This is a genomic window from Collinsella sp. SGI.033, from assembly GCF_050315135.1.
In the GTDB taxonomy this organism is placed as follows: domain Bacteria; phylum Actinomycetota; class Coriobacteriia; order Coriobacteriales; family Coriobacteriaceae; genus Collinsella.
This window is the reverse complement of record NZ_JBNPOK010000007.1, coordinates 1-57102: the sequence shown is the minus strand read 5'-3', so window position 1 is coordinate 57102 and position 57102 is coordinate 1. Positions and strand designations below refer to the sequence as shown.

Sequence of the window (57102 nt, the reverse complement as noted above, 5' to 3'; positions counted from 1 at the left end):
CCGACAAGAGCGCCGCGCGATACGGGCCATCAGATTGCAAAAGTGTAACGCTTGCAACCCCCGCATTGGTTCAATTTAGCCAACCTTAGTCAATTGGATTGAGCGCGTCGATCCGCGCAAGCCACAGACGCGAGCTGGCGTCACTCGGCATACGCCAATCGCCGCGCGGGCTGAGCGTCACCGAGCCCACCTTGGGACCATCGGGCAGACAGCTGCGCTTAAACTGCTGGGCAAAGAAGCGACGATAGAACGTACGCAACCACGTGTGGACGGTCTTGGCGTCATAGACACCCTCAAAGCTCTTGAGCGCCATACGGTAGATCTTGCCCGGCTCAAAGCCAAAACGCAGCAGGTAATAGAGGAAGTAATCGTGCAGCTCGTACGGGCCCACCAAATCCTCGGTCTTCTGAGCAATCTCACCGTCGCCCGTGGGCGGCAAAAGCTCGGGGGACACCGGCGTATCGAGGATATCGAGCAAGACCTCGGCAATACGCCCGCCAAAGACATCGGCGGCATAACGTACCAGATGGCGCACAAGCGTCTTGGGCACGCTCGCGTTGACGGCGTACATGCTCATGTGGTCGCCGTTATAGGTAGCCCAGCCAAGCGCCAGCTCCGACAGGTCGCCCGTGCCGATGACAAAACCGCCAGCCTGGTTGGCCAGATCCATCAGAATCTGCGTACGCTCGCGGGCCTGGCTGTTCTCGTAGGTCACGTCTTGGACGGCCGGGTCGTGCTCAATGTCCTTGAAGTGCTGCTCCACGGCCGTGTGGATCGAAACCTCGCGGAAGCTCACGCCCAGGTCGCGAGCGAGCGACTCGGCATTCGACTTGGTGCGATGCGTCGTGCCAAAGCCGGGCATGGAAACCGCCGTGATACCCGTGCGCGGCAGCCCCAGTGCATCGAAGGCTCGCACGGTCACAAGCAGTGCCAGCGTGGAATCCAGGCCGCCCGAAAGACCGATGACTGCAGCCTTGGTACCCGTATGGGCAAGGCGAGTCTTGAGGCCGGCAGTCTGCAGATTGAGGATCGTCTCGCAGCGCCCGGCCAGGTCACCATGGTCGGCCGGCACAAAGGGCGCGCGGGGGAAAACACGGTCGATGTCGAGCGCATCACGCAGGACAGGTTCTTCGGCCAGCACGCCCTCAAACGAAAACTCAACAATCGTGGCCTCTGGCGCATCGTCCGCGCGCGTCCACGTGGTCGAACGACGACGCTCGGCAACCAGACGGTCGAGGTCAACGTCGGCCACCGCCATATCGCAGGTGAGGAGCTTCGTGGCGGCGAGCTTCGAACCGTTTTCGTAGACGAGGTTCTCCCCTGCAAAGACCATATCGGTCGTGGACTCGCCCTCGCTCGCGTCCGCGTAGGCATAGGCGCAGTACAGGCGCGCGCTTTGGTTAGAGATAAGGCTGCGGCGGTAATCTGCCTTACCGATAATCTCATCCGAGGCCGACGGATTGAGGATCACCGTCGCACCGGCAAGCGCCATCTCGGTCGAAGGGGGCGCCGGCACCCACAGATCCTCGCAGACCTCAATACCGAGCACCAAATCCTCGGCGCCCTCATCACAGCAGCGGTAGACAAGCCCCGAACCCAGCGGAACCGGACCCTGACCGGCAAACTCAACCCACACGGGATCGGCGGGCGCCGGAGCAAACCAACGGCGCTCATAGAACTCGCCATAGTTGGGCAGATACTTCTTGGCCGTGAGGCCCAAAAGCTCGCCCGCGCAGCACACGGCGGCACAGTTGTAGATATTCTCGGCCACCGCAACGGGAAGACCGATGGTAAAGACAATCGGCAGCTCGCGGGTTTCATCGAGAATATGTGCCAGTGCGGTCTCGCAGGTATGCAGTAATGTGCGGTTATGGAACAGATCAGCCGCGGTATAGCCGCACAAGTTGAGCTCGGGCAGCACCAGAGCACGGACACCGCGCTCGACCGCCTCGCGAACAGCCGCCAGCGCAACCTCGGCATTGCCCTCGACATCGGCCACGCGAATCCGCGGCGAGGCCGCCGCCACACGCAAAAAGCCATCAGACTGAGAAAGGTGAAGATTCATAAGAATGCTCCCGTGCGTAGACGCCATTCACAACAATTAGCAAGCCCTATTGTAGTTCAACCGCCGGGTGTAACCGCATCCCACCAATTTGGTGAGCTATTGATGAGTTGATGGTATCTGTTAAATGTCACGTACGATTCACATCTGGTGGGTACCCTGATGGCTACACGAAACGAAGCAGATTTACACCGGGAGGGCCCCGTATGACAACCAAGTACACCGACGCGCCGCGCACGCGCGTCATGACACCGGCCGCGCTCAACAACGGCGTTCACGAAAACCATTCCATCGGACAGACCATGGCCATCGCGCCCAAAAAGGGCCTGTTCGACGACATTTCCATTCCCCAAATCATCGCCGGCGCCGCAGCTGCCGCCACGAGCGTCGCACTTGCTTCCAAGATCGGCATCGCCGGATCGGTGATCGGTGCCGCCGTGAGCTCGGTCATCACCGTTGTGTCCTCGCAGGTCTACCGCCACTTTATCTCTGCCAGCGCCGAAGCCCTCAAAGGTACGCACGCCGCCGTCGACTACCCTGCCGGCGCCTATGAGCCCGTTGACCTTAATGCCGAGGAGCACCTGGGCGGCGCCGCGATTACGCAGGAGATGCGCCAGGTTGCGGGGCGCGCGACCACGGCGCGCGTCGCCCCCAACAGCCTGCGTGCCAAGGCGGCGGCAGAGCGCAGCCAGACGCAAAAGAAGGTCATCGTCTTCTCGATCGCCATCGCCATCGTCGCGGTCATCGCCTGCGCTGGCGCCATCCTTATCACCACCGCCGGTGAGGGTCTGGGCGAGCGCCCCGAGCCAATCCTATCGTCGCGCACGACCGAGCACGACGCGGATAGCTCAGATCAATCGCAAAGCCAGCAGGACGACTCGCAGGGCAACTCCGCATCCACCGATTCGTCCTCGAACGCCCCCGATCAGTCGCAGGGCGCCAATTCCTCTGTGAACAACAGCGGCACGCAATCCGGCACGACTGACTCAAGCCAAACGACCGACGGCTCTCAACCGAGCACGAGCGACCAGGCAAACGGCAATACATCGGGAACGGACACAACCGACAGCGGCAACAATAGCAGCTCGAGCGGCACCGCATCTGGCACGCCATCTGACAGCTCGAGCCAAGGCACGGCATCGGGCAACTAAGCACGTTTTCCTCTCATAGATAACCGACCTGTATAACGGGCGCGAACCGGCAACGGTCGCGCCCGTTTGCCATGGGCGACGAGATGGCAAGCCCCATGCGATGGTAAGATGCTTTGGTGTGTATAGAGGAGATTTGCCATGAGCAAGACAATAGTTAAGCCCGCACTATCGCTGGGCAACCACATCTATCTGTATCGCCTGCTGCGCGACGCGATTGGGTGCGGTAAGCAAACGTTTATGACGCAGGTCGAGGAGGCACTCGCCGCTGGCGATATGGCCGCTTATGACCTGGGCTTCGAGTCCACGCGCGAGCTGCTCGAGGAGCTCGACGACTGCATTAAGCTGACCGTCTTTAAAGGCGGCCGCCTGTATGCCACCGTCATCGCCAACGAGGCCTGGGATGCCGCCCTTGCCAAAGGCGAGGACAAGCCCAAGGCTGCCAAGGGCGCCAAGCAGTCCTACAAAAAGAAAAAGCGCGGCGAGAAGGACCTGAAGGCCGTGCGCCCCAAGCACGTTAAGCGTCCCGAGCCAGAAGCCATGGTTGAAGCCGTACCGGAACCCGAGCCCGAGACAGAGATCGAAGTCGCTATTGAGGTAACGGCAGGAGCCGAAACCGAAATCGCCGCCACGACCGATCCCAAAGTCATATCAGAGCAGGAAGCCACTGCGGAGCTCGACGAGGCTCCCAAGTCGACAACCGAAGAAGCCGCCAACCAACCCGAGACGCCTGCGTTCCAAAACAGCGATGTTTTTGGCGACGAGGCCGAGGACGATCAGTCCGACGAGCCCGCGGATCAAGACGCTACCGAGTCGACACCGGAGCCCGAGACGCCGCAGCCCGCCATCTCGCTCACGGTCGTCTATGACCCCGAGAACGCAAACGCCGGCATCACCACCATGGCCTCCACGCCAGCCGAGGCAAAGTCGAGCGTCGAGAACGAGAACTCGACGCAGGTTGAGGTTGAAACCGCAGCCGCAGACGCGCCTGTCACCGTGGAGCCCGCAGATTCTACGATCAAGCCGGAAGCGACGCCAAAGCCCGTACACGTCATCGAGTCCGTGCCCGCCGCTGCTTGCGACCAAATTCCCGCACCGGCACCGGCTTCGGTACCCGCGGCGGCCCCAACCCCCGCTCCCGCAGCGCCCGCCATCCCCGAGGACTTCCCCGTCGATTTCACAACCGAGGTCTTCTGCCCCGGCCCATTGCTGCACCAGCTGTCGACCTATCTCCCCTACGGCGCCGACACGCTCGGCATCGTCGGCGAGTACTACTGGATCGCCCGCGAGCGCGGTACCATCGAGGCCGCGCGAAACCGCGCAAGCTTCCCCCTGCGCTACACGCAGGCCGGCGAGCGCCACGAAGTCACCGTGCGCATCCGCCGCAACACCACCGGCGGTCTCGGAGCCACCTGGGCCATCGATAAAGTCGAGCCTTCTACCAAGTAAAAAAGGGACGATAACCCTCAAGGTTATCGTCCCTTTCTCGTTAGATCACCTGAGCTCGACTAATCGCGCGTCAGCTTGCGGTGAATACGATGCGGCTGGGCTGCGTCCTCGCCCAGGCGCTCGATACGGTTGGCCTGATAGGCCTCGAAGTTGCCCTCGAACCAATACCAGTTGCCCGGATTCTCGTCGGTGCCCTCCCACGCCAGAATGTGCGTGGCGACGCGGTCCAGGAACATACGGTCGTGGCTAATGACCACCGAGCAGCCCGGGAACTCGAGCAGCGCCGCTTCGAGCGAGGACAGCGTCTCGACGTCGAGGTCGTTCGTGGGCTCGTCGAGGAGCAGCAGGTTGCCACCCTGCTTGAGCGTAAGCGCCAGGTTCAGACGGTTGCGCTCGCCACCGGAAAGTACGCCAGCGCGCTTCTGCTGGTCCTGGCCCTTAAAGCCAAAGCTCGCCACGTATGCGCGGCTGGGGACCTCGGTCTCGCCGACCATCATGTGGTCCAGGCCGTCCGAGACGACCTCCCACAGGTTCTTATCGGGGTCGATGCCGGAGCGGTTCTGATCGACATAGGAGATCTTGACGGTCTCGCCCACCTCGAGCTCGCCCGAAGTCAGCGGCTCCAGGCCCACGATGGTCTTGAACAGCGTGGTCTTGCCCACACCGTTGGGGCCGATGACGCCCACGATGCCGTTGCGCGGCAGGGTGAACGATAGGTCGTCGATGAGCACGCGACCGTCGAACTCCTTGTGCAGGTGATGGGCCTCGAGCACCTTGTTGCCCAAACGCGGGCCCACAGGGATGCGGATGTCGGTCCAGTCGAGCTTCTGGCTTGCGCGGGCCTCGGCCTCCATCTCCTCGTAGCGAGCCAGACGGGCCTTGTTCTTGGCCTGACGGGCCTTGGGGCTGGAGCGCACCCACTCGAGCTCGGCCTCCATGCGCTTGGCGAGCTTGGCGTCGCGGTTGCCCTGAGCCTCGATACGTGCGGCCTTGGTCTCCAGATACGTGGAGTAGTTGCCCTTGTAGGGATAGAGGTGACCGCGGTCGACCTCGCAGATCCACTCGGCAACGTTATCCAGGAAGTAGCGATCGTGTGTGACGGCAAGCACCGCGCCCTGGTAGTTGTGCAGGAAGTGCTCGAGCCACAGGATCGACTCGGCGTCCAGGTGGTTGGTGGGCTCATCGAGCAGCAGCAGGTCGGGAGCTTCGAGCAGCAGCTTGCACAGGGCCACGCGACGGCGCTCGCCGCCGGAAAGCACGTTGACCGGCATGTCGGAATCGGGCAGCTGCAGGGCATCCATAGCCTGGCCGAGTTTGGAATCGATATCCCAGCCATCGGCGGCATCGATTTCGTCCTGGAGCTTGCCCATCTCGGCCATGAGGGCGTCCATGTCACAGTCCGGGTCGCACATCTCCTCGCCGATCTTATTGAAGCGATCGACCTTGGCAATCATGTCGCCAAATGCCATGCGCACGTTCTCGATGACGGTCTTGTCGTCGTCGAGCGGCGGCTCCTGCTGCAGGATACCCACGGTGTAGCCGGGGGTAAGTCTGGCATCGCCGTTGGAGACTTCCTCGATGCCGGCCATGATCTTGAGCAGGGTCGACTTGCCCATACCATTGGGGCCCACGACGCCGATCTTGGCACCGGGGTAGAAACTCAGGGTCACGTCGTCAAGGATCACCTTGTCGCCATGAGCCTTGCGAGCCTGATACATCTGGTAGATAAACTCCGCCATTTGCCTGTTTTATCCTTTCTACCTGCTGTTTCCCTATTCTTGTTTCGCTTTAGTGGAAACGAGATGAGAAAACCAGCTCTAAAACGTAACGAAAAAGGGGCACGGTTGCCCATACCCCCCTAATACTACCTGGGAAAAGTCCCCCGGAACATACTATGAACTGCGTACGCTAGTTTTCCGCAACCTTAACGAGCGGCTCGCTGCGATTTGCGCCACAGCAGATACGAGTAGACGTAGACGACTCCGACCGAACCAAACGCCAGAACCGCAATCACCGCGGCGACAACTTCACTCGAAAGCACGCTACCCGCAACGCCCATCACAATCAGACCAACACCCAGCACCATAAAGCAGGCACCGCCAAAGCGCTGCGTACGGCGCCAGTTCTCGGGATCGGCAAGCGCCCAGGGCGTCTTGATACCGAGCGTATAGTTCTGCTTCACACGCGGCAAGTAGTTGCCTACGCCAATGAACAGCAAACCGACAGCACCAGAAATCAGCGCGTTGACCGAACCGACCGCCGGCACCACGCCCCAGACCGTAAGCTCTCCCAGCCAGCTTATGGCGCACATGAACAGGGTGAAGGCGATTACGAAGCCCTGATAGAACTTGCCCGAGGTTCGATATGCCTCACCTTTGGGATCGATGCGCGGCACCACGCAGAACATTGCGAGAAGCACCAGGGGCAGCACGCCGAGCGCGGAGGCCTTCCAGCTGGGACCCCAACCGTCAACGCCGTTCGCGCCCCAGTGTGTGGGAATCTGCGCAGGTAAGCTCGGCATCACCATAAGGTGCGCTACGATATTGGCGACGCACAGAGCGACCAGCGCGATCCACACGCGTGGCGATACCCCCGTGGCGTGAATGCCCTTGTTTTCGTTATTCATCCTTATCACCTTCAGTGTTTGTAAAGCCCATAAACCAACCGATCAAGTCCTGCATGACGGTAGTGTTTAAGCTGTAAACGATGTTTTGGCCATGACGTTCGTCGGTCACCAACCCGGCGTTTTTGAGCGTCGCCAAATGATGGCTCAACGATGGCTTGCTGATGTCAAAATGCTCGGCAAGCTCCCCGGCCGTACAATTGCCCTTGCGCAACAGTTCCAAAATGTGACGCCGTGTAGGATCGGCCAGCGCTTTAAAACCCTCTCCCGGCATAGGACCTCCTCTCAGTATTTCGTTCGACGCGCACACTATACTCGATATTTAGATGTTTGTCTAACTATCTAATATAGCATCAGCTATAGAACATTTGTTCGTATTTGGCTACAATGGAAGTTGAAGCAGATGGGCCAGCTCCCTCTATCCGAGAAGGAGATGGACTATGAGTATTGACGATGTCCTGACGTTGTTATTGCTTGTAATCGCGGCTGTGGAGCTCGGCATCCACATTGGAGGTCGAATGAAATAGCCGCCCCCGCGTAATGCGAAGACGGCCACTTCTCACGCTACAAACGTGTTTGGGAGTTGGCCAACCCGCGGCAACGGGTGCCATCTGCTTCAATCTTATGCGAATCCCGATCCCATTTCAACAAGCTCCAAGGGCTCAAATGGAATCGCAATAATACCTATAATGGCGATAGCTAAAACACGACCGACTCCCCATCGGAGGAAATCTATGACCGAAACCACAGCCGCAACTCCCATCGAGACACGCGACACCAAGCTCGAGATTATCATGGGCCGCGAGGCACTCGATAAGCTCGCCGATACTACGGTGCTGGTGCTCGGCTGCGGAGGTGTGGGCTCCAATTGCTGCGAGGCACTCGCCCGCGGCGGCATCGGTCATTTCGTCATTCTGGACAAGGACATCATCGCGCCCAGCAATATCAATCGCCAGGCCATCGCCTTCCACAGCACCATCGGCAAGCGCAAGGTGGACGTGATGGAAGCCATGATTCGCGATATCAATCCCGCCGCCACCGTTATCAAGCGCACCGAATACCTGTTGAGCGACAGCATCGACGAGTTCTTTGCGAGCGTTTTTGAGCAGACGGGCGGCAAGCTCGACTACGTCGTCGACGCCATCGACACCATCTCGGCCAAGCTCACCATTGCCAAATATGCTCAGGACCACGACATTCGTTTGGTTAGCTCCATGGGCGGGGCCAACAAGCTCCATCCCGAGTGCCTCCGCTTTGCCGACATCTTCGATACGGTACGTGACCCCATGAGCCGCATTATGCGCAAAGAATGTAAGAAGCGCGGAATCAAGAGCCTACATGTATTGTTTAGCTGCGAGGAATCGGTTAAGACACAGCCCCGCGACCCTTCCAACATCCACGAGCGTACCGAGCTGGGAACCGCCAGCTTTATGCCGCCCATCATGGGTCAGATGATTGCCGGCGAGGTTATCCGCCAGATCAGTGGGCGCGGCACCGAGCACGTGCGCGCCGATGGCCAGCGCCTGGACTAGCGGAGTGCGCCGAGATGGAGCCCCGGTTAATTGATGCACACTGCCATCTTGATTTGATGGCTTACCCGAATGCTGTTGCCGACGAAACTGCGGCTATAGGGCTGGGGGTCTTTGATTGCGGGGTCGACCCACGCGACTTCGCGGCAGCAAAAAAGCGGGCCAGCCGTTACCCAAACATTATCGCGGGCGTCGGCCTCCATCCCTGGTGGCTCGCCGACGGCCGCTGCGGTCCTGCCGAAGTCAATCTGCTTTGCAAAGTTGCTGCCCAAGAGCGCTACATCGGCGAGGTGGGGCTCGACTTTTCCGCGCGCTTTGCCGGAAGCGAACCGCTACAAACACAGGTATTCGAACGGCTTTGTCAGACGCTATCGCAACGTCCGCTCCCCGATCGCGTTCTGTCCATTCACGCCGTTCGTTCGGCAGGAACCGTACTGGACGTCCTCGAATCGCATGGTCTACTCATCCCAAGCCCCGACTCCCCCGCTATCATCTTCCACTGGTTTAGCGGTACTTCGGACGAACTCGTCCGCGCGCGTAATGTGGGCTGCTATTTTTCTGTCAACGAACGCATGCTCGCGTCTAAACGAGGACGCGAATACGCACGACAGATTCCACTCGATCGTTTACTGCTCGAGACCGATGCACCAGCCGAAGCAAACACAAAAACAAGCGCGCAGTCGCTCATCAAATCGCTCACAAGGACCTCGATGCGCATCGCCTCACTCAAAAACTGCAGCGCAAAGCACATTGAGTCGGCAGTTTTAGCAAATGCGCACTCTGTTTTTGACCTTCGCTAGCCCCTGTATGCAAAAAGACGACAACGATACCATTATGACGGTAGACGTGCCGTCCAAGTCCTACGCAAGCTCCAGCAGCTCCGGCAGCTGGTCGATAATCTTGTCCGCGGCATCTTGGCTAAAGCCGAAGCGTTCTTCGCGCTTGGCAATGACCGTCAGGCCGGCTCGCTTGCCGGCAGTGATACCAGGCACCGAATCCTCAACGCAGCAGCAGCGATTCGCGGGCAGTCCCAGCAGGTCCAGCGCATGCAGGTAGATGTCGGGCTCGGGCTTGCTCTCCTTAAACTGCTCGCCGCTCACCACATACTCAAAGGCATCCGACAGCCCGCACGCATTGAGCACTTCCTCGATGCTATCCATGGGAGACGAGCTGGCAAGCGCCACGCGAACGCCGCGGCGCGGCAGCTCTCGAATCGTATCCACGGCGCCTGGGTTAATCAAAGCCTGATAGTCGCGCGGACGCTTATGCGCCCACTCGTCCCAACGGGCCAACGCTTCCTCGCCAGTGAAATGCCCCTTACCGGCGCGCTCAAACCAATCGACCAGCATATGCAGGAAGAACTGATGCGAGGTACCGACCTGTCCGTTCAACTCCTCTTGAGTCAGGTTAAGCCCAAGCTCCTTGGCAAACGCAGCGGTCTCGCCCAGGTAGTAATACTCGGTATCGACAATGACACCGTCCATGTCAAAGATAACGGCGTCGAACGGAAATGCGGACACGGCACCCTCCCTAACAAAAGGGCGCCTGTAAGCAGGCGCCCGAACCATGCATTAATCGGCGATTCTAACCCAGCAGCTTATCCAGCGCCACCGCAATGCCGTCTTCGTTGTTATTGGCAGTCACCATCTGGGCCACGGCCTTAACCTCGTCAACCGCGTTGCCCATGGCAACACCGGTGCCGGCCCACTCAATCATGGACTTGTCGTTCTGGCCGTCGCCAAACGATACGACCTCGCTGGCATCGATGCCGAGCTTGGGCAGGGCACCCTCGAGCGCGCGGGCCTTGTCGATACCGGGCGCCGTAAACTCAAAATACCAGTCGGCCGTAAACATACCCGAAAGCGTCTGAGTAAAGGGCGCATACATCTCCTCGTGATGCGCTTGCAGATAGGCCGGGTCGCCCGCAGTGAGCAGCTTGTCCACGGGATAAGTGTCCACGACCTCATGCAGGCTCTCCACCTCGCGAATCTTAAGATCGCACGCGTCGCGTTCATACTTGACGATATTCTTCTGCGAGCCATCCGGCAGCGTAATCATGCAGCGGTACGAATCCTCGACATACAGATCGCGACCGAGCGAAATCATAGGGATCACGTCGAAATTGCGCAGATGATCAATCAGGTGATGCAATTCGTCGGCAGGCATAGCCTGATCGAACAGCACCTCGTCGGTCTGGGCATCGACGACGTGAGCGCCATTAAAGGCCACCAGCAGACCGTCATGGTTATGAAGGTCGAGCTCCTGCGCCAAGGCGTGCAGCCCCCATGCGGGACGGCCCGAAGCCAAAATGAGCTTAATGCCCGACTCCTGCGCCGCGAGCAGCTTCTCGCGCGTACGCGGGCTGATGACCTTTTGGTCGTTGGTGAGCGTACCGTCGATATCCATTGCGATGGCTTTGATTGCCATATGCGCCTCCTTGCATCGTTTTTATCGCGCACTATCTTATCCGAGCCGGGGCACGTTCGCACAGCGCACGTATGACGGTTGCAAAACCACCCCATTTGAAACAAAGGCAAAAAAGTACTTGCAAAGACGCGTTCCGACATATAAGTTGATAAAAGACCGCCGTTGCGGTTTTAAGTAGATCGAGCATATGAAGTTTGAGTTTTAGCGTGTAAGAGAAGGAAGATCGGCAAAGTACAACCCCAAACGTAATGACAACTTAATGAGGTAACTGCCACATGTGAGGCACCTAGGGCATTGCTGTCTCGATTTTGAGCACGATGCCTTCCGCCTTGCATGGGCCGTTCCATCCCGCCCCTGCAGCAACTGTCTCACGGGCTCATTGAAAACCGCATAGCACCCCAACGTCAGCACATCACCCACGGCAAGCACATCACTCACGACAACCAACACATCAACAAACAGCACGAACATCAACCGATTGGAGAAGCTATGACAAACCACCACGCTGAAGACGGCGATAAGAAAAGCATTCTGGATGCCCGCATTGAGCGAGCATATGCAAACGAATATGACGCCGCCTTTGCCGCCGCGACCATCAAGAACTACGCGTCGCTACCGCTCGCGACGATCTTGGCCGACCACCCTCAACTGCTGAAGCGCTGCACAAAGATCATGGGCGACCCCGACATTCGCAAGCTGACAGACCCCTATGCCCCAAAACGCGGCAACGATTCGTACGTTCTTGCCGTAGGCTGCCTAGCCCATATGCTTACGGCGCTCGACACGAAACTCAAGCTCGAATGGGAACCCGACGAGCGTCATGAACTCGAAAGCAAGCGGAACACCCTGCGCACCGCACTGTTCCTTCCGTTGGACGGCCTCAAGCGCTGCAACGTCGAGCTCAATACACAGGCGCGGCAAAAGCCCGGGACCACGGGGCAGAAAACTCCAAGACCCCATGCGGCCATCGTCGACCGCAACCGATATAACCGCATGACCGCGCACTTTTCCGCCGAGGGAGCAGCCATAAGGACGCTGATCGACCTGCTGTGCCTCCTGAGCATCAACGAGCTATTTGAGGGCTATCTCGCCCTTGTTCCCGCGACGGCACCCAAGTCGGTAGCAAAGATCATCGAGACCTGCAGACGCCAGTTTGAGCGCCATCGCAATGGCAGCGAGATGAACGCCAGCATCGCGCAGTACTACGCGGCTCATTACAAAAATGACGGATGTGCCCCTGTCGAGCATCAGCTGCGGCTCGCCTACACCACGCCCGTCGCAACGCTCCATCGCTTTGGAGCCCTTGGCGCTTGCGAGCCGTACGAACAGGCAGCCTGCCCCACAACCGAGCTCGATCTCAGGCTCGGACGAACCCTGTAGCCCGCCAGCCCCTCCGCGGGCAACAATCCTATTCCACAACACAACCAACAGAAAGGAGTCCTCATGGACACCAATCATTCCCCCATCATCAGCCCCCTCACCATGCGTGAATCCGCCCGAGGTATCACGCTCACCAGCATTTACGATGAGATGCTCGCCCGTCGCGAGCTCTCCGTCATGGGAAACATCGAAACCCCGATGGCCCACGACCTATGCCAGCAGATCCGCCTGCTCGATGCCGCCGACCCCAGCCGCCCCATCACCATATTTGTCGCCAGCGCCGGCGGAAGCGTGCGATCGGGTCTTGCGATCTATGACGCCATGCGCCTCGCATCGTGCCCCATCCGCACCGTCTGCCTGGAATTCGCCGCGTCCATGGGCGCCGTGATCTTTATGGGCGGCGACGATCGCCGTATGGCGCCCCATGCAGAGCTCATGATTCACGACCCGCTGATCCCCCAGGGGGCAGGCGGCTCGGCACTTGCGCTGCAGGAAACCAGCCGGCGTCTCATGCAGACCCGCAAGACCCTCACGCAAATCCTCTCGGACCGCAGCGGCCTCACGCCCAAGCGCATCCAGTCCCTCACCGCAAAAGACACCTACCTTTCGGCCGAGCGCGCCGTCGAGCTCGGCTTTGCCCACGAAATCCTCTCGACCACCAAGGAGGTCGCCCATGTCTAACCTCACCAGCCGCCTCGCCGCATCTGAGTCCGCATCGTCCACCATCCTCGCCAAGGATCGAATGCTTTCCTGCGACACCCGCCAAACGGGACTCAACAACAACGCACTTGTGATCGGCCCCTCGGGAGCCGGCAAGACCCGAAACGTCCTCAAGCCCAACCTGCTGCAAATGAACGCAAGCTACATCGTGCTCGACACCAAAGGCACGCTCTGTCGCGAAGTGGGACCCGTGCTGGCAGCCCACGGCTACCGCGTGCAATGTCTCAACTTCGCCGACCTCAACACCGTCCCGGCCCTTGCGCCCGGCATCGAGCGCTGCGGCTACAACCCCCTGAGGCACATTCGCCGCAAGGCGGACGGCAGGCCCAACCAGCAGGACATCCTCTCGGTGGCAAAGGCCATCTGCCCCATCGAGGACAACAACCAGCCTTTTTGGGATCATGCGGCGGCAAACCTGCTGTCGTGTCTTATCGCCTACGTCACCGAACAGCTACCCGCCGACGAGCAGACGATCAGCTCGGTCATCAAGCTGATCGAGCACCTGCAGGACGGTGCCACGGGTCGATTGTTTGACGACCTGATCACGATCGACCCCCAAAGCTATGCCCTCTCGCTATGGCGGCGCTACGCCATTACGCAAAATGCCGAGCGCATGCACGCGAGCATCGTCGGCATCCTTGCCGAAAAGGTCATGTGTCTGGGATTCGACGGTGCGGCACAGCTCTATCGTGAGTGCCATCAGGTGGACTTCGCTTCCATGGGACACACCCCCTGCGCCCTATTTGTAACCGTGAGCGATATTGACCGCAATCTCGATCCGCTGACCGGCCTCTTTATTTCGCAGGCGTTTATGGGCCTCATTCGTGAGGCCGATAGGCAGCCCGACGGCAGCCTGCCCGTGCCCGTGCGCTTTATGCTCGATGACTTCGCAAATCTGCAGATCCCCCAGATCGACAACGTGCTCTCGATTATCCGAAGCCGCAACATCTGGGCAACGCTGCTGCTGCAGTCGACCAACCAGCTCGATGCGCTCTATGGCGAGGCACGCGCACGCTCCATCATGGGCAACTGCGACACGCATCTGGTGCTGGCGTTCCAGGATCCCGAGAGTGCCCGGGTGTTTTCCGAACGCGCCGACGCGCTGCCCAGCACGCTCATGGCGACGCCGATCGATCGCTCGTGGCTCTTTGTGCGCGGCCACACTCCCGAACAGGTCGAGCGCTTTAGGCTCGAAGACCATCCGCTCTACGGGGAGCTGCCCGAGGCGCAGCGAGACCATGCGGAGGCCGAGATCTAGGCGCAGGGTTCTCGCGGCGCGCGGCGCCCCGGCGATGTTCCACAAAGGCCGTGCGCCCCGGGACTACGGCAAAGCAAAGGGGCCCGCATCCGATAGGATACGGGCCCCTGACTATAAGGCGCGATGCGTTAACAGCAGCGACTACTTACGATGCGCGCGATAGAACTCGATGAGCGCCTGGGTCGAAGCGTCCTGCTCGGCCTTGGCGGCGTCGTCGTGGAAGGCCGGGGTAATCTGCTTGGCAAGCTGCTTGCCCAGCTCGACGCCCCACTGGTCGTAGGAGTCGATGCCCCAGACCGTGCCCTCGACAAACGTGATGTGCTCGTACAGGGCGATGAGCTCGCCGAGTGCGAACGGGGTCAACGTATCGCCGAAGATCGAGGTCGTCGGACGGTTGCCCTCAAAGCAGCGGGCCGGGACGATCTGCTCGGGCGTGCCCTCGGCGCGCACCTCATCGGCCGTCTTACCAAAGGCGAGTGCCTTGGTCTGGGCCAGGAAGTTGCCCAGGAACAGCTCGTGAACATCCTGGCCGCTGTCAGTTGCGGGGTTGGCAGTGTTGGCGAAAGCAATAAAGTCGGCCGGGACCACCACGGTGCCCTGGTGCAGCAGCTGGTAGAAGGCGTGCTGACCGTTGGTGCCGGGCTCGCCCCAGAAAATCTCACCGGTATCGGAGGTCACGGCGCTGCCGTCCCAGCGGACGTGCTTGCCGTTGGACTCCATGGTGAGCTGCTGCAGATAGGCCGGGAAGCGGTGCAGGTACTGGCAGTACGGCAGCACGGCGTGGCTCTTGGAACCGAAGAAGTTGACGTACCAGACGTTGAGCAGGCCCATCAGCGCGACAGCGTTGTTCTCGAGCGGGGTATTGCAGAAGTACTCGTCGATGGCGTGGAAACCCTCGAGGAACTGCTGGAAGCGCTCGGGACCGAGCACGACGATCAGCGACAGGCCCACGGCGGAGTCGACGGAGTAGCGGCCGCCGACCCAGTTCCAGAAGCCGAAGGCGTTGGCGGGGTCGATACCGAAGGCCTCAACCTTGTCGAGTGCGGTGGAAACGGCGACGAAGTGCTTTGCCACGGCCTCGGCGTTCTGCTCCTCGGAGCCGTCGATGGCACCCTGAGCCTTGAGCTGCTCGAGCATCCAGGTCTTGACCTCGCGAGCGTTGGTGAGGGTCTCGAGCGTGGTGAAGGTCTTGGAGACGATAATCACGAGCGTGGTCTCGGGATCCAGGCCCTTGAGCTTCTCGGCCTGATCGTTGGGGTCGATGTTGGAGATATAGCGGCAGTCGATACCGGCGTCGGCATAGGGGCGCAGAGCCTCGTAAGCCATGACCGGGCCCAGGTCGGAGCCGCCGATGCCGATGGACACCAGATGCTCGATCTTCTTGCCGGTAACGCCCTTCCACTCACCGGAGCGCACGCGCTCGGCAAAGGCGTACATGCGGTCGAGGACCTCGTGCACGTCGGCGACGACGTCCTGGCCGTCGACGATGAGCTGGCCCTTCTCGGTTGCCGGGCGGCGCAGCGCGGTGTGCAGGACGGCACGGTCCTCGGTGGTGTTGATGTGCTCGCCGGAGAACATGGCGTCGCGGCGCTCCTCGAGCTTCACCTCGCGGGCAAGATCGCACAGCAGCTTGACGGTCTCATCGGTCACCAGGTTCTTGGACAGGTCGAAGTGCAGGTCACCGGCGTCAAAGCTCAGCTTGTTCACGCGCTCTGCATCGGCGGCGAACCAGGCCTTGAGGTCGATACCTTCGGCCTCAAGCTTCTCCTGATGAGCCTCGAGCGCCTTCCAAGCGGCGGTCGACGTAGCGTCGATAGGTGCGGCAACAGTTGCCATAAAGTCCTCCTCAACATACGGGCGCAAACCTCCATGCGCCCGGATAATCAGATGCCCCTATTCTAGCGCAGGTCAAGACCGTAATCAGCCAGCGTTGCCAATCCGCCCCCAAACGGCGACCGACCAAAAAGGGACAGGTTTATTTTGGCAGGTCAAACGCTTTACCTACCAAAATAAACCTGTCCCTTCCTGGCAGGTATTAGGCGAGCATCATGCTGATGATACGGGCGACGGCCATATCGCCCGCCTCGTCAACGCCCCACACGCGGCGCGCTAGCTGTGCCAAGTGCGGCACCGCGGCAACCTCGATATCCAGGTAATACATGAGCACCGCCGGAATCACCACGAACTTGTGAATCTGTCTGAACAGCTGACCGCCAGGGCGAGCATTCTCGTCAAACACGACGACGTCGAGCCTGCGCTTGGCAGCCTCGATGGCAGCGGAAAGACCGCTGGGGCCGGCGCCGACCACAACCAGATCATGGCGTTCCATACTACTCATCCTCCCTTACGGCAGCAGGACTTGCGGCCGCCTCGGCAACCAAGGCCTCGGCGCGCGGGTCATCCAAATCGAGCGGGGCCACGCCATCTTGCGTACGCACGTCCATACCGGCGGCAAGCGGCGTCATGCATGTGCGCACGTTGGGCTTACCGTCCACGACCATGACGCAGTCGGTACAACGTCCGATCGCGCAAAAGATGCCTCGCGGCTCGTGACGCTTGGCGGTAAAGCGATGGACCTCGACGCCTGCGGCCTTGAGCGCCATGGCAATCGGTTCGCCCTCGTATCCCTCCATCTCAACGCCGTCGTAGGTGAAAACGACTCGACTCCCCTTGATGGGAGCACCCATAATGGGATGTTCGACAATCCTGGACATGGCAACACCAAACCCCTCTCGTTCATCGGTTACCAACAGCGCCTGTCCTGAGATTTGCCCTGTTAACGAGCAGTTTCCGGTCGATTACCATTCAAAGGGAAACAATGGAGCACGAGATTTTACCGCGCGGGTCCGCCAAAACGACCGGGCCCAGGTACCGTCAAGATTCTTTCGCAAATTGATTTAGTCGTCTCCCGCCCCGTCCTCTTCTAGCCCTCCGCCTTTCCCCTCAGCTCGTCCATCTCCTCCAGCTTCGACATGTCCAGATACCTCCTCTTGCCCCACTCGTGCTCCACTATGTACTTCAGCCTCGCCGTCACTAGCATGAGGGCCGAGTTGCCGTCCGGGAAGGTCCCGACGACCCTCGTCCTCCTCCTGATCTCGCGGTTGATGCGCTCGATCCCGTTGTTCGTCCTGATCCGGCGCCAGTGCTCCGGTGGGAATTCCGTGTAGGCAAGCGTCTCGGCGAACCCGTCGCGCACCGTCCTCGCGGCCGCCCCGAGCCTCATCGATTCCAGCTCCTCCGCCACCTCCTCGGCCTTTCTGGCGCATGCCTCGCGCGATTCCTGCGCGTGGATCGCCTTCAGCATGCGCGCCGCGGCCTTCCGCCTGGTCACGGGAACCCTTCCCAGCACGTTGCGGTAGAAATGCACCGTGCAGCGCTGGTAGCGGGCCCCGGGGAACACCTCCTCGAGCGCACCGAGCATCCCCGCGCACTTGTCGCCGGTGACGAGCCGTACGCCGGAGAGCCCGCGCCCCTTGAGCCAGGAGAAGAACTCGCGCCAGGACTCCGCGGACTCGGTGTACCCCTCGGAGCAGCCGATGACCTCCCGGTCGCCGGCGGAGTTGACGCCGATGGCGACCAGCACGGCCACGTTCTCGTAGGACCCTCCCCAGCTGCGCTTGAGGTAGATGCCGTCGACGAAGACGTAGGGGTAGCCGCCATCGAGCGGCCTCTGCCGCCAGGCCTCGATGGACGCGAAGGCCCTCTCGTTGAGGTTGGAGACGGTGCCGGAGGACACCGGCGCTCCCCACAGGAGCTCGGAGACGTCCTCGATCCTCCTGGTCGAGACGCCCGCCAGGTACATCTCGACGATGGCCTCCTCGACCGAGGTCTCGCGCCTGCGGTAGCGCTCGATGACGGCCGTCTGGAAGGTCGCCCCGCGGAGCTTCGGCACGCTGAGCTCGACTTCCCCGGCGCCCGTGACGAGCCTCCTCGTGTAGTGGCCGCTGCGGTAGGCCTCCCGGCCCGCCGTCCTCTCGTAGCGCCCGGCCCCGACGAGCTCGGACGCCTCCTCGTCGAGCAGTGCGTTGAGCGTCTCCTCGACGGTCTTCCTCACCAGATTCTTTATGTCGTTGCGCAGCGACTCCTCGTCGACTGATACGATGTTCGCAGACACGGCCCGTGCCCCCTTCGTCGGTGATTTGTTGTTTAGTCGCTAGAAATCATATGACGGGGTATGGGCCGTGTTCCGCTATGCGGTTGTCAATTTGCGAAAGAAATTATGCGTCACCCGGGCCCAAAACCCATAGGCTGTCAGATCGCCCATAGAACAAAAAGGATGCAGCCGGATGGTTCTCAAAACAAGACCATCCGGCTGCATCCATTTGCGCATTCTGACTTTGAGCCCGCACGTGTGTCAATCCCAACACGACAAGTCGGTTTGAACCACTGTCGGAATGAACATCCCGCCTTGCCGAACACTTTAAAACGCAAGGTCACGAGTCCGCTACATCAGTCGATCTTCTCCCCCGTATACTCCTCGTACATCTCATCCATACGTGCAACATAATCGTCGGCAACCGCCTCTGCATCAGAAAGCTCAGTTACCTCTCCTTCGAGCAATTGAAATCCACCGTTGGCATAGCGCTCTACAAGAGAAGACGCGGCCTTCCTGTCTCGAACGACTTCCGTGTTTTCAAATCCGGCATCTGCGAGATTAATTGCATTGGCAACTGCCTTGAATTTGTCGGATAAATAAGCCGCCCTTGTCAGACCCCTCGGCCTCCTCAGCTCAGGCTTAAGGCCCTCGTGATAACCCAAAGCCAAAGCAAACAGCATCTTGTCCTCATTTGTCATTCCGTCAAACAGAGGGAATGAACTCATGGTCTTTACGATGCCCTCAAATGCCTCATCAGTCGTATTGAGAATAGTAGCGAAAGGCGTGCTCTCATTAGCCACGATACTCGACCTCCTTCATGACCTCCGACTCTTGCTCGTTCAAGCGCAAGCGCGTATACGTCGCGATGGCTGGTTCAAACTCGCGCGAAATCGCCTCGGAATACTCATCCGGTGTAAACGCTAAGATAAGTTGCTTGTTCTTGCTTACTTCAACCAGCGTTTTTGCGAAGTTTTCCCTGTTTTCACCAGAAGCACGCGCAATGGGCGTGTCAATGAACAACGGGGAATCAAACCCCGAGACTTCGTGCATTGCCAATGTAAAAGAAAGTGCAAGCAATGATCTCTCCGCTGCGGAGCAAGTTCCCGCACACGAATAACCTTGCCTGTCATAGAGCGACAACTGATAACGCTCCGTCAGCTCAACGCGGTCGCACTTGGAGTTCTTCCAAACAAGCCCCTTAAACAGAGCCTCTGTACGCGACTCCATTCGCTTTCTCACGTCATCAACGATCGCCTTTTCGGCGGCCTTTAATACGTTGAGCGCACGATTGCCAAATGAGATTGCCCGATTTGCTGCCTCCGTCTTCTTGTCCTTCTCAAGCTCTGTTTTTAGCTTTTTCTCCCACACCGAGATTTTTCCATCCATCTCGGACTTATTGCTTTGAAACGCGCCGATACCTTGATTCAGCAGATCTATTTCCCTATCGAGCTGCTCCCTCTCTTCGAAGAGACGCTTCAAATCATCCGAAGATTCAGCAAACTTTGCAATTCGCGCATTGATGTCATTAAGCTGACGGCCAATTTGGTCGAGGTCTTGTTCATCTTTCAGAAGTGGTTGAAGAGCCCGTTTTCGCTCGTCTGGGTATCGTTTAACGGAATCGACAATTCTTTTAAGTTCACTTCGCATCGACGAGAGAATATTCGATGTTTCGCTACTCACCTTAAATTGATCGAGCATGGCCTTAATATGCAAACGCTCTTCTTCATTTAAGGAATGGCCGCACAACGTGCATGTGCCCATGTTGAGAGCCTTTTGAAGCTTTTCGGGGTCGATCGAAGGAGGCAGATGCCCCTCTCTCTCCATCCTTTCAATGACATCGAGAGTCTTCTTCGCAACGGGATAAAGGTTAAAATCAACCATCATCTTACGAGCGAATTCGTAGTATTTAGCTCGGTCCTGTTCATAGCGATCATTGAATCTTCCTTCGAGCTCTAGAGCCGCCTCCCGCTCGTTCTCGATGCCACGCACATCCTCAACGCCGCGCAGCTGTCCGTCGATATCAGCCAGCCGCCGCTTCGCCTCAGACAAGCTGGCCTCCTTATCCTCTATCTGTTTGATACACCCATTGCGGGTCTCTTCAAACTCGCTGAGTTTCTTGTAAGTTTGTTCCGTGCTGCTTGAAGCTGAAGACGCATCCCTTTTCTTTCCGGAAACGGTCGCCTTTAGATGGTCGATCGTCCTCGACAGCACATCAATCTGCGAAATTGAATACACCGCTTCTTTGATGCGATCGCCCTTTGTCTCCTGAAAATAGGTATTGAGCTGCTCACCATCAAAAAAGAAATACTCTCGAATTGATTCGGGAAGATAGCGATTGATGTATGCCGTTGCTCCTTCATTCTTAAGTGAACGAGCTTGGCCATCAACCCCATTCGTCACTGTTACCGTAAACCGCTCGTCGGCCTTTTTCTCAAGGAACTCTAGCTTATCTTTCTGAAGCAAGCGAAATGGAACAAAACGTCTAATCTTTACGGTAGTATTCTTCGTATCGCCCAGCTCGACGGTCACAACAACGCTAACGTTTTCCACCCAAACGCCATTCTGAACGCACTCGGCGATAACCTCCTTGTTTAGCTTGGGCTCTCCGGCGTCATACTTGCTGTTGCCGAGGTGAGGCTCATCACCGTATAAACACCAAGTAAATGCATTGAGCAAATTTGTCTTGCCAACGCCGTTATCGGCAACGATTAACTGCAGGTCGTGATCGCCCGGACGAAACTCAAGTGTCAGATCACGATACTGACGATAGTTGTGAATCTCAATCTGCTTGAATCTCATCGCTCTTCCTTACCGCGGAATCCAGCTCCTGCTCATACCGCTTTCGATAGCTGCCGTTTCCTTCCATTTCGTACGAAATAAGCTCAAGCAGGAAATGGAGCATGGCTTGATCGCCCGTGCATTCCTTTTTGACGCTTTCGAGTACTTGCCGATTAATAGCCATTTGCCCTCCTCAAACGGTCCTGTACCTCAAATAACAAATCAGTGCTGTTCACTGCATTCGCGCGCATGTCTTCGATGCGAACCATCTCTTGCTTGAACAGCTTTTTCTCGAGTTCAATGCCGCCCATTTCTTTGATTCGTTTCCAATCCGGCTCAATTACGAAATCGTAGATATGGGCAATCTTCTTTCCGGGGTGTCGGCGAATCACCCTGCCCACCCTTTGGACGTACTCGCGCGGATTCGTGCTGCTCGACAGCAAAACGGCCGTTTTCGCTTCGGGAATGTCGATGCCCTCGTCAAGGCATTTGATTGCCACGAGCGTTTGAATGTCGCCCTGCCTGAATGCGTCCAAAAGATACTCACGCTCGCTCAGACCGCCATACTCCGCCCGCTTCGCCGTTCCCTCTTCTTCGGTAAAACGATGCGCCGCAATCTCATGCGAACCGAGCATCAAACACACTTCCGAGATTCTGTGGGGCGAAGTGAAAACGATTGCTCCGGTCAAATCAACCGAATCAATCAAGTCTTCAAAGTGGACCATCTTCGAAGCGGCATCTTTTTTGATTTCTGCCCTATCGCGAAGAAGCTTTTCGACATGCTCTTCCGCATCTGGCAGTGGGCTATTCTTAGCCGCCACAATCCTCTTCGTCAAAGCACAGTATTTATCTAGCTCTTCGTCGTTCAAGCTAGAAAACACAAGATGATACTCATAGGGACAGAGGAACGTATCACCTGTTATCGGATTAATAGTGTTTTGAGCCTGAGCAATCGTAAACACAAAAGACCTGTCACCAAAGTATCTGCGAATGAGCTCGGTTCCATCCTCATCAAACCAACGGGACGGCGTAGCAGACAGGCCAATTCGATACCGATACCTCTCCAAAAGCCCGGCGCGCTGCTTCGGCGAGCCCATTCCATGGACCTCGTCGCCGACGATGCATGTAGCCACCGTATCAGGGAGCTTGTTGATAATATCTAGCAGCTTCTTGCTGCATGCGCTCTTGTGGGTGGTATAGATAATCAAGCTCGACGATCGCCCTATGCGTATCCTGGAAATCGCCGAAGAGATTTCCTTAAGCCAACGAGCGCTCGGTCCGGCAGATGAATCGGCAAATACAGATTTGTCGAACTGCAGCCCTAAAGCGGCGGTCTCCTTCTCCCATTGACGCGACAATGTACTCTGCGGCGTAGCAACGATGCAGACAAACTTCTTCTCTCGAGCAAGAAGCTCCCCAACACAAGCAAGGGCGGTGCGCGTTTTACCGGTCCCCGTCGCCATCTCGAATAACAACCTACCGTCATTCGCAAGCCATGCTTCAAGCGCCTCTTTTTGGTAAGGAAAGAGAGAGATCCGCGCTTGCTTGCGAGTTCGACGATAATTGGCAATAACGCTATGCTCGAGTTCAAAATTGGCGCCAGCAGAAACGAGCTTCTCGCAAAACGAATGCGTTGGGACGAACGTCTTTACGCTCTTATGTTCACCATTCCAAAGTGATTCAAATTTTGCCCGATCAGATTGATAAAAATCGAGTTGTCCCGGCTCCCAGCTTTTGAACACCTTGAACTCTTCGCAGTTAAGCAGCCATCCCGACGCCGTCTCGTTTACCGAGCCGCTAAATGAGAGCGCATCGCCGTCACAATCCTCAATAAGGCCGATTTTTTGATGATAGAGCTGGCCAGCCCGTACATTGCCGTCTTCATCAACGATCACGGCAATCTTCATTTCCAGAAGCCCTTTTGCAAGCATCCAACCGAGCGCCTTGACATGGTCACGCTCGATTTCATCGGCAAGGGCGTCAATATTCCCAAGGAGCTCGCTTGCTATGTCTTCAATTACCTCATCCGGATTGTTGGCAGCTTGCCTAATCGCATCGATATCACGCTCGTTTAGATTTGGGCTAACAATCAGGCGCATGGTCCCGCCGTTATGAATTAACCCCGCGACGCCCCTAGCCGCAAGAGCAAGACTTGCAGACGAGAAAAACCCTACACTTCGGTCATATTCAACAGCCTGTGAAAGTGCCGGTATATAGAAGTCGGATACGGGGTCCACATCCCCAAGCGTCTCATAAGATGTTCCGATATGCAGCTCCTTCAGACCCATCAGCGCCTGCCGATCCGTGAAATGGCAACAGATAGTGCCCGGTCTTCAGTACCGCACTGACCGTCAATCAAGCGAAGGAGGCCCGCAACGTTGGGAGCTCGCCGCTTTTTCGTCGAATCCGACAATGGTCTTAGATAATCCTCGATATAAACCGGTTCCCCATCATCGGCCTTCGCCGCATCACATAGCAGCTCTCTAATAACCGGGATGCGGAAGCACAGCTTTGCAAGCATATTCTGCTTTTCATCATCCGGAAGAGCGCAGTACAGGTCGGAAAACGGAGACGCCACGATCTCGATCCCCCTCCGTTCGCCTTTTACATCAGCGAGGTCGAGAAGCGTTGCTAGCTTTCCATGGTTCTCACCATATTTGATGTTTGCCGTAGCCTTTTTGCCTCTATCGCCAGTCAGGTAAATGCCGAGCTTCTCAAACGTGAGGGGCTCGCCAATCAGCGTGAGAATACGCACAGCAGCATCGAGGGCCTCTAGGTTGCTAAACTGTGGAATATTGGCAGCCGTAATCAACTCGCACGGTTGCAGACTACAAACGGCATGGAACACTTGCCTGAGGCTCGCTTCACGCAGCAGCGAGAACAGCTCCTTCGAAAGCCCCCCCCCGGAACTCATTTCGCCAGCACTTGCCAACCAAACAATATCAAGGTTTTTGGCATAATAAGCTGCTAGAACTTCTTCAGTACTTGACTCCCCAGTGGCAAACCGTGCCCATGCATTTCGCTGGATATCGTCAACGTCCTTAGAAGGGGTACCAATAAACTGCCTTCCATACCAGCGAAGCATATTTCTTTCCTCAAATTTCAAATCAAAATAGCGTTTTGCGATTTCTGGATACTCTTGTTCAAATGAAGTCATTGCCGCATAAGCGGAGCAAAGCGTCCCCTTCGTTTTGTGGAGCGCTTGGTTTGCCTCGCAGAATTCTCGAAACGATTTCTTTTTGAAGAACTGCGGTTGGTTGCACCATCGGGCAATGGTGACATATAAGCCTCGTAAAGGAGACTCTTTGTATTTTTCATACCGCATGATATACGGTAGGCAGCCGTATTTCATTAGAATCGAGATGCGTTCGAACACATTGGCAATATCTTGCGCGTCCTGAGAATCATAGCCGCTCAAAACATACAGACGGGTACCCTTATCTGACCAAGTTCGCCAAATGCGCAGCTTTCTTTCTATGAGCTCACGGTCTTCGATGTGGTCGAAGGCGAAAATATAATCCCCGTGATAACGGCAGCCGGAAAGAGCTTTTGCCTTCGCATCGGTCATAAGACGCACGTCAAGACCTTGGCGAAACTGAAACGGCTTGCCCGTCTCACGAAGTTCATCCAAGATCTCTCGCCAACCGGGAAACGCAAAGAAATTATCATCCCAGAGATAAATGTAGGGCCTGTCTTCGTCTAGGAACTCAGAAACAGGCGAGTGCTTAAAGGCGTGATCGTACTTTTGGTTTACGCAGAAGCTGCACTTTCTAAAACAACCTCTCGTAGTAAAACCAATCGAGTAATCAAGGTAGTCAGCATATTGGCTACGCCTCCTGCCGGAAGCAAGCTGCTTTTCGACAAACGACTGATACAGGCTGTAATCGGGATGAAAATGCTCCACCTCATCCGGTAGGTTTTCTCCGCCGTCTTCATAAAAACCCGTACCGCCATAGACAACGTTTGGAAGGGCCAATAAGCCTTCCGGTATGTTCGTAAATGTGAAAACGCAAGAGATGAAAACGATATCGTAATCTGGGACTGCTTCAAACGCCTCGATCAGCTCGACGCTATGACCCCTCGCCTTGAAATATCCACTCAGTTTAAGAAGAACCAGGTTTGGATGGCGCGTGCCATGATCGATTAAATCGGCATCAACAAGACCAATACGTAGGTGGCTATTGCTTTTAACAAAATCGATAGCACACGATACTGGCCGGCTGGACAATCTGCTCCCCTTACACAATAAAGCTCTCAATTTGTGTGATCTAAAATAGCACTGAGGTTGTAGAAAATGTTGATCAATTCTGCTAGCGGCATTCTCGCCATTAGCATCTGCCTAGACGCGAGCAATTATCCGAGACGAAAATAAAAACAGGACTTTATCGGAAAACGAATCAGTCGGGACGTCGCATCCGCACGTCATCGACGCGGGAATTCGAAGCTATCCAGCCAGCGGCAGAAGGATCGACCCTCTCAGCGACCCAACAGAGACTTGTGGAATATCTATCAAGCATCGCCGTCTCATTACGAAGTTCCTCCAGAACCAAACGCTCTTGATGGGAACATCTGTTGTGCAATCTATAGATTTCTGCAACGTTAGCCTCAAGCTCAGCCCGCTTCGTCCCCGGCAAAACGGCATGCCGCCATTCGCCTGCGCGCGCAAGGCGCGCCATACCGTGGGCTCCAGGCGGCAAACAGGCATGAATCACCATGCATCAAATGTCAAAGCGGCGGCGACCCTGTCATAAGATGGCGCCTTGCCTTCATGGCCAAAACGAACTTTCGCAAGCTATAGCAACAGCAAGCTGAACATACGGCATAACGCCCTCCTACGCCGCGGCGCACACGCTGCCGAGCAACTCACGCAGAGGAGACCCAATGCCCTCAAGCAGTTCGGGAGCGATGATGGCAAAAACGGGAACCTCGCCGGCCCCCACGACGGCAGGCACTTTGCCCTCCGAGACAATACATCCATAAGGGACAAAACCGTCTTCGCCGGCATCGAGCGCCGCCATGCGACGCGCGAGTTCGCGCGCAAAGCCAGCAGTATCGGCATCGCCGATCGCCAGGACAAAGTCCACGCCTTCGTCGGTCGCCAGGGCCACAGCTTCGTCGATCAGCTCGTCTCCCCCGTCGCCCTCAACCGAGCCGCAACGAAAAAGCACGCGCTCGAGCAGAGCTCGGTCAAGCGAGCCGAGCGCCGCCGAGACAAGCTCATCGCGCGTATGTTTGTCGCCACCCAGCACCACCAGCGCCTTGGTGCCGCCGTAGTGAGCGACCAATCGTCCACACCAGCGAGCCACGTCTCCATCCGCAACAAGGCGCGTCGGCATACCAAACCCATAGTTGACCATTATCCCCACAACCCTTCCGTGCTTTATGGTGGTATCGATCGTTAGGCTCATGCTACGAAGCGAGGTTTTCCGGGCTGTTTCGCGCTCTTTAGAGCTGCGTTAAAACCCGATGCAACCGCCCGACCATACCTGCCAAAAAGGGACAGGTTTGTTTTGGTCGGTCAAGCGTTTTACCTACCAAAATAAACCTGTCCCTTTTTGGCAGGTTTTGACGATGTCCGGACGAGCGGGTATTATCGAACATGTATTCGATAAGAACATGTGTTTGATGGGAGAACGCGTGGGGGACGGGCGTCACACCTATATCTGCATCGACCTCAAGACGTTTTACGCCAGCGTCGAGTGCGTTGACCGCGGGCTCGATCCGCTCACCACCCACCTGGTCGTTGCCGACGAATCACGCGGGCGTACGACCATCTGCCTCGCCATTACCCAGGCCATGAAAGACCTCGGGATACACAACCGCTGCCGCCTGTTCGAGATTCCCGACGGCATCGACTACATCAAGGCCGTACCGCGCATGCAGCACTACATGGAGGTGTCGGCGCAGATCTACGGTATCTACCTGGAATACGTCAGTCCGCAAGACGTTCACGTCTACTCAATTGACGAGTGCTTTATCGACGTGACACCCTATCTAGAGCTCTACCATACCAATGCCAAAAGCTTTGCCTGCATGCTGCGCGATGAGGTCCTCGCGCGCACCGGCATCACGGCGACAGTCGGCATCGGCCCCAACCTATTCCAGGCCAAGGTGGCGCTCGACATTACCGCTAAGCACGTACCCAGCCGCATCGGCATACTCGACGACGAGACCTTTCGCAAGGAGATCTGGCCCCATCGCCCCATCACCGATATCTGGGGCATCGGCCCCGGCGTGGCAGCCCGCCTCGAAAAGTACGGGGTATACGATCTGATGGGCGTCGCCGCGCTCGACGAAAACCTGCTTTACGACGAACTCGGCGTCAATGCCGAGTATCTCATCGACCACGCCTTTGGGCGTGAGCCGACAACTATCGCCGATATTCAGGCCTATCGCCCGCAGGCAACTTCAACCACCACAGGACAAGTGCTCTCGAAGGGTTATGCCTACGAGCAGGCCTACACCGTCTTGCGCGAGATGGTCGATGCCGCCGTACTGGACTTGGTCGATAAGCACGTGGTCTGCGACAGCATCTCGCTCTTTGTGGGCTACGCGAGCGAGCGCGCCGACATACGCCGCCTCGACGCCAGCGGCACAGCGCAATATGTAGACGGACGCGGACATTTGCGTTCGAGCACGTCGAGCATCGAACCCGCCGCAACCGCCGGCCCCGAGCTCGCACCCCGTGCACCCAAGCCCGTCCAGCGCGATGACGAACGACGCCGTCTGGTGCGCGAGGCACAGGCAATCGACGGCATCTTTGTGGGAGAGCATGGCGGCAAACCGCGTGGCGGCTATGCCGCGCTCTTTGCGCACTCTAACGCTTCGCGCAAGCTGCCCGGGCGCACCAATTCGTTTAAGAAGATCATGGGCTATTTCGATGAGCTCTGGGCGCAGACCGTCGATCCCAAACGACCGGTCAAGCGCATCAATTTGGGCTTTGGCAACCTCATGCCCGAGGAATTTGCCACCATCGATCTGTTCAGCGATGTTAAGGCCGATGAGCGCGAGCGCGACCTGGCCCGCGCCGTTCTGGCCGTGAAGGGCAAGTACGGCAAGAACGCCCTGGTCAAGGGATTAAGCTTTACCGCCGGCGCCACCGCACGCGAACGCAACGATCAGGTAGGAGGACACCGTGCCTAAGGCCCAACAACAGCCGATGCGGCCGCCGACACCTTTTGAACGCCTGGCGGACCCCGAGGGAAGACGTCGCGCCGCCGACCCCAGGCTCACCGCCAACGGTGCCGTTCGCGCCAACCGCGCCGCGCAGTTTATGCCCTTTGCCGCCCTCACGGGATACTATGAGCTCGTGCGCAAACAAGAGATCTCTGTTGAGCCCAAATGCGAACTCACGGAAGAAAAAGCCCTCGAGCTTTCAAAAAAGCTCGAGGGCCTCAAACGCGGCGACTTGGTGCGCGTTACTTATTACGATACATACGGCTATCGCAGCCGCACCGGCATTCTCGACGAAGTGCTCCCCGCGTTCAAGCTGCTCAAACTCCGAGACATCGCCATCGGCTTCGACGATATCCAAGACATCGAGCTGCGCGGCCGAGCCTAAGCGCAAGCGTACGCCCGGCCCTACGGCTTTATGACGTAATAGCCGCATCCCTCACGGCAGCCTCAAGCGCCTCACGATCGATCGGGTTTTTAGAACGGATGCACGCCGTGTGGTCTGTATACGTCACCGTAGCCCAAATGCCATCGAGAGCGTTGAGGGCGTTCGTCACATTTTGCGCGCAGCCGCGGCAGCTCATACCGCCAATAAGCAGTTCATCGCTATAGGGATAGTGAGACACATCGGTGTCCGCGACCGCGACCCTCTTGATCTTCTTTCTGCCCGCCCCATCGCCGCAACAGCATGTGCCATGCGTCGATGCGACAATACGCCGGAATCCAAAAAATAAGCCGGCGGCAATTACGGCAAGCACAATGATGTTTGCAGTTTTCTGCTATGTCAGCCACATAAAGCAGCTACGAGATGTTGCCCAAAAACGCCTTGGTGCGCTCGCTCTTGGGATGGTCGAAGACCTCGCTCGGCGTGCCCTCCTCCACGATAACGCCGCCGTCCATAAAGACGACGCGGTCGGCGACGTCGCGGGCAAAGCCCATCTCGTGCGTCACCACGATCATCGTCATGCCGTCACGCGCAAGATCGCGCATGACACCCAGAACGTCGCGGACGAGCTCGGGGTCAAGCGCCGACGTAGCCTCGTCAAAGAGCATCACGTGCGGATTCATCGACAGGGCGCGGGCGATGGCCACGCGCTGCTGTTGACCGCCCGAAAGCTGGCTCGGCATAAAATCGATGCGCTCGGCCAGACCGACCTTGGTCAGCTCCTCGACGGCAATCTTCTCGGCCTCTTCCTTGCTGCGCTTGAGCACCTTTTGTTGCGCAAGCATGACGTTCTTTTTGACCGACAGGTGCGGGAACAGATTGAACTGCTGAAACACCATGCCCAAGTGCGTACGCACCTTATTGAGGTCGACGCCCTTGGCGCACACATCCACGCCCTCGACGACAATCGAGCCGCTCGTGGGCTCCTCAAGACGGTTAATGCAGCGAAGCATCGTCGACTTGCCCGAGCCCGAGGGGCCCAGGACCACGACGACCTCACCCTTGTGCACATCCAGATCGATGTCGCGCAGGACCACGTTATCGCCAAAGGCCTTCTGGAGATTCTTGATGCTGACGACGACCTCGTTCGAGTTATTGGTTTCGCTCATAATAGAACCTCCTTACAGACCTGCAATATGATCGGCGGGTGTCGCGACAACCTGTCCGGCGCTCTTGGTGGGACGCTTCTTTTTGGTTTCGGCCGTCCCCAGAAGCCTCGCCTCAAGACCGCTCACCAAGCGCGCAAGCGGCAGGGTAATGACCAGGTAGAACAGGGCAGCAACCACATACGGCGTGATGGAGCCCGTCGTCGCCACGATGGTGCGGGCGTTCATGACGATCTCGACCACGCCCACGGCGGCGAGCAGTGACGTATCCTTGTAAAGCAGGATAAACTCGCTGGTCAGCGTAGGCAGGACATTGCGGAACGTCTGCGGAATCATAACGTAGAGCAACGTCTGGAAGGCATTCATGCCCAGCGAGCGGGCAGCCTCGTTTTGGCCCTTGGGGATCGACTGAATACCGGCACGGAAGATCTCGCACAGGTACGCAGACGAGTTCATGGCCATGACGATAACGCCCAAGACGTAGTCGTCCACCTTGACGCCGGCAAGTGGCAGGCCAAAGAACGCGATATAGATCTGCAGGAACGCCGGCGTACCACGGATGATATTCACGTAGATGCCGGCAAGACAGCGCAGGATGCGCGACTTGGAGATGCGCATGAGCGACAAGGCAAAGCCAAAGGGGATTGCCAGCGGAAACGCCACAAGCACGATCGAGAGCGACATAAGGAAGCCCTTAAATACGACCGGCAGGCTTTGGACCAGAATGACCGGGTTCAAGAACAGGCGCAGGAACATATTGGAATTCCAAGCCTCGACCCACGGCTGTTCCTTAAGATCGGCCTGGAAGTTATCGAAGGCCGTCACGCCCTTAATCTCGACGGAAGGAATCTTGGAAATCTTCTTGGTCGAACCGTCGGCGAGCGTATAGGTGCCGCTAAAGGCCTCGTCGCCGCCTTCGACGGGGAAGGTCACGCCGTACACCTCGACACGGAAAAAGCCGCCGGCAGGCGCCGTCTCGCCAAAGTCGATCTTGAGCGTCTGGCCATCAGCCGTACATGTGGGCTTCATGGGTGTGCGATCCATGAGGTCCTCGCCCGAGAGCATCGTCAATCGCGTGTCATCGGTACCAAACGTCGTGCCGTCGACAAACGTCAGCGAAAGACCGCTCAGCTCCTCGTCGGCGTCGGCCTGAACTTCCCAGGTAATGCGTGTCTCGGTGCCGCCGACCACATCACTGCCCGAACCGGTGTTGGGTCGGGCGGTAATCTTTGCGGTCTCAAGCGCTTGGGCAGTCGAGGGCGCAGATGCCCCCACGCACACCAGCGCGAGCGCCACGGCCATGACACAGGCTAGCTTTTGGAGCAAGGCGGGTAGTGAAGAACGCTGCTCCGCGGCCCCTTTGTTCAGTCGAGACAAGGTGGCTCCTATCGTAGAAGTTGCCGGCAAAAAGAGACGGAAACACTCTCCGTCGAGAGAAGCGCAAAGGCCCTCTCCGCTAAACGGAAAGGGCTCACACGCAATCAAGTATCTGTTTACTTGATGTTGTACTTAGCCATGAGGGCGTCAACGGTACCGTCGTCGGTCAGGTCCTTGATGGCCTGGTTGATGTCGTCCTTGAGCTTGGTATTGCCCTGGTTGATGGCGATGGCATACTCCTCGCCGGTGCTGATCTGCTTAACCGTATGGCAGGTGTTGAACTGCTCGGCGGTCAGCTGGCTGGCAACGGAGCGGTTGGTGACCACGGCGTCACCCTTGTCGGACTGCAGGGCGCTGAAGCACTCGGTAGCGTCCTTGTAGGGGACGATCTTGGCCTTGGGGAAGTTCTCCTGGGCAAAGGCCTCGGCGGTCGAGCCAGACTGGACGATAATGGTAGCGTCGGCGTTGTTGAGCTTCTCGCTGTAATTGTCGGCCGTGATGTCGGTGTTATCGACCTTGGTCACGATAGCCTGATCGTCCATGTAGTAGGAATCGGAGAAAGCGACTTCCTTCTCACGCTCGGGCGTGTCGGTGATAGCCGCAATGGAGACGTCATACTTGGTGCCCGAAGCGACGCCGGGGACGAGCGTGTCGAAGTCGTTGTTGACGTACTCGACATCCAGGCCCAGCTTGTCGCCGATAGCCTTGATGAGCTCAAGGTCAAAGCCCTGATAATCGCCGTTGTCATCCTTGTACTCAAACGGAGCGTACTCGGCAGAGGTGCCGACGGTCAGCGTACCGTCCTTGACGAGCGCGTACTCCTTGGAGCCGTCGACCTTCTCGACCTTAGCGTCGTCAGAGCTGCTGGAACCGGCATCAGAACCAGAGGTGGCGTTGGACGAGCCACAGCCCGTCAGTGCGAGGGCAAGCGCCATGGCGCCCGTGGCGGCAAATGCGCCAAGCTTCTTCAGCTTCATAATCAGTCTCCTTCCAATGGCCCCATGTGATTCAGGGGCCTGCAAAAACCGAGGGCTATTATGCACCCGCGTGAGAGAATCTGCAATTAGAAAACTGATTGAAACAAACCCATAACGTGAATGGAACACTCCGCTTTGCGACAGTCATTACTGCTGCAATGACCTTAATAGTTTAATTTCAGCCGCATAACCTGCAAGTTCGTTCGGCGTTTCCAAAATGAATGGCAATGATCGCAGGCGGCTATTCGATACAATATTCTGCATAACCTGCATTCCACCGCCAAGTTCCTCGCTGCCGAGGTAACCCTTGCCGATGCACTCATGCCGGTCCTTATGGGCACCGCGGGGATTCTTGGAATCATTGATATGCACAGCGCGCAGGCGCTCGATACCCACCACACGATCGAACTCGTCGAGCACACCGTCAAGATCTTGGACGATATCATAGCCGGCGTCATTTACATGGCAGGTGTCCAGGCAAACGCCCAGCTTGGCCGACAGCTCGGGGCGCCTGTCAGCAACGCCCTCGATGATGATCGCCAGTTCCTCAAAGCTGCGGCCCACCTCGGTGCCCTTGCCAGCCATGGTCTCGAGCAGCACCGTCGTCTGCTGGCCCTCAAACATCAACTGGCACAGGGTGTCGACGATCATCTGAATGCCGGCGTCGGAGCCCTGTCCCACATGCGCACCGGGATGGAAATTGTAGTAGTTACCGGGCAGCGCTTCCAGACGCTGCAGATCCTCAGCCATGGCCTCCAGGGCAAACTCGCGCGCCCGCTCTTTGGCCGAGCAGGGGTTATAGGTATACGGAGCATGGGCCACGAGGGGACCAAAATCGTTTTGTTCCATAAGCTCGCGCAGGGCCGCCACGTCATCCATGTCAAGGTCTTTCGCCTTGCCGCCGCGCGGGTTGCGCGTAAAGAATGCAAAGGTATTGGCGCCAATGGATAGCGCCGTCTCCCCCATCGCCCGATAGCCCTTCGTCGTGGATAGGTGACACCCAATCGTCAGCATCCCCAGCTCCCCCTCATCAGTTACGGTGAAATAGTTCCTGTTGATGCCTTATTCTGCCGCAAACAGGAACTATTCCACCGCAAGTTATAAAAGGGTCATGAGGAGCGCGTTTTGCCGAAGGCCTTAAGCGCCGCCGTCACGGGTCCAGGCTGAAAACGGCGGCGTACGTCGTCGAGACGCTCGGGAATATCGATATGCTGCGGGCAGTGCCGCGCGCATTTGCCGCATTTGACGCAATTGCTCACCAACTTGGGCTCGCTTGTGCGCACCGCACTCGCCGTAAAGTACTGCGATAGACCCGTAAACCAGCTGTGCGCATAGCTTGCGTTGTAGGCGGCAAAACACCCAGGAATATTGATGCCTTTAGGACACGGCATGCAATAGCCGCATCCCGTGCAGGGCACGCGATTCGATTTTTCAAACTCCGTCAGCACGTGCGCGATGGCATCGAGCTGAGTAGCTGTCATCGAATCCGGCAGGGCCCGATCGGCCAACGCCGCGTTCTCATCCACCTGCGCGGTATCGGTCATACCCGAAAGCAGCATCGTCACCTGAGGATGATTCCACACCCACGAAAGCCCCCAAGCAGCCGGCGTCTTCAGGTACGGATCGCGTACGTCATCGAGCACGGCGCGGGCCCGCGGAGGCAGCTTGCCCGCCAGGCGTCCACCCAAAAGCGGTTCCATTACAAACACCGCGAGCCCGCGCTCGGCGGCGGCCATGAGCCCCGCCGTTCCCGCTTGGTAGCGCTCTCCAGCGTAGTTGTACTGGATCTGGCAAAAGTCCCAGTCATACGCGTCAAGCATCGTCAGGAAATCCGCCGCACTGCCGTGGTACGAAAAACCTATCTGGCGAATACGCCCCGAAGCCTTTTGGCGCACAATCCAATCCTCGATACCCAGTGCCACCACGCGTTCCCACTGGGCGGGCGAGGTGATGTTGTGCATGAGGTAGTAGTCGATATGGTCAGTCCGCAGGCGGCGCAGCTGCTCATCAAAGAAACGGTCGAAATCCTCCGCGCACTTGCACGAGGCGTGCGGCAGCTTGGTCGCGAGCAAAACCTGGTCGCGCAGGCCCAAGCGCTCAAGCGAAGCGCCTACGCAAGCCTCGTTGCCGGGATAAAGATAAGCCGTATCCAGGTAATTTATCCCCTGCTCCACCGCACGGGAAATGATAGCATCGGCTGTCTTCGCATCGGGGCGTCCCGGCGCACCGGGAAACCTCATGCACCCCAGCCCCAACGCCGAGATACGGTTACCGCTTTTGGGGTCAACGCGATACTGCACGGCCCCTCCTCCCCCATCGAAGCTCTGACGCGGCGAAACAAACCCGTCACGCCATCGAAACACATTGGAATCACAATCGAGAATGTATCGTAACGCAGCAGAAATCGAGCTGTCACGGCACCGCTTTAACATCAGCAAAAAGCCCGATGAAAGGAGGCGAGCGTGACCACACACGAGGATGCCTACCCCTATCCCGGCGAACAATGCATCCTCTCGGTCGACCGTTACCAGATCGAGGTCATGGACCATCTGGACGAGCTTCCCGCCACAGGCGCCGTCATCTTCTGCACCTTCCCCAAGGTGCGCGATGGCGTTGGTTATCCCGCGCGCGTTTTTGCCATCTGCCCCGCGGCATAAGTTCCCATGCATTTGTTCTTCTAAATTCAGCCTCCGGTGTACGCCACATGCCCCAGCGGCATACAATCCATCAGGCGCCCCATATGCGGGCGCCTTTTATATGGGGAGATGATTCACATGCAGATCAACAAGGTCGCCTTTATCGGCAAGGGCGGCGTCGGCCTGCTCTACGGCAGCATGATTGCCAAGACCCTCGGCAACGATGCCGTCGAATACGTCATGGATGACGCGCGTTTCGAGCGCCACGTGGGCGATGCGCTCACCGTCAACGGAAAGCCCTGCGCGCTCAAGTCCGTCCGCGCCAGCGAGGCAACGCCCGCCGATCTGGTCATTCTCACGGTCAAGACGACGGGGCTCAACCAAGCACTCAAGACTATGGAGCGCGTCGTGGGACCCAACACGCTCATCGCCTCGCTGTGCAACGGCATTACGAGCGAGCAAAAAATAGCCGAGCGCTTTGGCTGGAAGCACACCGTCCTGGGCATCTGCCAGGGCATGGACGCCGTATTCCTTAACGGCGCGCTCACCTTTACCAATGCGGGCGAGATTCGCTTTGGCGCGGCAGCAGGCACCGAGCCCGCAACCGTCACCGCCATCGATGAGCTCTACACGCGCTGCGGCATCGCCCATACCGTCGAGAGCGACATTGCGCACCGCATGTGGGCCAAACTCATGCTCAACGATGGCATCAACCAGACCTGCATGGCCTATGGCGGGACCTACGGGAGCGCCACGGAACAGGACTCCGAGCAGCGTCGCTGCTTTGTTTCCGCCATGCGCGAGACACTTGCGGTCGCCAACGCCGAGGGCGTTGAGCTTACCGAGGCAGACCTGACGCAGATGGTGCACCTCATCGAGGGAATCGACCCCGCCGGCATGCCCTCGATGGCGCAGGACCGCATCGCACAACGTAAAACCGAAGTCGAGGAGTTCGCGGGCACCATTTGTCGCCTGGCCGCCAAACACGATATCCAAGTGCCACAAAACGATTGGCTCTACCAGAGGATTCGCGAAATAGAAAGCAGCTGGTAGCCTCGCCCGCACGGCGACGCGCGCAATGTAAGCAGACAGGCCTTCGCGAGGATCCCATCGCTCGCGAAGGCCTGTCGCATTTAGGCCGAGGCTAAAACTGAGGCTCGTTTTGCGACTCCGGGACCTCGTCCTCGTCATCGCGGCAAAGCACCACGCCGGCGCTTCCCAACAGCGCCGCTGCAATCAAGGCGCTCACAACCACAGGAGCGGCACCCGTAGTGGACTGCAAGCCGGCAACTAACGCCGCCGTCGGACCAAGACATCCGATCAAAAGGGCAACGACGGCAATAGCGACATCTCGAGCGTTCATGGGATCACTTCCTCCACGAGAAAGACCTTGTTTCTCATGACTTAGTGTGCCCCGCGCCCATATGCCCAACGTAGTGCCACGGTAAGGGCTCTGTTAACCCAAATGCATATAAAAACGGGCGACTTTACATTGCCCGAAAGCTCAGTAAAGACGCCCGTCCATCATGTGCAATCGATGCCGACAGATTACCAACCGGTGTAGTAATCGGTAGTTCCGGCTGCGCAACCCGAATCGTAGACCTTGCACTCGCCCTTAGAGCCCGTAAAGGTCGAGCCCTGGGACTTATCGCTCGCAGCCACCACGTAGTAGCCGTCGGAATCACGCCAAAAGCCCTCGGAATCCAGCGTCCACTCACCCGTGCGGTGGTGATACAGCACGTTGCTGCTGTAATAGGTCTCGCGACGACCGTTGTAGTTATTGACGCCGCTCGAGCGCGTCAGGCCCGAGCCGTTCGCGTAATACGCAGCAGACGCGTAAGACGAGCCGGAGCCGGCGTTGTAATACGAAGTCTGAACGGCCTCGGCAGCTTCTGCCTCGACGGCCGCAGCCTCGAGCGCCTCGCGCTTAGCATCCTCGAGCGTGGAGCGAAGCTCGTCGAGCTCGGCCGACTTCGCGTCGACCTCCTCCATCGTCAAAAGACTGCCCGCACCGTCGATACAACCCTGCAGTACAGCGCGCTCGTCATCGGTGGCATAGTCACCGTACATGTTCATGATGATCTGCGCGCGGACCTCTAGGGAATCGCGCTTGGCCCCCATCGAGGCGTTCCACTCCTGCATGGAGCCAAAGCCGTCGCTACGATAGTCGACGGGCTGCATCAGGGTCGCCTCGGACGGCGTTGATCCGACCGCGTCGGACAGTGTTGCCGCGTGGGCATCGGTTACGCCGGCACCCACTAAAAGCGCCACGGCAAGCGTGGCAGAAAGGGCGGCGGCCTTCGGTTTTCGTAAATCGATCCTCATGTAGCTGGAAACCTCCGTAGTGAGTTTTTGCTGCGTTTAAGCTGCGTGTGATTCGATCGCGCTGCATAGTACCCCGAGTAAATCGCGACCTGTGGTTTTTCTCAAAAGGTGCACGTCATTTGCGTAAAACTCACATCCTCTCAACAGGAGTTTTCCACAACTCGCATGCATAAAGCATGCCAAAAACCCTGTAACAGCGCCCTTCCTATGCAAAAAAGGCGCCTGCGCAACCATTGTTCGCGCAGGCGCCTTGAGCAGGCATTTTATGCAGTTATACCTATCGAGTCGCAAGGGGCCCTTGCACAAGTCGCCCTACTCGTCCAGCGCGGCAAAGGCCTGCTTCAGATCCCAAATGATGTCCTCGGCGTTCTCGGTACCAATGGAAAGACGGATTGTAGAGGGCGTAATGTTCTGCTCGGCAAGCTCCTCGGCAGAGAGCTGGGAGTGCGTGGTGGTAGCCGGGTGCACGACGAGCGACTTGACGTCGGCTACGTTGGCGAGCAGCGAGAACACCTGCAGGTGGTCGATGAACTTCCAAGCAGCCTCCTGGCCGCCCTTGATCTCGAAGGTGAAGATCGAGGCGCCGCCACGGGGGAAATACTTCTGGTACAGCTCATGGTCGGGGTGCTCGGGCAGGCTCGGGTGGTTCACCTTGGCAACATGGCCGTCACCGATCAGGAACTCAACGACCTTCTTGGTGTTCTCGACATGGCGGTCAACGCGCAGCGACAGGGTCTCGGTGCCCTGGAGCAGGACCCAGGCGTTAAACGGGCTAATGCAGGCGCCCTCGTCACGCAGCAAGATAGCACGGACATAGGTCGCGAAGGCAGCGGGGCCGGCGGCCTCGGCAAACGAGACGCCATGGTAGGAGGGATTGGGCTCGGCGATCTGCGCATACTTGCCGCTCGCCTTCCAGTCGAAGTTGCCGCCATCGATAATCACGCCGCCCAACGAGGTGCCGTGGCCGCCAATAAACTTAGTTGCAGAGTGAACGACGATGTTGGCGCCGTGCTCCAGCGGACGGAACAGATACGGGGTGCCGAAGGTGTTATCGACAACAACCGGAAGACCATGCTTCTTAGCGACCTCGGAGATAGCGTCGATGTTGGGGATATCGGAGTTGGGGTTACCGAGCGTCTCGAGGTAAATGACCGTGGTGTTGTCCCTGATGGCGCCCTCGACCTCGTCCAGGTTGTGGGCATCGACGAAGGTGGTCTCGACACCAAACTGGGAGAGCGTGTGCTCCAGCAGGTTGTAGGAACCACCGTAGATGGTCTTTTGGGCCACCACATGGTCGCCGGCCTGAGCGAGGGCCTGCAGGGTATAGGTGATGGCGGCGGCGCCAGAGGCGACGGCAAGACCTGCAACGCCGCCCTCGAGCGCGGCAATGCGGTCCTCAAAGACGCCCTGGGTGGAGTTGGTCAGACGACCGTAGATATTACCGGCGTCGGCAAGGCCAAAGCGGTCAGCGGCGTGCTGGGAGTTGCGGAACACATAGCTCGTGGTCTGGTAGATAGGCACGGCACGGGAATCGGATGCGGGGTCGGCGCTCTCCTGGCCAACGTGCAGCTGCAGGGTGTCGAAACCAAAGGTGTGCTCGGGGTTGTTGATAAACTGGCTCATGATGATCTCCTTGATCGAACAAAAGTAATATGAGTAAGAGAAGTAAGTCGCCGTCTCCTGATCACGCCGACGGGCGCAAGCAGGAGCCCGGCATTCGTCTTAGTAAGCAGTTCATATGCGGTCCTCCTTTTGACATCCCGTTCTCGTGGTCGGCTTAATTACCTACCGCCTTTGTGTGTTTTGAATAGTACGAGCATTGTTTCGCGCGGTCAATCACTTAAAAGCGCTAACCTGTTATCGGTTTTTTAGATAGCTATCGAAAGGACGGGTGCCGATGACCCTCCAGCAGCTTCGTTTTCTTATCGCCGTGGCAGAATCCGGCTCAATTAACGCCGCAGCTCAGCGCCTCTATACCGCGCAATCCAATATCTCCAACGCCGTCAAAAGCCTAGAGCAGGAGCTCCGTCTGGAAATCTTTACGCGCTCCAGCCGCGGCGTCACACTCACCAACGACGGCACCGAGCTTTTAGGCTATGCGCGCCAGGTCGTAGAGCAGGCCGATATGCTCGAGGCCCGCTACGAGGACGGCGGCACACCCCAGGCACGCCTTGCCGTCTCGGCCCAGCACTACGCTTTTTCGGTCGAGGCCTTTGTCAACGTCGTCGAGCGCTGCCGCGACAGTAAGTTTGAGTTCGTCATGCGCGAGACCACCACGTCACAGATCATCGACGACGTCCGCGCATTTCGCAGCGATATCGGCATTCTGTATCTGGATGACTTTAACGCCCGCGTCCTGCAGAAGGCCTTCGCCGACGCCCGCGCAAGCTTCCATCCCCTCTTCGATGCAACGGTCCACGTCTTCGTTAGCGAGCGCCATCCGCTCGCACGCCGCCCCCAGCTATCGCTTGCCGACCTTACGCCCTATACGCGCTACAGCTTTGAGCAGGGGACCTCAAACTCCTTCTATTACGCCGAGGAGCCGTTTAGCTATATCCCCTGCGACCGCAACATCCGCGTTTCCGACCGTGGCACGCTCACCAATCTGCTCATCACGTCGAACGGTTACACTTTGTCGACCGGTGTCCTCTCCAATGAAATGCAATGGGGCATGGCATCGATCCCGTTGGCAGACGCTCCAACGATGCGCGTGGGCTACATCATGCACGATGAGCGCAAGCCCTCTCCCCTGCTGCGGCAATACCTCGACGAACTCGATCGCATCATCCACGAAAACCAACCATTTGGGGACGGGATAGAAATGGCAGATTTAAAAGCCCTCTAGCTCTTGACAATTCAGGTCGCCCATCTTTCTTGGCGACAACGTCTCCACCATCCTTGTGGAGCGGCGCGCCTCGCATAAAACAGGATGGACCGGGCGCTACAATAGACAGCCGCAAGAGAGGAACTCGACGAAAGGAAGTCTGTGAAGGTCATCATCTATACCGACGGCTCGGCTCGATCCAATCCGGGACGCGGTGGCTACGGCGCCGTGCTCAAATACACCAACCCCGCCGGCAAGACCTTCACCTCCGAGCTTTCGCGTGGCTACGCCAAGACCACCAACAACCGCATGGAGCTCATGGCGGTCATCGTGGCGCTCGAGGCGCTCAACCGTCCCTGCGAGGTCGAGGTCCACTCCGACTCGCAGTACGTCGTCAACGCCTTTAACAAGCACTGGATCGACGGTTGGAAAAAGCGCGGGTGGAAAACTGCCAACAAGCAGCCCGTTAAGAACCGCGACCTGTGGGAGCGCCTGCTTGCCGCCAAGAGCAAGCATAAGGTGGAGTTCATCTGGGTTAAGGGACATGCCGGCCACGAGCTCAACGAGCGCTGCGACGAGCTCGCCACCACCGCGGCCGATGGAGTCAACCTCGATATCGACACCGGCTTTAACGAGAGCGACCTGTAATAGCGTTTTCGCGCAGCTTTATATCCCCACGCGCTACACTCATCCTGTAGACCAAAACAACGCAAGGGGGACGTATGCTGCGCATCGCGACCATCGGCACATCCATGATCACCGACGACTTTATCCAGGTCGTCAATGCCAACGACCAGGCTGTATTCGTAGGCACGCTCTCGCGCAACGCCGAGCGCGGCGCCGCCTTTACTGCCGAGCACGGCGGCGAACGAAACTTTACTTCACTTGATGAGCTTGCAGCAGCCGCCGACGTCGACGCCGTCTATATCGGCAGCCCAAACGCACTTCACTACGAGCAGGCCCTTGCCTGCATCGCCAGCGGCAAGCACGTCATCGTCGAGAAGCCCTTCTGCGCCACCGAGGCGCAGGCGCTGGAAGTCTTCCGCGCCGCCGAGGCGGTGGGCGTCGTAGCCCTCGAGGCCATGCGCCCGCTCCATGACCCCGCTTTCCACGCCATCGAGGACGCCCTGGGCGAGATTGCGCCCATTCGTCGCGCCTCACTGCGCTTTGGCAAGTATTCTTCACGCTACAACGAGGTTCTCGCGGGACGCGCCACCAACATCTTCGACTGCCACATGGCCTCGGGCTCCCTCATGGATATTGGCGTCTACACCGTCGAGCCCATGGTCGAGATCTTCGGCATGCCCTCCGGCCTTACGAGCATGGCTACTCTGCTCGACCCCACCACGCAAGAGCTCACCCATGGCCCCATCGATGGCTGCGGTTCCATCCTCGCCAGCTACGGCGGTGGCCGTATCTCCGTCGAGCTCGCGCACTCCAAAATTACGAATGACCTACTGCCCTCGCAGATCGAAGGCGAGCGTGGCACTATCCAGATTGACCATCTGTCCACGCCCCGCAACGTCCGCATCGACTATCGCGGCGATGTCGTACGCGGCTCGGCGACCGAGGCGCCGCGCGAACAGAGCGACAACGGCCGCGTGCTCGACCTGCCCAAATCGAGCAACACCATGGAATACGAACTCGCAGACTTTATCACCGCCATCGGCGGCATCGATAACGTCAAGGAAGAGATTTGGGAGACCCCGGCGGGACGTCACGAGCTTGGCCACTATCGCGATGTCACGCTTGTCTCGCTGCGCATCATGGATGCCGTGCGCCAACAGACCGGCATTACCTTCCCCGCCGATTCTGTCAAGCAGGCCTAGCGATGGGTATTTTCGACAAGCTTTTCTCGGGCGTCGCCGGCGGCAGCCGCGAGCCCCAAAAGCCCTCTGGCGTCGAGCTCGAGCTGCGCCGCAGGCTTACTGTGCTCGCAAGCGACGAGGCCACTCAAGACACTCCCCTGCGCTATTTCCTGCGCTGGGAGGGACAGGTCCAAGGCGTTGGTTTTCGCTTTACCAACACCAACCTCGCGCAGGCACGCGCACTCACCGGCTGGGTGCGTAACATGGAAGACGGCTCAGTCGAGATGGAGATACAGGGAGCTCCGGCAAACATCCTATCTCATCTCGAGGCGCTTCATGCCTCCTACGAGCGCATGGGAACGCGTTTTCGCCTCGTAGACGCCCAGGTCCGAGCCCCACTTGCCAATGAAGGCGGTTTCACTCCTCATTATTAGTATTGTGTGCTAAATACGGTATCATTTACCTACGACCGTTAATAGAAAAGAGGCGAGGCGCATGGCGGTGCAAAGAAGGAATACCAGGCAGCGAAAGCTAGTTCTTGATGCCGTGCGCCAAAGCTACAACCATCCCACCGCCGAAGAGATCTACAACGCTGTGCGCGCGCAGGATGACAAAATCAGCCGCGGTACGGTCTACCGCAACCTCAATCTCTTGGCCGATGCCGGGGAGATTCTCTCGATTAAAACGCCGGGCGGCAGCCGCTTCGATCGTGCCATCGAACCGCATGCGCATATCATCTGCACCTCGTGTGGCCGCGTCATCGATGTGCCGCTCCCCTTCAATACCCAGCTCGACGCCAGGGCATCCGAACAAATCGGATGGAGCGTCAGCTCGCACTACACCATCTTCGAGGGCCTCTGCCCCAACTGTAGGTAGATTTTGGGACATGCCTTAAAATCAACTTTTCACCGATTGCGGCAAAAGGAAGATTTCCAGGCATGTCCCAAATGTCTACTCAGCAAGTAGGCGACGCAGCTCTTCTTCGACCGTGCGCACGTAACGGACGCGGTCGTTGATACCGCGCATGCTGGGATTGCAGCTCTCCATCAGATAGGGATGGCCCACCACGTTGAGCATGTCGCGGTCGTTTTCATTATCGCCAAACGCCATCATTTCGTTAGGTGAGATCCCCAGCGCACGACCATAATCGGCAAGTGCGGACCCCTTGCCCGAATCAAAGCCGATAAAGTCGGTCCATTCGGTTCCCGACGTCATCACATCGACCCGGTCGCCAAAGCGACGGACGAAATACTCCAGCGCCGCCGGCTGCTCTGTCTCGGGCGTTTGAAACGCGATCTTAATGACGTCCTCGTCGATGTCCTCGGGACGGTCGACCACCGCCACATCGCAATGGACCTCGTAGCGCAAATGGTCGACGAATGCATCGTTGCCGCTCATGGTGTAGAGGTGCCCCTCGCAGGAAAGGGTCACGTCGGCATGGGGATACGCAACCACGGCATTCGCGATATCCATAGCAAGGTTACGCTCCATGGAACGCTTGACAACGGCACGCCCCTCGCTCATCACGAGGGCTCCGTTTTCGCATACATAGGCGAGCTCATCGGCCACCGGGGCAAACAGATAGCGCAAGCTCGCATATTGACGGCCGCTCGCCGGCATAAACACGATGCCACGACGATGCAGCTCATCGATGAGCTCAAAGGCCTCGGAACGCGGCTCGCACTCCCCCGGATGCAGCAACGTGCCGTCCAAATCGCATGCAATCAGCTTGATTCTCTCAAGACCCATATGCTTTCCCCCACAGCATCTCATCAACAGCAAGACGGACTTTGAATAGCTGCCTCTCAAAGTCCGTCTTGCTCATACGCACGTTAACCGCGCGCCTTTTTTACGATCGTAAAGTCGGGAGCCATACTCACGACGACCTCCGCCGCACTCGACGCAAAGCGCCGGTCCGTATCGAGTTCACAGGTAACCACCGAGAGCATAACGCCCTCGACACCCCGGAGCATGCGGCCCAAAACAGGCTGTACCGGCGTATACATGCGTACGGTATGCTCGTCCGAATCGCCTCGGAAAAGCGGCGCGTGCATATTGCCGATCTCCCAGCACGCATGCGCGAGCGCAATCGGATCCATGCGGTCGACTTCGACCAAATAGACCTCGGCGCTGCGCAGGCGCACGACAACCGCCACGGGCACCATGCCCGAACGGTCGATGGCGAGCACGTCGCCGTCGGCAAGACGACTGCCGTCGGCAGTATCCAGCCGAACATCGACCGTGCGCCCCAGCTCCGTCACGCCCGCAAACGCGCATACATCAGCCTGGTCCCAATCGAGCAGTAGCTCGTCAACTTCAAAGATGCCACCCAGCTCCCGACGAAGCAGGAGTTCATAGGACGGATCGTTGAGATTTCCCAAGCATGTCGTCGAAACCAAGCGTTCAGGCATACTCTAACCCTCGACCTCGACGAGCTCGATATCAAAGTTGAGATCCTTGCCGGCCAGTTCGTGGTTAGCATCGAGCGTCACGGCCTCGGGCGTCACATCGATGACAACGGCAGGGACAGGCATGCCGCTCGGCGTGGACAGGAAGAGTTTCATGCCCTTCTCGATCTGCTCGATGTTGGGAACCTGCTCGGCCGGGAAGGTGATAACCATCTCGGGATTGTGCTCGCCGTAGGCATCGGCAGCAGGAATGTGCACGGACTTCTTCTCGCCCACCTGCATGTCGACAACAGCGGCATCGAAGCCCTTGATCATCTGACCGGCACCGCAGGTGAACTCCAGCGGCTCGCCGCGATCGTAGGAGCTATCGAACTGCGTGCCGTCGTCGAGCGTGCCGCGATAATGAGTCTTGACCTTCTTGCCCTGGTTGGACATGGAAACCTCCGTGATAAGGGCGGCACACAACGCGGGCCGCCATGAACGTATGGCGCTAACTATACCCTAGTCATACAATTCGAAGACAGTTTGCAAAGAAACGCTGCAACCGGAGGAACCATGGCATATCCCGTATTTGACCTACACTGTGACACCGCCGACCGTATCGGCTGGGCCACGCTCGATCTCGACCTGCGCTTTACCGCCGGCACCGACGGTTATTTCCCCGGCGACGAGACGCATCCGCAAGATTTCGACCTCATCGAGGGCAATGCCTGCGCCATCTCGCTCGCAAAGATCGGCAACACACCGTGGGCACAGTGCTTCGCCACGTTTGTCCCCGACGAGATTCCCTCCGCCCACGCCGCGCGCTTCCAGGCGCAGATCATGGCGCATATGAGCGGCCAGGCCATGCTCAACCACGATCGCATGGTCAACGTGCGCAGCGCCGCTGACATTCGCCCCGCGCTCAAGGACGGCAAGGTCGCCTGCATCCACACCATCGAAAACGCCACGTTCTTTGCCGAGGACCCCGCACTGATCGAGGTGCTCAAGAGCTTGGGCGTACTCATGTCATCACTCAGCTGGAACGCGCAGGGGCCGCTCGCGAGCGGACACGATACCCACGCCGGCCTCACCGCCGCCGGCATCGAGGCACTTACGCAGATGGAGCACGCCGGCATGGTGCTTGACGTCTCCCATCTCAACGATGAGTGCTTTGACGAGGTCGCCGTCCGCGCCACGCGTCCCTTCGTCGCCAGCCACTCCAACTCCCGTGCGGTTTGCGGCGCCAAACGCAATCTTACCGACGACCAGTTCCGCACCATTCGCGACATGGGTGGCATCGTCGGCCTCAACTACTGCAGCGAGTTCCTTTCCAACGACGCAACCGACAAGACCGCCGCAGACGTCACCTTCGATCAGCTAGCGGCACATATCGAGCACTGGCTCGACCTGGGCGGCGAGGACGTCATCGCGCTCGGCGGCGACTGGGACGGCGCCACGGTGCCCGCTTTCCTCTCCGATGCCAGCAAGATGCCCGAGTTCCAGAACATGCTTTCCAAGCATTTTGGCAAGACCGTGATGCAAAAGCTCTGCAGCGACAACGCGCTTGCCTTCTTTGAGCGTTATTAATTTCACATCCCTTGAGCGCTCCGGCATGCCGAACGGTCGACATGCCGGCCCGTCCCCAATCTGAAGGACCGCTTTTGACGCAGCAGTTTACGATTTCCGTATCCCGACCGGATGGGATGCCCATCCCCGTCGTCGTTACCAAAAAGCGTGTCAAGAACTTCAACCTACGCGTCACATCGAGCGGTGAGGTCCACGCAAGCGCACCGCTCGGTGCCACCCGCGAGTGTATCGAAGCATTTGTGAAGCGCAACAGCGCCTGGATTATCAGCCGACTTGCCCAGCGCGAGCAACGTCAGGCGACGGAGCGAGAGCCGCTCAGCCCCTCGTCCATCATTGCGCTTTGGGGCAAGCCCATCACGGTACAAGATGCGCTCGATCACAACTTTGCATCACCCGCACCGCGACCCAAACAGGCCACCTTCGCAAGTTTTATGGGTACCGACGAGCCAAGTGGGCGCGCGCAGGCAAAGCAGCGCACGGCCCTCGACGGCCTAACGCCCGATGAGCTCCAAGCCCGCATCGACCAGCTCTATACATCCGAGGTCACCACGGCGCTGCGCGATATGGTGCGCACATACGAAATCGCAATGGGTGTCGCCGCTTCCCGCGTTTCCGTGCGCAGCATGAAAACGCGCTGGGGCTCGTGCACGCCCAAAACCGGTGCCATTCGCATCGCACGCGAGCTTGCCGCCTACCCCGTCGAGTGCCTTGACATGGTTGTCGCCCACGAGCTCGTCCACTTGCTCGAGCCAAGCCACAATCAGCGGTTTCACGCCCTGCTCGACACGTACTGCCCCAACAATAGAGCTCTGTCGCAGCGGCTCAAGCAGCCACCCATAGAGACGTATTAGAACCGGTTAGCGCACGCGCTCGATCTCGACACCGCAGCTTGCCAGGGGAAGACCGACGGGCGCCCAAGGCTTATCGAGCTTAACACGCACGCCGAGCAGCAGAGGGTAACGACGTAGCAGCATCTGGGCCACGCCCTCGGCTGCGGCCTCGATGAGCTTAAACGTATGCTCGCGCAGATAGCCATCGACATCGTGGCACACCGAGCCGTAATCAATCGAGGCATCCAGGTTATCGTGCTCCCCTGCTGCACGCAGGTCGGCATAGAGCACCAAGGACACGATGAACTTCTGGCCCAGGGCGTTCTCCTCGGGATACACGCCGTGGTTGGCAAAGATCTCAAGACCTTCAACGGTGATGCGATCGGCATGGCACAGATCGTCATAGCCCACGTGGGGCACCGCCGTTGCGGTGGATATTTCGCCCCTTCCACGGCGGGCGAGCTCGGCGCCTTCAGTCTTGGTTGCATTCTCGGGCAGTTTCTTGTTATCCATCGCGATCGTCTCCTTCGTTTAGAACCCCGACCGCGCAAACCAACTACACGCGAATCGACAGGTTCTTTTTATCATCGCTCCAGTTGCAGGCATTGCGCGCGGGGCATGCAAAGCAGGCGCGCGACGCTTTGTCGGCTGCATAGAGCAGACGCTCAAGCGGTTGGCTGTTCACGCGCAGCTTTCTATGGCCTAAAATGGCCGTCTTAATGGCCGCGGCATCGGCCGGATCAAATGCCACGTCATCGGGCATGCCGCCAAGAATCGCATCAGCGACGCGCTCGCTTGCAACATCATGGGATATACCCGATTCATACTGTTCATCTTTGCCGATATCGTGAAGAAGTGCCGTGGCGTAGATGACCTCGCGGTCAAATTCGAGCTGTTCCTCAAGATTCTTAATCCACATAATGCGCGCGACATCCAGCAGATGGTCAATACCGTGGCGGCAAAAGATGCGCCCCGATTCCAACTGTGCAATGTTGCCCAGGTGCCGCCGGAACAGCCCGTTGGCACAAATGTAATCAATGCGAGGCATGGCGCCAAAGGGAGTCAGGCCCGAAGCCATAAAGCCGCGACGCGGCGTCCCCTCATCGGTCTTCGATGTAAAGTCGTTGACGACTCTCATGGTTAGCGGCCCAGCATCCTAAAGAATCGCTCCTCGAGCGCGGGATCGGTCTCAAAGACACCGCGACGAGCAAGCGTTACGGTCTTGGTACCGGGCTTTTGCACGCCGCGCATGGTCATGCACATATGCTCGGCTTCCATCAGCACGATCGCCCCTTGGGGAGCAAGATATTCCATGAGGGCATCGGCAACCTGCGCGCACAGCTGCTCCTGCAGCTGCAGACGACGGGCATAGACCTCAACCGTGCGAGCAAGCTTAGACAGACCCGCCACGCGACCGTTAGGGATATAGCCGATCGCAGCCTTGCCATAAAACGGCAGCAGATGGTGCTCGCACAGCGAGTAAAACGTAATGTCGCGCTCGATAACCAAATCGTTCGAAGCGACGGCAAAGGTTTTGGACAGGTGCTCCTCGGCACTCCGGCCCATACCGCCGGCAATCTCGCCATACATACGGGCGACGCGTGCCGGGGTCTCCAGCAGGCCCTCACGAGTTGGGTCCTCGCCTATACCTTCAAGCAGCAGCTTAATAGCAGTCTCGACTTTTTCCTGATCGACCATCTGGGCCTCACTTTTTTCGATTTCGCGTTCGCGCTATGGTACCACGCTGGCACGCGACCTCTTCCAGCTACATAGTATGGGTCGAATAGACCGGATCGTCCCGCCAAAGCTCCACAGCGTCGCAAAGCGCAACGCCCTCGCGCGCAGCACGAGCGCGCGTGGCGTTCATGTCGATCACGCGCTGATTGCTCGAGCCCCTAAAGCGCAACGAGATATCGTACAGATCTTGAACGAACGGACCGTCTACCAGCATGTCGAGGCAAGCAAGGATACGGTCCGTCACGTCGGTATGGTGACGGCCGCCCGGCATTAGTTCCTCGAGCACGTCACCGGTAAAGCACCAAATGGTCTTCCCAGACTCCACAGGATAGGTCGCACGCACGCGTTCGATAAAATCAACGAGCCCCGCCTGGTTCTCGGGTTCCATAGGCTCCCCGCCCAGAATCGTCAGGCCATCAATAAAGGGATGATCAAGACTCTCGATGATTTTGTCCTCGACGGCACGATCGAACGGTTCACCCGCGGCAAAGTCCCACGCGACGGAGTTAAAACAATTCTTGCACCCACGACGGCACCCACTCACAAACAGAGAAGTACGAACGCCTTCTCCATCAGCAATGTCGAAATACTTAATGTTCGCGTAGTTCATAGGTAACCTTCCTGGGGGTCTGGAGCATATCATCCCGTCCTCAAACATTCTCGGCCTTCGGCCTGCGAAACTGCGGGCGGGACGATATGCTCCAGACCCCTCGCGAGCGACACTCGGTGAACAAAGTGAACATCGAGTATGGGGTTCGAGGCCCAATAAAAACTGGGTTGCGGCTCAACCGCCATCGCAAGTAAATCGCAGCTGCAGCTCGAATTATTTCCGCTAAGAACTTCGAGGAGTGAGCAGACCGCATACTGCATCTCAGCTACATCAACTTGGCTGCCCCGTAGCGAGGCCCCGGACCTTTGCTCGATATGAGTTCCGCACGAACAGGAGGCGCCAGTGGCGCCTCCGTCGTGAGCCAGGACTGTCCGAAATAGCGAGTAAAGGTCCGGGGCCTCGCTACGGGGCAGCCTGGGATGGTTATTAGAGATGCAGCACGCGGTCGCGGATCTCCTCGGTTCGACCCTGGTTCCAGAACTGGGTACCGATGTAGCCGCACGTGCGACGGGCGACATTCATCTTCTCCTGGTCACGATTGCCGCAATTGGGGCACTCCCACACCAGTTTGCCATCGTCCTCGACAATGCGAATCTCGCCGTCATAGCCGCACACCTGGCAGTAATCGCTCTTGGTGTTGAGCTCGGCGTACATGATGTTGTCGTAGATGTACTGCATTACGCGAATGACCGCCTTGAGGTTGTCCTGCATGTTGGGAACCTCAACGTAGGAGATAGCACCGCCCGGCGAAAGCTGCTGGAACATGCCCTCAAACTTAAGCTTGTCGAAGGCATCGATCTCCTCGGACACGTGGACGTGATAGCTGTTAGTAATGTAGCCCTTGTCCGTCACGCCCGGGATAATGCCGAAACGGCGCTGCAGGCACTTGGCGAACTTGTAGGTCGTCGACTCAAGCGGGGTGCCGTACAGCGAGAAGTCGATATCGCTTTCGGCCTTCCACTCGGCGCACTTGTCGTTCATGTGCTGCATGACGGCCATGGCAAACGGCGTGCCCTCCTTCTCGGTGTGGCTGTGGCCCGTCATGTACTTGACGCACTCATACAGACCGGCGTAACCCAGGCTAATGGTGGAATAGCCGCCCACGAGCAGCTTGTCGATCGTCTCGCCCTTCTTAAGGCGCGCCAAGGCACCGTACTGCCAAAGAATCGGCGCAGCATCCGAAAGCGTGCCCATCAGGCGCTCATGACGGCACAGCAGGGCGCGGTGGCACAGCTCAAGGCGCTCATCGAAGATCTTCCAGAACTTGTCCATGTCCTGATGCGAGCTCAGCGCAACATCGGGCAGGTTGATGGTCACAACACCCTGGTTAAAGCGACCATAGTACTTAGGCTTGGTCGGGTCATAGTTCAGAGCGTTGGCGACATTGTTAAAGCCGTTGCCCGAACGGTCGGGCGTCAGGAAACTGCGGCAACCCATGCAGGTATAGCAATCGCCGTTGCCGGCGGTCTCGCCCTTAGACAGCTTGAGCTCGCGCATCTTCTTCTCGGAGATGTAGTCGGGCACCATGCGCTTGGCGGTGCACTTGGCGGCGAGCTTGGTCAGATAGAAGTACGGCGAATCCTCGCGGATGTTATCGTCCTCGAGCACGTAGATGAGCTTGGGAAACGCCGGGGTGATCCACACGCCGGCTTCGTTCTTAACGCCCTCATAGCGTTGACGAAGCGTCTCCTCCACAATCATGGCAAGGTCGTGCTTCTCCTGGGGCGTACGGGCCTCATTGAGATACATAAAGACCGTCACGAACGGCGCCTGGCCATTCGTGGTCATAAGGGTCACGACCTGATACTGAATCGTCTGGACGCCGCGACGAATCTCATCGCGCAGGCGTTCCTCAACGACCTCGCGGACCTTCTCGGCAGATGCCGAAACACCGAGCTCCTCAAGCTCGCGAGCAACCTCGCCGCGAATCTTTTGACGGCTCACCTCAACGAACGGGGCGAGATGGGTCAGCGAAATAGACTGACCGCCGTACTGGGAGGAAGCAACCTGGGCGATAATCTGCGTCGCGATGTTGCAGGCGGTCGAGAAGCTGTGCGGCTTCTCGATCAGCGTGCCCGAGATAACGGTGCCGTTCTGGAGCATGTCCTCCAGGTTCACCAGATCGCAGTTGTGCATGTGCTGGGCAAAGTAATCCGAATCGTGGAAATGGATCAGGCCCTCATTATGGGCATCCACGATCTCCTGGGGCAGCAGCACGCGTTGGGTCAGGTCCTTGGAAATCTCGCCGGCCATATAGTCGCGCTGAACGGAATTGACGGTCGGATTCTTATTGGAGTTCTCCTGCTTAACCTCTTCGTTATTGCACTCGATCAGCGACAGAATCTTGTCGTCGGTCGTGTTCTTTTGGCGCTTCAGGCTCTGAACATAACGATAGATGATGTAGCGGCGAGCGACCTCGTAGCAGTCGAGACGCATGATCTCGTCCTCGACCAGATCCTGGATCTCCTCGACCGATACGGTATGGCCGGCCTTCTCACATGCCTCGGCGACGTTTTGCGCCGCGTAGATCACCTGGCGGTCGGTAAGACGAGAGCCCTCCTCGACCTCCAAGTTGGCGGCGCGAATCGCATTGACGATCTTATCGATGTCAAAGGCAACCTCGGTGCCGCTGCGCTTGATGATCTTCATCCTCTTGCCTCTTTCGCGTCGTAATCCCATTGCGCTTCAGAGCCAAACGATGCCTGGCAGGGCTTGTCCCTGTCTTGCGGCGCCGTCGCGCAATCTGTGTTCTCGATAAACCATAGGTCCTCATGCGGACAATCCTCGCGGCCGATCAAGCGGCTCAAAGGCGTGTCCAAATGGGACGAACAAGGTCTTCGTTCTCTGTCCGCCATCTATCATACGACAAAGACGCCTCAATATCCTGTATTCTTTTTTTAGGTCAAACACAACATATAGTGTTTCAGCAGGTCAAAGCAATTGGTCATTTTACAGACACATTAATTATGAGGGTTTCTTGGCAAGTCGGTAAAACGTTACCAACGCGGCTACCTGCAAGGCAGTTATAAAACCCCCTAGTCAAGCCGCCGACAAATCCTACCAAAACCAAGCCGCTCACGCGAAAAGAATCCAAAAGATTATGCTTGACCAACATGTTGCGGTCGAATGCCGGCGGACGGAGCGACGGGGCTGCAAACGCTCGGAAGACTACAGCCCCGGCACCCCGTCCGCCGGCATTCGATAGGCGAGGAGCTATTACCTCTCTTCGCGAGCTATCATGCGGCCGAGAGCCGCTGTAAAGGGATCGAGCAGCACGCCGGCGATAACCACAAAAGCCCACCCCTTTGTGACAAGGCCCGCCCAGCGCGCGAAGAACGTACGGCCTTCAATCGTTCCGAATCCTCCCTGGAAGGCAATCTCGCCAAAACCGATCACCATAAAAGATTGCACGGGGGTCAACCATGGAAACGCGGGCGACGTGCACGGTTATGATCAAAATAATCATCTCCCACGAGACCAAGAGGCCAATAACGACAAATTATGCTGGGCAGCAAATGCAACGTGAAAAAGCGACCGAAGTCGATAATTTGACGGCATATTATGTGTATTTATAACAAAACAGTCCAGAAGCAAAGCCTCTGGACTGCGAACATTTGGTGGGCGTTACAAGATTTGAACTTGTGACCTCTTCCGTGTCAGGGAAGCGCTCTCCCCCTGAGCTAAACGCCCAAATGGAGCGGACAACGGGGCTCGAACCCGCGACCCCAACCTTGGCAAGGTTGTGCTCTACCAACTGAGCCATGTCCGCTTACGGGGAATAATCTTACGTGATGCCTGCATCCTATGCAAGAACTTTTTTTGAAAAGTTTTGCGACGCCCTCGCGAACCTCACGAAGACATCAGCCACCTCAAAAAGGCCGAGCTCCTCACCCTGATACACGTATGCCGAGCCCGGAAGCGCCAGCTCAAGCAAAAGCGCCGCCCGCGCGCGGCGCTCGCCGAGCTCACGGTCCTCGTCATAAGACGACCCGTCGCGCAAGAGCCAGTCGAGCGCAATCTGGTGGTAGCGCGTCGCCTTGATTTGCGGCAGGGCATAGCGCGTCGCCACGCGCGATAGATCTCGTGGACCTCGTTGCGGTCCCACAGCGGATGGGTGCCGTCGTCAACCATGTCATCGCCCTCGGCGAGATGCCACCGGTCGAGGTCATCGCGGTCGAGGTCCTTGGCGAGACCGTGCGCCACATCAATGCGAAAGCCATCAACGCCTCGATCGCTCCAAAACGTCAGGACGTCGCAAAAGAACGCATGAACCTCGGGGCATGACCAGACAAAGTCCGGCCGCTCGGGCGTAAACATATGCAGCTACCACTGACCGTCCGCAACACGCGTCCAGGCGGGGCCGCCAAAGTTGGCATTCCAATTGGTGGGAGGCAGCTCGCCATGTTCGCCGCGACCATCGCGGAAGATATAACGGGCGCGCTCGGGCGATCCGGGGCCGGCGGCAAGAGCGGCTTTGAACCAGGGGTGCTGGTTGGATGAATGATTGGGCACAATGTCGACGATGACCTTGATGCCGCGTGCGTGAGCCGCAGCGACCATGTCGTCGAAGTCGTCAAGCGAGCCGAGACGTGGGTCGATATCGCAGTAGTCCGCCACATCATAGCCACCATCGACAAGAGGCGATGGGTAAAACGGGCTCAGCCAGATGGCCTCGATGCCCAGCCGCTCAAGATAGTCCATCTGCTGGCTAATGCCCGCGATGATACGCCCAAAGCTGTTATTCGCGGCAAACAACGCCACAGCCACGCCCCAAGACGCTCGCTCCCTCTCGGGTTCGAGCCTCCCGGGACGAATCGACCGATTAGTGAAAAGAACGGAAGACCCACTCCCCCGGCAACGACAGCGAGCGGGCTCCGGGTGCCCCAGGTTGCCGCGAAAGAGGAGGGAAGCGTACTTTATGTACGCGACCGACGATTGAGGGGCAAGATGGGGTGCCCGGGGCTCGCGCAGCGTCAACAAAAAACGCGGTTCGTTAGAACCGCGTAAGATAGTTGGAGCGGACAACGGGGCTCGAACCCGCGACCCCAACCTTGGCAAGGTTGTGCTCTACCAACTGAGCCATGTCCGCATATGTAAAACAAAACGGGCGCCGGAGCGCCCGGATGTTGCCTGGAGGCGAAGCCCGGATTCGAACCGGGGGTAAAGGCTTTGCAGGCCTCTGCCTTACCACTTGGCCACTTCGCCGAAAAAGGACCGTTAAGAACGGTCCGGAAATGCAATGGAGCGGACAACGGGGCTCGAACCCGCGACCCCAACCTTGGCAAGGTTGTGCTCTACCAACTGAGCCATGTCCGCTTGCGGGTTACTAATTTACGCGAGTTATCCAAAAGACGCAAGTACTTTTTCCAAAAAAGTTGCCCAAAACAAGTTCACGCAGGAAAATCATGTCAACCCAAGGCGCTAAGCGCACGATTCCAATGCCGAGCTAAACAGCTTCACCATCCGAACGCGTGTGCCGGCACCATCCGTGCGACGGGCAACCTCCACATTATCGACGAGCATGCGCATAAGCTTGATACCGCGTCCGCGTTCCTCGGATGCCATCGGTTCGCTCGCCCCATCGATAGAATAGCCAGCGCCTCGATCAAGCACCTCAAGCACAACACGGTCCCCATAGGCCTGAATCGTCAGGATGCAGCCAACACCGCCCGCATGGTCATATGCGTTACCCAATGCCTCCCCCAACGCTAATGCGACGTCATAGCGCTCATCACGCCTCAGGGGAAGCGATTCGAGAAGCTCGGCCACACGGTGCCGATAATACGGGAGATTCTCGATGCCTCGCTGCACCTTGACGCTCTTGCTCCATCGCGGCAACTCCCCCACCGGAATGGCGGGAATCGACTCCCGCACCGGACCCGCAACATGAAGGATGTCGACAAGTCGGGCAATCTCCAAAAAGCGAACGACCTCATCGGAGGCGTTAACAAGCGAAAGCAGCCCTTCTCGTCTCATAAGCTCTCTGGCACGCGTAAGCAAAAACGCCAAACCCGTCGAGTCGATAAAAGCCACGGTCTGGCAATTGATGACAACACGGCGCACGCCCCGGTCGATTAAATTATCCAACCGTCGGCGCAGCTCGGGCACCGAGGCGATATCGATATCGCCCGGTGGCGTCAAAACCGCTATGTCATTCCACTCATTCATGCGACCATGGTTCCCCAAAAGAGCTCGCTCGATGCACACTTTTCTGCAACCGTTAGGATTCTGTATGCCCAACGTCGCGACCTACGATCGACCCCGTAAAAACTCAAGGGACACCAATGCAATGTCATCGTCCAGCGCCGAGTCGGTAAAGCGGTCAAGCTCGCCCAAGACCTTACCGCAGATGCCCGATACGCCCTCACCCGAAACAAAGAGTAGAAGGTCGCGCAGGCGTTGCTCGCCAAAGAAAGCACCCGAGCGGTCGCGTGCTTCGATCGTTCCGTCGGTATACATAAACAGCATGTCACCAGGATCGAACGTAAACACGCCCGTCTCGTACACCATGCTCTCAAAGGCACCGATCACGCCCGATTGGCACCCAAGGAGCTCCACTTCTCCCCCGCAGGCCTCTCCTCCGCCATGCGGCGTCGACGACGGCCTAATGACCATAGTGGGAGGATGTCCCGCAGAGCAATAGGTAGCACGGCCCGCTTTAAGATCAATCTTGGCGATAAACGCCGTCACAAACGTCTCGACCCGCGAAAAGCCCATGAGCATGCTATTGAGCGAGCGGGCCATGCGAGCGGGTCCCGCACCCTCCCAGGCATAAGCCGTCAACGCCGTCTTGACGAGCGCCGACATCGACGCCGCCTCAATTCCTTTGCCGGAGACATCGCCCAATATCATAACGGCGCAATCGTCGGGAAGACGGACAAGCGTATAGAAGTCACCACCAACCAACGCCGAATTCGTTGCCGACAGGTATACCGAATCGGTTGCGATGCCCGGAACGTCGCCTAGCGAATTTCTCATGCCAATCTGAAGCGTCTGAGCGATATGACGCTCTTCACGCTTTTGAGACTCTCCCTCATAGATCAGCTCAAAGTCGTGTGCCAAATGCACCATGTAGTCGTATTCAAGGTCGTCGATTGGCTCCTGGCTGCCATCACGGAGCAGCAAAACGCGCCTCGTCGGTCCCTTGGCGATATCAGCGGGAACGATTGCATCGTTGCTTCGCGTACCATCCGCCTCCGAGTGGCAGCGCCCCGCCTCGATACCGGAATCGACATAAAGTCCCTGACACGGCAGGCCGTGGGCTCTCAACCATGCGCCCATAGTCGTGGATTCGTCCACGCGCGTAAGGCGCACGTGCTTGAGGTCGTCGGCGCTCGTCCCGCCCAGCACCGATGTCTCAAATCCATCGGAAATTGCCCCCAGGCGCGCCGCCGGCGTCGTGACAGAAAAGAAGAGTGACTCCGGATCGCCCGGCAATGCCACACGACTGCCACCTTCAAAATCGATGACATAGGTTTCGAGGCCCGCATCATACTCCACGGGGCAGAAATGGCAACTGAGCACAGCGCAGATTTCGGTCGAAACCGCACGCGAGGCGGCAATAGGATCATCGAGATAGGCAAACAACTCATCGCGCAGCACATTGAGAGAACGGCCAAGCTCTGCCGTGCGACGTGAACGCAGACTCGATGCCATGCCGACTAGTTGGATTGAGAGATAATCGCAAATGACCTCGAGCACGTTGACATCATAGGCAAGCGGCGCCTGCGGACGTTTCCAACCGACCTCCAACACACCGAGCACCTGAGTGCCATAAAACACGGGAAGACATATCTCGCTGCGGTAT

Annotated in this window: 54 protein-coding genes, 5 tRNA genes and 1 pseudogene; 18 read left to right on the top strand and 42 right to left on the bottom strand. The window is 58.1% G+C overall.

The window, feature by feature from the left end; genetic code table 11:
• Positions 1-85: 85 nt before the first annotated feature.
• Positions 86-2065: an NAD(+) synthase gene (locus tag ACQRC0_RS03690; RefSeq protein ID WP_427727832.1), complete on the bottom strand. Its 1980-nt coding sequence runs from the start codon at positions 2063-2065 to the stop codon at positions 86-88.
• 203 nt (positions 2066-2268) lie between these two features.
• Between ACQRC0_RS03690 and ACQRC0_RS03685 the strand changes: the two genes are divergently transcribed.
• Both ACQRC0_RS03685 and ACQRC0_RS03680 read left to right on the top strand, forming a co-directional pair.
• Positions 2269-3213 carry a hypothetical protein gene (locus ACQRC0_RS03685; RefSeq protein WP_427727830.1) on the top strand — a complete coding sequence of 315 codons (945 nt, stop codon included), beginning with the start codon at positions 2269-2271 and terminating at the stop codon, positions 3211-3213.
• A 138-nt stretch (positions 3214-3351) separates the two neighbouring features.
• Complete coding sequence (locus ACQRC0_RS03680) at positions 3352-4659, top strand: hypothetical protein (RefSeq protein WP_427727828.1); 1308 nt, start codon at positions 3352-3354, stop codon at positions 4657-4659.
• A gap of 59 nt (positions 4660-4718) precedes the next feature.
• Here the strand turns inward: ACQRC0_RS03680 and ettA are convergent, their stop codons facing one another.
• The 3 genes from ettA to ACQRC0_RS03665 all read right to left on the bottom strand — a co-directional run bounded on the left by ettA (position 4719) and on the right by ACQRC0_RS03665 (position 7556).
• Complete coding sequence (gene ettA, locus ACQRC0_RS03675; RefSeq protein ID WP_055251458.1) at positions 4719-6398, bottom strand: energy-dependent translational throttle protein EttA; 1680 nt, start codon at positions 6396-6398, stop codon at positions 4719-4721.
• 185 nt (positions 6399-6583) lie between these two features.
• Positions 6584-7285 (bottom strand): SdpI family protein, encoded by a 702-nt coding sequence (locus ACQRC0_RS03670; protein ID WP_427727826.1) that lies wholly within the window; start codon positions 7283-7285, stop codon positions 6584-6586.
• Entirely contained in the window at positions 7278-7556 is a 279-nt protein-coding gene (locus tag ACQRC0_RS03665; protein WP_427727824.1) for an autorepressor SdpR family transcription factor, read from the bottom strand. The genes ACQRC0_RS03670 and ACQRC0_RS03665 overlap by 8 nt, the downstream gene beginning before the upstream one ends.
• Before the next feature lie 460 nt (positions 7557-8016).
• Between ACQRC0_RS03665 and ACQRC0_RS03660 the strand changes: the two genes are divergently transcribed.
• Positions 8017-8814 carry a tRNA threonylcarbamoyladenosine dehydratase gene (locus ACQRC0_RS03660; protein WP_427727822.1) on the top strand — a complete coding sequence of 266 codons (798 nt, stop codon included), beginning with the start codon at positions 8017-8019 and terminating at the stop codon, positions 8812-8814.
• A gap of 14 nt (positions 8815-8828) precedes the next feature.
• Positions 8829-9611 (top strand): TatD family hydrolase, encoded by a 783-nt coding sequence (locus ACQRC0_RS03655; RefSeq protein WP_427727821.1) that lies wholly within the window; start codon positions 8829-8831, stop codon positions 9609-9611.
• 60 nt (positions 9612-9671) lie between these two features.
• Here the strand turns inward: ACQRC0_RS03655 and ACQRC0_RS03650 are convergent, their stop codons facing one another.
• Together ACQRC0_RS03650 and ACQRC0_RS03645 are read right to left on the bottom strand one after the other, a co-directional pair.
• Positions 9672-10331 (bottom strand): HAD family hydrolase, encoded by a 660-nt coding sequence (locus ACQRC0_RS03650; protein WP_338404326.1) that lies wholly within the window; start codon positions 10329-10331, stop codon positions 9672-9674.
• A 64-nt stretch (positions 10332-10395) separates the two neighbouring features.
• The gene (locus ACQRC0_RS03645; RefSeq protein WP_427727820.1) at positions 10396-11238 is read right to left on the bottom strand and encodes a Cof-type HAD-IIB family hydrolase; all 843 of its coding nucleotides are present in this window, start codon (positions 11236-11238) and stop codon (positions 10396-10398) included.
• A gap of 489 nt (positions 11239-11727) precedes the next feature.
• Here ACQRC0_RS03645 and ACQRC0_RS03640 point away from each other — a divergent pair, with 489 nt between their 5' ends.
• The 3 genes from ACQRC0_RS03640 to ACQRC0_RS03630 all read left to right on the top strand — a co-directional run bounded on the left by ACQRC0_RS03640 (position 11728) and on the right by ACQRC0_RS03630 (position 14596).
• Entirely contained in the window at positions 11728-12618 is an 891-nt protein-coding gene (locus tag ACQRC0_RS03640) for a hypothetical protein (RefSeq protein ID WP_427718547.1), read from the top strand.
• Positions 12619-12681: 63 nt separating this feature from the next.
• On the top strand, positions 12682-13299 hold the full coding sequence (locus ACQRC0_RS03635) for an ATP-dependent Clp protease proteolytic subunit (RefSeq protein WP_427718549.1): 618 nt from the start codon (positions 12682-12684) through the stop codon (positions 13297-13299).
• Positions 13292-14596 (top strand): VirD4-like conjugal transfer protein, CD1115 family, encoded by a 1305-nt coding sequence (locus ACQRC0_RS03630; RefSeq protein ID WP_427718552.1) that lies wholly within the window; start codon positions 13292-13294, stop codon positions 14594-14596. The genes ACQRC0_RS03635 and ACQRC0_RS03630 overlap by 8 nt, the downstream gene beginning before the upstream one ends.
• Positions 14597-14737: 141 nt before the next feature.
• On the opposite strand, the gene pgi is transcribed toward ACQRC0_RS03630, so the two are convergent.
• The 10 genes from pgi to ACQRC0_RS03580 all read right to left on the bottom strand — a co-directional run bounded on the left by pgi (position 14738) and on the right by ACQRC0_RS03580 (position 26827).
• Positions 14738-16432, bottom strand: a complete 1695-nt coding sequence (gene pgi / locus ACQRC0_RS03625; RefSeq protein WP_427727819.1) for a glucose-6-phosphate isomerase — start codon at positions 16430-16432, stop codon at positions 14738-14740.
• Between the two features lie 199 nt (positions 16433-16631).
• Positions 16632-16925, bottom strand: coding sequence for an FAD-dependent oxidoreductase (locus tag ACQRC0_RS03620; protein WP_427727818.1), 294 nt, complete (start codon positions 16923-16925; stop codon positions 16632-16634).
• Between the two features lies 1 nt (position 16926).
• Entirely contained in the window at positions 16927-17310 is a 384-nt protein-coding gene (locus ACQRC0_RS03615; protein ID WP_427727816.1) for a (2Fe-2S)-binding protein, read from the bottom strand.
• Positions 17311-17519: 209 nt separating this feature from the next.
• A complete protein-coding gene (locus tag ACQRC0_RS03610) occupies positions 17520-18710 on the bottom strand; it encodes an IS256 family transposase (RefSeq protein ID WP_427727814.1) in 1191 nt (396 codons plus the stop codon).
• Between the two features lie 335 nt (positions 18711-19045).
• Positions 19046-19492: a hypothetical protein gene (locus tag ACQRC0_RS03605; protein ID WP_427727811.1), complete on the bottom strand. Its 447-nt coding sequence runs from the start codon at positions 19490-19492 to the stop codon at positions 19046-19048.
• The gene (locus ACQRC0_RS03600) at positions 19485-21491 is read right to left on the bottom strand and encodes an AAA family ATPase (protein ID WP_427727809.1); all 2007 of its coding nucleotides are present in this window, start codon (positions 21489-21491) and stop codon (positions 19485-19487) included. Before ACQRC0_RS03600 ends, ACQRC0_RS03605 begins: the two co-directional genes overlap by 8 nt.
• Positions 21472-21654 carry a hypothetical protein gene (locus ACQRC0_RS03595; protein WP_427727806.1) on the bottom strand — a complete coding sequence of 61 codons (183 nt, stop codon included), beginning with the start codon at positions 21652-21654 and terminating at the stop codon, positions 21472-21474. The genes ACQRC0_RS03600 and ACQRC0_RS03595 overlap by 20 nt, the downstream gene beginning before the upstream one ends.
• On the bottom strand, positions 21644-23758 hold the full coding sequence (locus ACQRC0_RS03590) for a DEAD/DEAH box helicase family protein (protein ID WP_427727804.1): 2115 nt from the start codon (positions 23756-23758) through the stop codon (positions 21644-21646). Before ACQRC0_RS03590 ends, ACQRC0_RS03595 begins: the two co-directional genes overlap by 11 nt.
• Positions 23758-25698 (bottom strand): hypothetical protein, encoded by a 1941-nt coding sequence (locus ACQRC0_RS03585; RefSeq protein WP_427727802.1) that lies wholly within the window; start codon positions 25696-25698, stop codon positions 23758-23760. The genes ACQRC0_RS03590 and ACQRC0_RS03585 overlap by 1 nt, the downstream gene beginning before the upstream one ends.
• A 604-nt stretch (positions 25699-26302) precedes the next feature.
• Positions 26303-26827, bottom strand: a complete 525-nt coding sequence (locus tag ACQRC0_RS03580) for an iron-containing alcohol dehydrogenase (RefSeq protein WP_427727800.1) — start codon at positions 26825-26827, stop codon at positions 26303-26305.
• Positions 26828-27041: 214 nt separating this feature from the next.
• Between ACQRC0_RS03580 and ACQRC0_RS03575 the strand changes: the two genes are divergently transcribed.
• Both ACQRC0_RS03575 and ACQRC0_RS03570 read left to right on the top strand, forming a co-directional pair.
• Positions 27042-28613 carry a DNA repair protein gene (locus ACQRC0_RS03575; protein ID WP_427727798.1) on the top strand — a complete coding sequence of 524 codons (1572 nt, stop codon included), beginning with the start codon at positions 27042-27044 and terminating at the stop codon, positions 28611-28613.
• Entirely contained in the window at positions 28606-29031 is a 426-nt protein-coding gene (locus ACQRC0_RS03570; RefSeq protein ID WP_427727796.1) for a hypothetical protein, read from the top strand. Before ACQRC0_RS03575 ends, ACQRC0_RS03570 begins: the two co-directional genes overlap by 8 nt.
• Positions 29032-29059: 28 nt before the next feature.
• Here the strand turns inward: ACQRC0_RS03570 and ACQRC0_RS03565 are convergent, their stop codons facing one another.
• The 6 genes from ACQRC0_RS03565 to ACQRC0_RS03540 all read right to left on the bottom strand — a co-directional run bounded on the left by ACQRC0_RS03565 (position 29060) and on the right by ACQRC0_RS03540 (position 34848).
• Positions 29060-29269, bottom strand: a complete 210-nt coding sequence (locus ACQRC0_RS03565; RefSeq protein ID WP_427727794.1) for a heavy-metal-associated domain-containing protein — start codon at positions 29267-29269, stop codon at positions 29060-29062.
• A 175-nt stretch (positions 29270-29444) separates the two neighbouring features.
• Positions 29445-30197, bottom strand: coding sequence for an amino acid ABC transporter ATP-binding protein (locus ACQRC0_RS03560; RefSeq protein ID WP_022094423.1), 753 nt, complete (start codon positions 30195-30197; stop codon positions 29445-29447).
• A 12-nt stretch (positions 30198-30209) separates the two neighbouring features.
• Entirely contained in the window at positions 30210-31496 is a 1287-nt protein-coding gene (locus tag ACQRC0_RS03555) for an ABC transporter permease subunit (RefSeq protein WP_427727793.1), read from the bottom strand.
• Between the two features lie 191 nt (positions 31497-31687).
• The gene (locus ACQRC0_RS03550; protein WP_118345556.1) at positions 31688-32548 is read right to left on the bottom strand and encodes an ABC transporter substrate-binding protein; all 861 of its coding nucleotides are present in this window, start codon (positions 32546-32548) and stop codon (positions 31688-31690) included.
• Between the two features lie 147 nt (positions 32549-32695).
• Positions 32696-33562: a deoxyribonuclease IV gene (locus ACQRC0_RS03545; protein WP_427727790.1), complete on the bottom strand. Its 867-nt coding sequence runs from the start codon at positions 33560-33562 to the stop codon at positions 32696-32698.
• A 95-nt stretch (positions 33563-33657) separates the two neighbouring features.
• Positions 33658-34848, bottom strand: a complete 1191-nt coding sequence (locus ACQRC0_RS03540) for an aldo/keto reductase (RefSeq protein ID WP_427727788.1) — start codon at positions 34846-34848, stop codon at positions 33658-33660.
• A gap of 162 nt (positions 34849-35010) precedes the next feature.
• On the opposite strand from ACQRC0_RS03540, the gene ACQRC0_RS03535 reads away from it, so the two are divergent.
• Entirely contained in the window at positions 35011-35205 is a 195-nt protein-coding gene (locus ACQRC0_RS03535) for a hypothetical protein (RefSeq protein WP_427727786.1), read from the top strand.
• 117 nt (positions 35206-35322) lie between these two features.
• Positions 35323-36237: a ketopantoate reductase family protein gene (locus ACQRC0_RS03530; RefSeq protein WP_427727783.1), complete on the top strand. Its 915-nt coding sequence runs from the start codon at positions 35323-35325 to the stop codon at positions 36235-36237.
• A gap of 91 nt (positions 36238-36328) precedes the next feature.
• On the opposite strand, the gene ACQRC0_RS03525 is transcribed toward ACQRC0_RS03530, so the two are convergent.
• From ACQRC0_RS03525 to ACQRC0_RS03515, 3 genes are all read right to left on the bottom strand, one after another.
• Complete coding sequence (locus ACQRC0_RS03525) at positions 36329-36547, bottom strand: hypothetical protein (RefSeq protein WP_154517389.1); 219 nt, start codon at positions 36545-36547, stop codon at positions 36329-36331.
• A 185-nt stretch (positions 36548-36732) separates the two neighbouring features.
• Positions 36733-37509: a hypothetical protein gene (locus ACQRC0_RS03520; RefSeq protein WP_427727781.1), complete on the bottom strand. Its 777-nt coding sequence runs from the start codon at positions 37507-37509 to the stop codon at positions 36733-36735.
• 312 nt (positions 37510-37821) lie between these two features.
• On the bottom strand, positions 37822-39132 hold the full coding sequence (locus ACQRC0_RS03515) for an O-acetylhomoserine aminocarboxypropyltransferase/cysteine synthase family protein (RefSeq protein WP_427727780.1): 1311 nt from the start codon (positions 39130-39132) through the stop codon (positions 37822-37824).
• Positions 39133-39406: 274 nt separating this feature from the next.
• On the opposite strand from ACQRC0_RS03515, the gene ACQRC0_RS03510 reads away from it, so the two are divergent.
• The 5 genes from ACQRC0_RS03510 to ACQRC0_RS03490 all read left to right on the top strand — a co-directional run bounded on the left by ACQRC0_RS03510 (position 39407) and on the right by ACQRC0_RS03490 (position 43017).
• On the top strand, positions 39407-40354 hold the full coding sequence (locus ACQRC0_RS03510; RefSeq protein ID WP_427727778.1) for a LysR family transcriptional regulator: 948 nt from the start codon (positions 39407-39409) through the stop codon (positions 40352-40354).
• A gap of 141 nt (positions 40355-40495) precedes the next feature.
• Positions 40496-40981, top strand: a complete 486-nt coding sequence (gene rnhA / locus ACQRC0_RS03505) for a ribonuclease HI (RefSeq protein ID WP_427727777.1) — start codon at positions 40496-40498, stop codon at positions 40979-40981.
• 74 nt (positions 40982-41055) lie between these two features.
• Positions 41056-42162, top strand: a complete 1107-nt coding sequence (locus tag ACQRC0_RS03500; RefSeq protein WP_427727775.1) for a Gfo/Idh/MocA family protein — start codon at positions 41056-41058, stop codon at positions 42160-42162.
• 2 nt (positions 42163-42164) lie between these two features.
• The gene (locus tag ACQRC0_RS03495; protein WP_154517403.1) at positions 42165-42575 is read left to right on the top strand and encodes an acylphosphatase; all 411 of its coding nucleotides are present in this window, start codon (positions 42165-42167) and stop codon (positions 42573-42575) included.
• A 61-nt stretch (positions 42576-42636) separates the two neighbouring features.
• The gene (locus ACQRC0_RS03490) at positions 42637-43017 is read left to right on the top strand and encodes a Fur family transcriptional regulator (protein WP_154517406.1); all 381 of its coding nucleotides are present in this window, start codon (positions 42637-42639) and stop codon (positions 43015-43017) included.
• A 75-nt stretch (positions 43018-43092) separates the two neighbouring features.
• Here ACQRC0_RS03490 and ACQRC0_RS03485 read toward each other — a convergent pair whose 3' ends face one another.
• From ACQRC0_RS03485 to ACQRC0_RS03475, 3 genes are all read right to left on the bottom strand, one after another.
• On the bottom strand, positions 43093-43890 hold the full coding sequence (locus tag ACQRC0_RS03485; protein ID WP_427727772.1) for an HAD-IIB family hydrolase: 798 nt from the start codon (positions 43888-43890) through the stop codon (positions 43093-43095).
• An 83-nt stretch (positions 43891-43973) separates the two neighbouring features.
• On the bottom strand, positions 43974-44552 hold the full coding sequence (locus ACQRC0_RS03480) for an urease accessory protein UreE (RefSeq protein WP_427727770.1): 579 nt from the start codon (positions 44550-44552) through the stop codon (positions 43974-43976).
• A 3-nt stretch (positions 44553-44555) separates the two neighbouring features.
• Positions 44556-44984 (bottom strand): FKBP-type peptidyl-prolyl cis-trans isomerase, encoded by a 429-nt coding sequence (locus tag ACQRC0_RS03475; protein ID WP_427727768.1) that lies wholly within the window; start codon positions 44982-44984, stop codon positions 44556-44558.
• Positions 44985-45104: 120 nt separating this feature from the next.
• Here ACQRC0_RS03475 and ACQRC0_RS03470 point away from each other — a divergent pair, with 120 nt between their 5' ends.
• Positions 45105-46118, top strand: a complete 1014-nt coding sequence (locus tag ACQRC0_RS03470) for a dipeptidase (protein WP_427727766.1) — start codon at positions 45105-45107, stop codon at positions 46116-46118.
• A 74-nt stretch (positions 46119-46192) separates the two neighbouring features.
• Positions 46193-46969, top strand: coding sequence for a M48 family metallopeptidase (locus ACQRC0_RS03465; protein ID WP_427727764.1), 777 nt, complete (start codon positions 46193-46195; stop codon positions 46967-46969).
• A 6-nt stretch (positions 46970-46975) separates the two neighbouring features.
• Here ACQRC0_RS03465 and folB read toward each other — a convergent pair whose 3' ends face one another.
• The 14 genes and pseudogenes from folB to ACQRC0_RS03395 all read right to left on the bottom strand — a co-directional run.
• The gene (gene folB / locus ACQRC0_RS03460) at positions 46976-47461 is read right to left on the bottom strand and encodes a dihydroneopterin aldolase (protein ID WP_427727762.1); all 486 of its coding nucleotides are present in this window, start codon (positions 47459-47461) and stop codon (positions 46976-46978) included.
• A 43-nt stretch (positions 47462-47504) separates the two neighbouring features.
• The gene (locus ACQRC0_RS03455) at positions 47505-48086 is read right to left on the bottom strand and encodes an HD domain-containing protein (RefSeq protein ID WP_195838586.1); all 582 of its coding nucleotides are present in this window, start codon (positions 48084-48086) and stop codon (positions 47505-47507) included.
• Between the two features lie 2 nt (positions 48087-48088).
• The gene (gene folE, locus ACQRC0_RS03450) at positions 48089-48646 is read right to left on the bottom strand and encodes a GTP cyclohydrolase I FolE (RefSeq protein WP_427718613.1); all 558 of its coding nucleotides are present in this window, start codon (positions 48644-48646) and stop codon (positions 48089-48091) included.
• 67 nt (positions 48647-48713) lie between these two features.
• The gene (gene nrdG / locus ACQRC0_RS03445; RefSeq protein WP_427727760.1) at positions 48714-49295 is read right to left on the bottom strand and encodes an anaerobic ribonucleoside-triphosphate reductase activating protein; all 582 of its coding nucleotides are present in this window, start codon (positions 49293-49295) and stop codon (positions 48714-48716) included.
• A 426-nt stretch (positions 49296-49721) separates the two neighbouring features.
• The gene (nrdD, locus tag ACQRC0_RS03440; RefSeq protein WP_427718616.1) at positions 49722-51944 is read right to left on the bottom strand and encodes an anaerobic ribonucleoside-triphosphate reductase; all 2223 of its coding nucleotides are present in this window, start codon (positions 51942-51944) and stop codon (positions 49722-49724) included.
• A 966-nt stretch (positions 51945-52910) separates the two neighbouring features.
• Positions 52911-52985: transfer RNA gene (locus ACQRC0_RS03435), tRNA-Val, on the bottom strand.
• 3 nt (positions 52986-52988) lie between these two features.
• A tRNA-Gly gene (locus ACQRC0_RS03430) sits at positions 52989-53064 on the bottom strand.
• Between the two features lie 33 nt (positions 53065-53097).
• Positions 53098-53364, bottom strand: a complete 267-nt coding sequence (locus ACQRC0_RS03425) for a hypothetical protein (protein WP_427727887.1) — start codon at positions 53362-53364, stop codon at positions 53098-53100.
• Between the two features lie 104 nt (positions 53365-53468).
• Positions 53469-53996: pseudogene (locus ACQRC0_RS03420) on the bottom strand (alpha-amylase family glycosyl hydrolase); the annotation flags it as partial.
• 312 nt (positions 53997-54308) lie between these two features.
• Positions 54309-54384 (bottom strand) — tRNA-Gly (locus tag ACQRC0_RS03415).
• 42 nt (positions 54385-54426) lie between these two features.
• A tRNA-Cys gene (locus ACQRC0_RS03410) sits at positions 54427-54500 on the bottom strand.
• 35 nt (positions 54501-54535) lie between these two features.
• A tRNA-Gly gene (locus tag ACQRC0_RS03405) sits at positions 54536-54611 on the bottom strand.
• Positions 54612-54716: 105 nt separating this feature from the next.
• Entirely contained in the window at positions 54717-55463 is a 747-nt protein-coding gene (locus tag ACQRC0_RS03400) for an anti-sigma factor antagonist (RefSeq protein ID WP_154517428.1), read from the bottom strand.
• A gap of 81 nt (positions 55464-55544) precedes the next feature.
• Positions 55545-57102, bottom strand: a 1558-nt coding sequence (locus tag ACQRC0_RS03395; protein WP_427727757.1) for a GAF domain-containing SpoIIE family protein phosphatase, incomplete at its 5' end; no start/stop codon positions are given.

Excerpts from the sequence above, each read along its gene's own strand:
- ACQRC0_RS03645 (WP_427727820.1), bottom strand. The coding sequence starts at position 11,238 with ATGGCAATCAAAGCCATCGCAATGGATATCGACGGTACGCTCACCAAC.
- ACQRC0_RS03580 (WP_427727800.1), bottom strand. The coding sequence starts at position 26,827 with ATGGTCAACTATGGGTTTGGTATGCCGACGCGCCTTGTTGCGGATGGA.
- nrdG (WP_427727760.1), bottom strand. The coding sequence starts at position 49,295 with ATGAACTACGCGAACATTAAGTATTTCGACATTGCTGATGGAGAAGGC.
- ACQRC0_RS03665 (WP_427727824.1), bottom strand. The coding sequence starts at position 7,556 with ATGCCGGGAGAGGGTTTTAAAGCGCTGGCCGATCCTACACGGCGTCAC.
- ACQRC0_RS03630 (WP_427718552.1), top strand. The coding sequence starts at position 13,292 with ATGTCTAACCTCACCAGCCGCCTCGCCGCATCTGAGTCCGCATCGTCC.
- ACQRC0_RS03545 (WP_427727790.1), bottom strand. The coding sequence starts at position 33,562 with ATGCTGACGATTGGGTGTCACCTATCCACGACGAAGGGCTATCGGGCG.
- ACQRC0_RS03595 (WP_427727806.1), bottom strand. The coding sequence starts at position 21,654 with ATGGCTATTAATCGGCAAGTACTCGAAAGCGTCAAAAAGGAATGCACG.
- ACQRC0_RS03500 (WP_427727775.1), top strand. The coding sequence starts at position 41,056 with ATGCTGCGCATCGCGACCATCGGCACATCCATGATCACCGACGACTTT.
- ACQRC0_RS03470 (WP_427727766.1), top strand. The coding sequence starts at position 45,105 with ATGGCATATCCCGTATTTGACCTACACTGTGACACCGCCGACCGTATC.
- pgi (WP_427727819.1), bottom strand. The coding sequence starts at position 16,432 with ATGGCAACTGTTGCCGCACCTATCGACGCTACGTCGACCGCCGCTTGG.
- ACQRC0_RS03690 (WP_427727832.1), bottom strand. The coding sequence starts at position 2,065 with ATGAATCTTCACCTTTCTCAGTCTGATGGCTTTTTGCGTGTGGCGGCG.
- ACQRC0_RS03680 (WP_427727828.1), top strand. The coding sequence starts at position 3,352 with ATGAGCAAGACAATAGTTAAGCCCGCACTATCGCTGGGCAACCACATC.
- nrdD (WP_427718616.1), bottom strand. The coding sequence starts at position 51,944 with ATGAAGATCATCAAGCGCAGCGGCACCGAGGTTGCCTTTGACATCGAT.
- ACQRC0_RS03400 (WP_154517428.1), bottom strand. The coding sequence starts at position 55,463 with ATGAATGAGTGGAATGACATAGCGGTTTTGACGCCACCGGGCGATATC.
- ACQRC0_RS03655 (WP_427727821.1), top strand. The coding sequence starts at position 8,829 with ATGGAGCCCCGGTTAATTGATGCACACTGCCATCTTGATTTGATGGCT.
- ACQRC0_RS03485 (WP_427727772.1), bottom strand. The coding sequence starts at position 43,890 with ATGGGTCTTGAGAGAATCAAGCTGATTGCATGCGATTTGGACGGCACG.
- ACQRC0_RS03590 (WP_427727804.1), bottom strand. The coding sequence starts at position 23,758 with ATGGGTCTGAAGGAGCTGCATATCGGAACATCTTATGAGACGCTTGGG.
- ACQRC0_RS03560 (WP_022094423.1), bottom strand. The coding sequence starts at position 30,197 with ATGAGCGAAACCAATAACTCGAACGAGGTCGTCGTCAGCATCAAGAAT.
- ACQRC0_RS03550 (WP_118345556.1), bottom strand. The coding sequence starts at position 32,548 with ATGAAGCTGAAGAAGCTTGGCGCATTTGCCGCCACGGGCGCCATGGCG.
- ACQRC0_RS03480 (WP_427727770.1), bottom strand. The coding sequence starts at position 44,552 with ATGCCTGAACGCTTGGTTTCGACGACATGCTTGGGAAATCTCAACGAT.
- ACQRC0_RS03635 (WP_427718549.1), top strand. The coding sequence starts at position 12,682 with ATGGACACCAATCATTCCCCCATCATCAGCCCCCTCACCATGCGTGAA.
- ACQRC0_RS03455 (WP_195838586.1), bottom strand. The coding sequence starts at position 48,086 with ATGAGAGTCGTCAACGACTTTACATCGAAGACCGATGAGGGGACGCCG.
- ACQRC0_RS03685 (WP_427727830.1), top strand. The coding sequence starts at position 2,269 with ATGACAACCAAGTACACCGACGCGCCGCGCACGCGCGTCATGACACCG.
- ACQRC0_RS03670 (WP_427727826.1), bottom strand. The coding sequence starts at position 7,285 with ATGAATAACGAAAACAAGGGCATTCACGCCACGGGGGTATCGCCACGC.
- ACQRC0_RS03575 (WP_427727798.1), top strand. The coding sequence starts at position 27,042 with ATGTCCGGACGAGCGGGTATTATCGAACATGTATTCGATAAGAACATG.
- ACQRC0_RS03615 (WP_427727816.1), bottom strand. The coding sequence starts at position 17,310 with ATGTCCAGGATTGTCGAACATCCCATTATGGGTGCTCCCATCAAGGGG.
- ACQRC0_RS03520 (WP_427727781.1), bottom strand. The coding sequence starts at position 37,509 with ATGAGGATCGATTTACGAAAACCGAAGGCCGCCGCCCTTTCTGCCACG.
- ACQRC0_RS03525 (WP_154517389.1), bottom strand. The coding sequence starts at position 36,547 with ATGAACGCTCGAGATGTCGCTATTGCCGTCGTTGCCCTTTTGATCGGA.
- ACQRC0_RS03620 (WP_427727818.1), bottom strand. The coding sequence starts at position 16,925 with ATGGAACGCCATGATCTGGTTGTGGTCGGCGCCGGCCCCAGCGGTCTT.
- folB (WP_427727762.1), bottom strand. The coding sequence starts at position 47,461 with ATGGATAACAAGAAACTGCCCGAGAATGCAACCAAGACTGAAGGCGCC.
- ettA (WP_055251458.1), bottom strand. The coding sequence starts at position 6,398 with ATGGCGGAGTTTATCTACCAGATGTATCAGGCTCGCAAGGCTCATGGC.
- ACQRC0_RS03495 (WP_154517403.1), top strand. The coding sequence starts at position 42,165 with ATGGGTATTTTCGACAAGCTTTTCTCGGGCGTCGCCGGCGGCAGCCGC.
- ACQRC0_RS03600 (WP_427727809.1), bottom strand. The coding sequence starts at position 21,491 with ATGAGATTCAAGCAGATTGAGATTCACAACTATCGTCAGTATCGTGAT.
- ACQRC0_RS03660 (WP_427727822.1), top strand. The coding sequence starts at position 8,017 with ATGACCGAAACCACAGCCGCAACTCCCATCGAGACACGCGACACCAAG.
- ACQRC0_RS03490 (WP_154517406.1), top strand. The coding sequence starts at position 42,637 with ATGGCGGTGCAAAGAAGGAATACCAGGCAGCGAAAGCTAGTTCTTGAT.
- ACQRC0_RS03640 (WP_427718547.1), top strand. The coding sequence starts at position 11,728 with ATGACAAACCACCACGCTGAAGACGGCGATAAGAAAAGCATTCTGGAT.
- folE (WP_427718613.1), bottom strand. The coding sequence starts at position 48,646 with ATGGTCGATCAGGAAAAAGTCGAGACTGCTATTAAGCTGCTGCTTGAA.
- ACQRC0_RS03555 (WP_427727793.1), bottom strand. The coding sequence starts at position 31,496 with ATGGCCGTGGCGCTCGCGCTGGTGTGCGTGGGGGCATCTGCGCCCTCG.
- ACQRC0_RS03530 (WP_427727783.1), top strand. The coding sequence starts at position 35,323 with ATGCAGATCAACAAGGTCGCCTTTATCGGCAAGGGCGGCGTCGGCCTG.
- ACQRC0_RS03515 (WP_427727780.1), bottom strand. The coding sequence starts at position 39,132 with ATGAGCCAGTTTATCAACAACCCCGAGCACACCTTTGGTTTCGACACC.
- ACQRC0_RS03510 (WP_427727778.1), top strand. The coding sequence starts at position 39,407 with ATGACCCTCCAGCAGCTTCGTTTTCTTATCGCCGTGGCAGAATCCGGC.
- ACQRC0_RS03475 (WP_427727768.1), bottom strand. The coding sequence starts at position 44,984 with ATGTCCAACCAGGGCAAGAAGGTCAAGACTCATTATCGCGGCACGCTC.